This window comes from Pseudomonas baetica, assembly GCF_051216495.1.
Taxonomy (GTDB): Bacteria; Pseudomonadota; Gammaproteobacteria; order Pseudomonadales; family Pseudomonadaceae; genus Aquipseudomonas; species Aquipseudomonas baetica_B.
The window spans coordinates 1-55,531 of the sequence record NZ_JBPKAM010000017.1; the positions used below are offsets into that span (position 1 = coordinate 1).

Sequence of the window (55,531 nt, forward strand, 5' to 3'; positions counted from 1 at the left end):
TTGAACGAGTAAAACAGTCGCTCCTGCCCACTCGATAACTGTCCCATCATGCTGTGTGATCCCCCACCGGCCAATGCAGAGATTTTGCAGCAGGCCAGACAGGGGAGCTACTTTTTCAACAGAATCGACCAGGGGCGGTCGTTCGAAAGGTGATTACCAATCTAGCGCGTGAATCAGTGGTTTAAACTGCAAGGCGGTGTAGCTCGGACTTACGATAGAAATGTTTTCCCAAACTGGAAGGACGATAGAGGAAGCTGAACGTGACTGGCGTCTGGGATGAAGCAAATAAAATCGGCAAAGGATTATCGTTCGCCAAGCGGATTTACCCGCCACGCATCATCGGACTGTCGATCGGTATGCTCAGTGTACTGGCCGCGATCGCGCCACTCGGCTTGCCAGGATGGGTATGGATACTTCTGTTTTTCAACGGTCTGGCCTGGCCGCACCTGGCCTATCAGTTAGCCACTCGTACGCGCGAGCCCTATCAGGCAGAGCGCCGCAACCTGCTTTACGATTCATTGTTAGGCGGATTCTGGGCTGCAACCATGCAATTCAATCCACTGCCCACCGTCACCATCCTTTCGATGATGACGATGAACAACATCGCTGCCGGCGGCCAGCGCCTGTTTGTGCAGGGTGCTTTGGCCCAAGGTGCCGGGATGCTGGTGTCGGTCGCGTTGTTCGGCCCGGGGCTGGTACTTGCGGCCACCCAGCTGCAGATCTATGCCTGCCTGCCAATGCTGACGCTTTACCCCTTGGCCGTGGGTGGGGTCTGTTATCGCCTGGCCATCAAGCTCGCCGAACATAAACGAAAACTCGGCGTTCTGAGCCGTACCGACGGCCTTACCGGCTTGCTCAATCATGGGTCGTTGAAGGACTTGCTTCACTTGCGCTTTTTCACCTGCCGGCAAGAGCGCAGTGAAGCGGTCATAGCGATTATCGATGTCGATCACTTCAAGAAAATCAACGACACCTATGGCCATATCGTCGGCGACGGTGTGCTGTGTCAGCTAAGCGCTGAACTGAAAAAAAACCTTCGCCAAGGCGACTTGGCGGGTCGCTATGGTGGTGACGAATTCTGCGCGATTCTGCTCAACAGCTCACTGAGCCAGGCTTGCGACGCAATGGAGCGTCTGCGGCAGGCGATGGGCAGCTATCGCAATGAGCAATTTCCTGAGCTGCGGGTCAGTCTGAGTATCGGCCTTGCGCCGTATCGCAGTGAAATGGCCACCCCCTACGCCTGGCTCAACGAAGCCGACAAGGCGCTGTATGCGGCCAAAAACAGTGGCCGCGACAAGGTCAATTTCACTTCGGACGATATCGTCGGCTTCACTTGAACGACCAAAAGCAGTCGCTTCTTCGCGTAAGCGGCTAGCCGTGCAAGCTGGAATGTTGCAATCAGGAACGGTGTAATTGGCCGTATAAAATAGGATGCTCGCTTAAGTGTAAGCTTGCCTATCGCTGCTGAGGAAACAACACCATGCAGAGTGAGGAGGAAATTCAATTGGAGCCGGCTCTGGCCGAGGCACTGAGGAGGAAGCAGTGCGAAGGATGGCAGACAGAGAACTGCGAGGCCGTTAATGCCTACAACGAATACGTGGAAGCCCACGGCGTTTTCAGCGACGACGTACGGAGCTTCTGATGCCTTAGTGAGTGTTGAGGCGCCCCAAAAACGACTGTGGAAATCGGACTGTCAGTCGTCTCCCCAAGGATCGAATTTGTCCCCGTACTTGGCATGCAAGGCGCGATTTCGATTGATCTGCCAGATCCACGGATCGTAGTAATCAGGCAACGTGGCGAGTTTGGCGCTGATGATCATTTGCACTGTTTCGTCGCGCAACAAGCGGCGAGTCAAATCGCGGCATTCGCCGAGCGTAGTAGCGCCATGTATGACGTGATTTTCCTTCACATAGAGGTCGGTCATACCCACACGCATGTGACCGTACTCCCTCACCTCATCGGGGTAAATGTCCTCCAAGCTGAGATGTCCCATATCGTGCTCCAAGGCAAAAAATCGCTCATAGATGAGTACTCAAGCGTTGATCGAGGACGCTATGGATAGGCATGCACCGACGATGAAATCGCCCCTGCGCGCCAGCGCCTTCAAAAGCCAGGTAGTCACAGGTGATTGAGTGTGCGCATGACAATCGCGATGTTGGAACGATGCTGAATTTGCGCCTCAGCAACGCTCACCTGTCTCAAGAAACTCACGAAAGCTTTTCCGTCCGATACCTCGCAGGAAGCTGCCGAGTACGTAGTTGCCGTTTTGAGTTTCAAGTAGCCAGTAACGCCCTTCTTTCCAGGCCCTCTGAATTTTCTCAGTTCGAAGTAGGCCACCATCCGCCGGACGATACGCATCACCTTGGCCAACGTGATCGAAAGACACGCCAAGGCACCGATCTTCCGCGATGAATGCGTCACTGATGAAAGCTGTAATCGGCACGCTATATTTTCGATCACTCGCTCTCACCAGACGACACAGCTGAAAATCGCTCAGTTTCTTACTGTGAAACTCGACTTCGATGATTTCAGACATCCCCAAAAGGCTCCAAGACGAATTCAAATAACTTCCCGGCACGTATCACTCATCCAGCTGACATCGAAAAAGCAGCACCTACACTGGCCTCTTTTCTCAACCCTGAACCCTGTAATAAGTAGACGGTGTTCTTGGTTTCAAACATACAGCCGTTATTGAAAGAGACTCCAAAACTGCTCCGCATCCACATGCCGGATTGGAAGCGTCCTTTGCTGTCCAGGACTACTTCATGAGCATACAAGGTGGCTGGTAGCAGTCCGTAGCTTGTCAGTTTCTCCTTCTCCTCAGGTGTCACAGTGAGATCGATCATGATCCACTGCCGCACCACGCAAAAAGCTTTGCCAGGGAACATCTTTTCCGCCAGAGAAATCAATTCATCCTGGGAGCCGTTCCAGCCCGAAATCTTCCCTTCGGTACCGTATAGGAGCTGAGCGATTTCATCCAAAGTGACCATATCAATCTTCTTATCCGGTTAGGTATAGAGCACATGACTAGCCGTGCATCCTGCTGCTTTATGTTTGAGTGAACTGGGTCGTGACGAAGGCTCATCCTTGAGTCATTGCTCTCAAATCTCGATCAATAAGCTCGGATCAAAACCTGTTTTTTGATTTGGATACCCGCGAGGATTTGAAACCACACGGCATCCGTTCTTGATGAAATCTGCTGCGACGTGGGTATGCCCGTAAACCCAAAGATCGGCCTTGGTCACGAGTTCCGGCCAGTCATTGGCATAGGCTGCGATCAGGTGTACGGGAAGATCATCAGCAACGAAATTCAACACCGGCGCATGGTGCGTAACTACAACGGTTTTGCCATCAAAGGGCTTGTCCAGTTCCTGTGTGAGCCAGGCATAAGCTGCTTTGGATTTAACGATCAAGTCATCTGGACGGAGGCGACGGTAACTCTCATCTGTTCTGATGACGGTGAAGTCGTTCATCCATTCCCAAGCGACGCGTTTCGCGGCAGCAACGTCTCCGGTCGACGAGTAATCCGTCCAAGCAGTAGTGACCAAAAACCTTACTTGGTTCAGGATCAAGGCTTCGTTTTCGAGGACGTGGACATGAGGAGCCGCCGCCTCTTTCATTTTGCGGAGCGTGCGCTGGGTGTGGCCGCCGTAATACTCATGATTTCCGCAGACGTATATCACCGGGCACTGGAAAATTTCGTTAGCCCATATCACACCACGTGATTTCAGATCGATGTCGCCAGCGAGGACGACGACGTCTGCATCGCTTGGGGTGGGATCGAACCGAGCGAACTCGAGGTGCAGATCTGAATAGATTCGTAACTTCATTGAAGTGGCCATTGGTCAGTCTTCAGCGAATTCCTGGACTGCTGACGGTGCAGTTTTCGTATCTTCGTAGATCGTCCGAATGCCAGTGAGTGAGCCGGCGTCGGTGTTATCTCTAGCGCTGCTGTATACAGCTCCGCTAGCGACCTTATGGAGCAAGACGCACTCCCCGGCTTGGTCGTAACCCATGACCAGGCTGACAAGCCTTTCCATGCGATCAGATGCGCTGCCGTTCATATGAGGCGCCGTCACAACTTGTACTTCTTCAATCGTGTGATCTGGACTGCGTTGCGATAGCAGGTGAGCCAGAACAGAGCTGTCAGCTGGCATACACTTTTTAGCCCGCGATCTACCTCCTTCACGAATGCGAAATCGGACGTGGTACCAAAGATCCTCTGAGTCACGCTCGACCATGCGCCAAGCGTTTCGGCCAGGCCCGGGGAAGCCCGGGAAGCCAACCAAACAAGACTCATCTGAAATAAACATGAAGCGGGTTTCCTCGTTCGACAGTGCAACCGTTCGAAGTACGGCGACTGGTTAAAAACATGCTCCCATGAAGGTGGGTTTGCGCTGTCTTGCTCGCCGCTTCTTGAGCTCGGCGGCAGGAATTTCGCGCACGGCCACTCCCCCAACGATCTGGCAATTTATGGCTATTGTTTAAGTACGGGAAAAAGCCGAGTGGAAGCTGTGCAAACTTTATAAGTTCGAAGGCTTAAGCCATTCGATTTCACTTGCCTAATATATACGGTCGATGAAATCGAAGCAACATGGCTTTATCCCTGCCTTTTGGGGATGCAAAATGCCAATGAAGCACGCATTCGCGGTCACTCTGCGAGCTCTGCGTAAAGCAAAGGGCATGAGCCAAGATGAATTCTCAGAAGCGATGGGGCGTCATTACACAAGCTGGCTGGAGAACGGAAACTCAAGCGTCACGCTAGATAAGGTCGTTGCCATTGCTGCTGTTCTGAAAATCGAACCACTTGTGATGATCGCCTTGTGTGAATCCGTACGGAAGGGACAGTCGGTTCAGGAGACGATGGAGGGCGCTCTTGCCGATACTGACCTTCTCGGTCAGAGCGGGTTGCTCGAGGCATTCCAGAATGAGGTTGACCGAGCTCAGAGTGCAGAAGGGCTCTCTAATGAATCGCGTCAGAAAGTGATTGAATTAAAGATCGAAGCCCTTCTACGGACAGGGTTGGATCAAAAGGATATTGCTAAGAATCTTGAGCTCAGCCCAGCAACTGTTTCCAGATACTGCAAGAAAATCAGAGAAAAGAATCAAATCTAGTCGCTGCGCAACCGCCAACTCGATCTCACTTCGTACCCTACCGACTCAAACGGATGTCGATTTCTCGCACTTGATTGTGGGCAAAGAACTGAAGAAGAGGTCTCCCGGAAAACCTGGGAATACCAAGAATGCTGATGCTGTCAGAGAGCTCAAGGCTTCAGGATTGAGTCAGGCAGAAGTAGCGCAGCTACTTGGACTGGCAAGGTCGACGGCGTTTCGCTACTGGCAGAAGAGCTAGCGGCGATCAAGGCGATGCCGAAGACTTTTAAGTCGAGAGGGCGAACTATAAATCGCAGACGATTTGAAGCCTTATATTTTGCGCTGACCTACAAGATCGAATGCATGTTCAGTTGAGGACTGGGACTCGATCAAAGAAGTCAACCATGGTGCAGTAACGAGCGCTACGGTAGCTATCAGAAAAATGATGATCGGCTGAACGAGTGCAGCAAGGAAAGCGTAGGGGCTGAAGCTTGCCAGGAGCAGGCCAGAAAAGGCCCGAGATTGAAATCCATCCGCGATGGTACCAATACGAAGGGAGAACCGCTGAAAGGATGTGTCCCCTGCAGGAATCGAACCTGCATCTAGCCCTTAGGAGGGGCTCGTTCTATCCGTTGAACTAAGAGGACATCACATTTACCGCCAATCTACACCTATATTCTACGCAAAATCAGTAGCTTAAAGAAGCAGTCTCAATGTGCAGTGGAATTCGGTGCTTCTACACTGCATCCCCCAAGAATCGGCGACTTCCTAATGCGCAGTAAAATCAATGTCGGATAAGAACTGCCAACCTTCCCCTTAGGAGTGGTAAGGTCAGTCTTTTCGCACCGTTTCACCAGTTCACGCAAAATAATCCTTAACCCTTATACCACGGCGCTTTCAGGCTTTTCGTTGTTTTTCCTTGTTTCACTAGATAGCATTACTTTGCCCGAGAAACGGGGAAGGAACGGGGAAAGACAATGGCCAAACGTGCACGCCTCACAGAGATGGAGGCCCATGCAGTAAAAAGCCGCCAATCCGAGCCGGTGGGCTCAAGGGGAAAAGGAACATTGCTGCTGGAGCGCAAGGCGTCCGGCGCGATCCTGGCTTTTTACAGGGAGCGCACTGCATCCACCGATAAACGCCTCCAGCTCGGCATCCTCGCCAAGAAACCACAACCTGGCACCGAGGAGCGAACCCTCAACGAATTACGCGCCGAGGCATTGCGCGTCGCCACCGAGGCCGGAGCAGCGGGGAGCCTTGAGAAGTACCTTGAATTGAAGGCAGAGCGCGAAGCTGCTGCAGAGGTAGACCGCGCCCTACTCAAGAAGAAGGCAGAAGAAGAATCCAGGCGCGGGACCTTTGGGGAGATGCTTGAAGCCTACGCCGATCACTTGGACCAGTCCGGCAAGGCAAGCGCTCGCAAAGTGCGCTCACTATTTCGCGTCAACGTCCTGGAATTCCGCCCTACCCTTGCCGCCAAATACGCGAACGAAATCCAGCCTGAAGAAATTTCCGAACTGTTGTCAGCGGTACTAGAACGAGCACCGAAAGCTCGCGGAATTGGCAACAAGGCGGCCGCTCCTTCTACGAATATGCGCAGCACTGCCGACGAACTGCGCCGATACCTTCGGACAGCTTTCAATCACGCTGCTGCCTCTCACCTGGCTGTCGGGAAGAAGGGCAAGAGCGCTAACAAGTGGTTTGCCGTTAGCAGCAATCCGGCTGCGCTCATTCCCGCTATCGAGGACGCCAAGGGCGGGAACACCGAATCACTCGCGCCTGCCGAGCTGACCGAACTACTCCACTTCCTGGACAGCCTTCCAGAGCGAAAACAGGCCATCGCAAAGACCCTGATCTACCTCGGGGGGCAGCGTATAAAGCAACTGCTTGCCGTGCGCTGGGAGGACATCGACGAAGACTCTATTTGCCTGCTGGATGCCAAAGGACGAAAAGCAGAGGCTTGGGAGCATCTGCTGCCGATCACGCCGCGCATCAATGAAATCATGGCGCCGCTGCTCGCTAATCCAATCGGTCCTGGACCGTTTGCGCTGCTGCCAGATATGCAGGCGCACAAGGACACTGTTTCCCGCATCTTCAGTGACGCAAGCAAAGCATTAGTCGCTGTCGGCAAGACCAGCCCCTTCAGTTGGCAACGCGTCAGGGCAACGTGCGAGACGCTGCTAGCTGCCAAAGGGGTTTCGACTGATGTGCGGGCCTGGCTGTTGTCGCATGGTCGAACAGGCGTACAGGCCAAGCACTACGACCGCAACAGCTACCTACCTGAGAAGACCGCCGCCCTGCAAATGTGGGGCAACTATCTAGATGGCCTGGCATCCGGCGAGCCGGGGACGGACAAAAACGTCATCGTCTTGGCGAAACGGAGGAAGGTGGGCGGTCGCGAAAATGAAGGGGCGTGAACGCCAATGAGACCGTTCGTCGGGTTGCGAAAAAACCTGTTTACCCATGTAAATAATGGATCAAACAGCGCTTCACAATAGATTATGTATATGTAGAATCTTGAAACGTAAGAGCCCAGCCGTAGTGGCTGGGCTCTCAAAAAAGGAGGGAGCTGGACGTCTGGACAACGCCCAGCCCCTAGTCTGAAATGCCGAGGCAATATCAGAGCGCTTCTCACACGCCTGTTAATGCTGCGTCACTGATCATCATTGGTCAAGCATCGCGCATCGCCTCGGCCTCGCAAGGGACCGACAACAAATGCAGCACACAGACCGCATTCTTTCCGCAGAAACCGTTTGCAATACCCTGAGCATCAGCCGCGTCACTCTTTGGCGCTGGTGCCGCGATGGACTGTTCCCACAAGGTCGCCAGATCGGCCCGCGCCGAGTCGGCTGGCTCGCCTCAGAGGTACAAGCCTGGATGGATAGCCGTTCGCTGATCAGCGAGGCTTAATCATGAGCGCAATTTCGACCCGGCAGGAGGCCGGGAACGCCCGAGGTGCGTCCAAAATCTGCCAGGCATATCAACCAGCCAAGGGTAAGCAAGCAACGTTTAAACGCATCCTGCAGCACTACGCCAACCTGGTTATTTGCCCGCGTATCGAGCGCCACGAATCTGCCGCCCAGCTGAACGCCCGGCGCCTAGCCGCAGCGCAGGAAGTCATCCGCACCGCCCCGAACTACGCCCTGGATATCTGTCAGATGGCAGGCAGCGCTCCGCGTGAACTGCCTTTCAACTTCACCGCCCTGGATGCATTCCGCATGGCTGTGGACGTGCAGCACCGCCAACGCATGGGGGTGAAGCATGAATGCACCGCACGTTGACGCCTTCCTGTCACGCCTGCAGCGTGTGTCCCTCAAAGGTAATGGTCAGTGGACAGCGTGCTGTCCCGCGCATCCTGACAGGTCGCCGTCGCTGAGCATCAAGGAAACGGACGCTGGCGATTTGCTTGTGCACTGCTTTGGCGGCTGCGAAACCTCAGAAGTAATGTCCGCAGCTGGAATGACAACCCGTGACCTGTTCGCCAGCGCAATGACGGCGGATAAGCGCATGGAGTATCGCCGCGAGAAGCTTGAGCGCGAGTATCAGCACGAGCGAATCGTGCAGGAAATCGGGCTTGCTGCTGCAGAGAACGGACTAATCACCGAGGCCGATGCTAAGCGACTGGAACAGGCCAAGCTCAGGGTCGCGGAGATCAACCGCGAGCTGAGCGACATTCACAGTCAGCCGCCCGTAGCGCTAATGAGCTGGCCGCACACGTCGAGTAACGGCCAGCCCCTAAACACCATTCCCAACCTCGCGCACATGCTGAACCACTATGGTTTCGTGGTCCGCTATGACGTAATCCGCAAGGACCTGCGCACCACCTATCCAGGCCAGTGTGGCACGCCGGACAACCAGCGCAGCAAGGCAGTTGATACCGTACTGAGCTTAGCCGCACTGAACCGACTGCCGAAGTCCGACACCCAATCGTTCCTGCTGAGCATCGGCGACGACAATGCAGTGAACCCGGTAATGGACTTCATCACTGCCAAGCCATGGGATGGCCGCTCTCGCTTTATGGAGCTGCTGGAAACCATCAAGACACGCCCAGGCTATGATCGAGAGCTGTTGGCCCTTCTGCTGCGCCGCTGGCTGGTGTCGGCCATGGCTGCAGCAGCCAAACCGACCGGATTCTGGTCCAAGGGCGTGCTCGTGTTCCAGGGCGAACAGTCTCTGGGAAAGACTGCGTGGATTCGTTCGCTGCTACCCGAGGAATTGCGCGACCTGGTAAAGATCGACGCCACCATTAACCCAGACAACAAGGACAGCATAATCAGCGCGGTGTCGCATTGGTTGGTCGAGCTTGGCGAGTTGGACGGCACGCTGCGCAAGGCGGACATTGCGCGCCTAAAGGGCTTCATCAGCCAGGACGTGGACCAGTTCCGCCGCCCTTATGGCCGTGTAGAAGAGAAATTCCAGCGCCGCACCGTGTTCTTTGCCAGCGTCAACCCAGAGCAGTTCCTAGCCGACGATACCGGCAACGTTCGGTGGTGGACTGTTCCAGTGATTGGCGTGAACTACTCGCACGGCATCGACACTCAGCAGCTTTGGGCTGAAGTGTTCGGCTGGTTCCAAGCTGGTGAACGCTGGTGGCTTGATCGCAACGAGGAAGCGCGCCTGGAAGCGGTGAACGCCGAGCACCAGCAAACCGACCCGGTGCAGGAGCTCATCCAGTCGCGCTATGGCGCTGCACCTGCTGACGCAATCACGCGCCGCATGACCGCCACGGACGTTCTCCTTGAAATGGGTTTCGACCGCCCGACCCAGCGACAGAAGAACGATGCCGGCCAGACCCTGCGTACGCTGTTCGGGGTGCCGAAGCGCACGAAAGCCGGCCTGTTCTTCGACGTACCTGTCTGCTCAACCAGTCGCCCTTACTGAGGCCAGTCCAGCTCACAAGACAACCCCGCCAAGTGCGGGGTTTCTTATGCCCAGTGGGTGAACGAATGAGACGTTCACCCAGACGTTCACCCAGACGTTCACCAACCTGAAACCCGCATGATTACTGACCTCCAGGGGGAAATGGTGAACGAGTGAACGTCTATTGAGGCAAAAGAAGAATGGGGGCGTCACTGTGCAGACATACAACGCCCAGTGGTCTATTAGAGAAATGACGTTCACTCGTTCACCCGACGATGCAGAAACCAGCGCGGCACTAGGGTTTCAGCCTGGTGAACGTCCATAGGTGAACGTTCACCCTTTCACCTCCGGGCCGGCGATTAGTTATTGATGACCCAGTCGAGGGCGTATTTGCCAAGAGCCTTCACCGAGTCGAAGGTCAGCTCTATGCCCTTGTCTTTGGCCGTGGTCTTGATGCGCTCCCACACTGCCTTGCTACGCATCGTCTCCAGCAGGTCATGCCCCTCCCAGGTCAAGCCTGTTGCGATAAATGCAGGACCATCCATCGTGCCGGCATCAATGCCAGCAATGAATTGTGAATTCCATAAGAGGAGTGCGTGCTCACTCTTTACCGCATCGTCATCGTCATCCAGGCCGTACGCGACGCTATCTCCCGCAAGGGAACTAAGCTCTTCGACCTCAAGCAGCACATCCCGAATTACATCCCAGTCACGCTTCACGTTTACGCCCTCCCTTTACTCGTCAAAATCGAGTGCCAGCAACGCCCAGCTCTGGGGATAGGCATCTTCACCTGAGTGGTATTGAATCTTGCACGTGTACCAAGTCCTGAGTTGCGCACCGAAGGAATTCTGCGCGTCGACATACGAGCGGATGACGTATTGCTGATCTGCTAAGCGGCGAATACCACCCTCCGCGCGCCCGAAGGGAAAGTCTGCGCTCTTTGGTGCCTTCAGCGAACTCTCTACGTAGTTACTGCAGATAATCGCCGCCATGGTTGAGCGATCCTTCAGCTTGGCCGCCTCTGCTTCACGCCTGGCGTTTTCAGCGTCCGCAAGTTTCTGCTGCTCAGCTCTGATGCGAGCCGCCTCTTCCCTCGAGCGCTGCTCCTCTGGAGATGGCTTCGGCATCAGTACCCCTATGAGGATCATGGCAACAAGAAAGCCTGCGAAAGCCCCAGTGACATGCGCACCAAAGGTCTTATTCCGCCGACTCTTCACCACGAAGAACCAGAACCCGCCCCACACAGCCAGCGCCAGCAAAACCACCAAGCCTTCCATAGCAGTCCCCACCCTAGCTGACGATGGCCTTAGGCTAGCTCATTCAGCCGAGTGCGCACGACGAGACGTGCAGGTCAATCAATCGAACATGGCTGGCGCAACCCTTCCCCGTAAGGCTCCGGGTCCTCCTGGCGGCCGGACTAGGGCGGAGGCATAGCGTCCGCGTCAATGCCCTTCTGCGTGCCCAAAAATTGCGCTTCCAGTTTCCAGTTGGCCGATGGAAATCCCACAAGAGGATTCGTCGCAGCAGCTCTTAGAAACTGGCCTCGCTTCTGAGCAGTTCCGGAAAAAGCCCAAGAGGAACGCGCTCAACGGCACCCGTATCGTTTCCAGCAACTACCGCCCACGAACCCGAGGCCGTGCCACCAATGAACGAACTGAAACGCTTGCTTGAAGACGCTAAACGCCAGTCTGCAGCCAGTGCCATCTATGACCAGACCGGCGCCGTCCGCCACATCATCCCGAAAGCACCGGCCAGCGTCATGAGCCGCAGCCTGCGCGAACTGAGCCTGCCGCCGTTCCTGGCTAACCAGGGCCTGCACCAGGTGCGCGTCCCACTGGGCGCCGAGGCCGGCAAGCAAACCACCTTCAGCAGCGTACTGCTGCAAGCTAGTCGCGTATCTCAAGCCGGCGCCCGCATCATCCTGGTGGAAGATGCCGACGAAGCACGGGCAATCCCGAGCGGGGGCATCGCTTGGCAAAAGCGCAATGCCGGTTACACCCTGGTCGAGGCCGCCGACTTCGCCCTGGTGGCCGATGGCACCGACGTGGCCGATGGCTCGCTGCCGATCTACCGTGACCTGATCGACCTGGACACCATGCCCAGCCATGGCTTCCGCGTTGCCCTGTCCCGCGCCGATCAGAAGGCCTACGAAGACGGCGAGCTGGCAGACAACGCCCTGGTGAGCATCGCGCTCGGCATCGCCCGCACTGCAGATGCCGTTCTGCTGTCCGCCATCGCCGCCAGCACCCCGGCAAACTTCAGCCTTGGCGCTGCTGCTGCGCTGGGCGTCGAGTTCGCGGAGCTGCGCGCCCTGGTGGGCACCGCCGGAAACGGCGCCGCCGTTGGCCAGGACGGCACCCTGCGCGCCGCTGGCGTGCTGGCCGAGCTGACCCCGGCAACTGCTGAAACCATCGTGGGCAGCTTCAGCCGTGCGGCCGTCGCAGTACACGAAGATATCCGCCTGGTGGCCGAGCGCACCAACAAGCAAGGCGAGCTGATCCTTACCTGCTTCCTGAATGCCCAGGCGCTGCTGCCGCTTCCGGGTGCCTTCTGGAAGGTGGCCGCGTAATGCTGCGCCGCGAGCGCAAGGAAGGCGAGGCGGTGGAATCCACCGCCCTGCCGGCTGAAGTGCTGGCCGCCCTGGAGGGCTGCACGTTCGTGCAGCGCCCCGCAGGCGAGGACGGCACCCCGCGCATCGTTGTTCAGCCTGCCGGCCTGAGTGGTTGGATTCACGGCGACAGCGACACCGAGCGCTTAGCCAAGGCATTCCCCGAACTTAATGAAGCCCAGCTGCAACGCGCCTGCCGCTACCTGGCCAGCCTAGTGAGAAATCATTTGCGCATGGTCGAGAACGGCGGCGAGTCGAAGCGCCGCAGTTGGGTAAATGACTGGTGACGACATGAAGACTACGAACATGAAACATGAAGCAGAGCCTCGCCCGATCACTGTCTTGCTCAGTCGCGCTCAGTTTGAGCGTCTGGAAGCTGAGCGTCGCCAGATCGCTGAGAGAACCGGCTTCAAGGTAAGCATCAGCGCCGCCGCAGCGCGTGCTATGGAACGCGGCCTGCGGGCCTAAAACGAATCCCTCCTCGGGGATTGTCCCCCGGAGGCCCCTGCCGGGTTGGATACAAGTGGGGCATTTTCTCAGAGCCTAGGGGCGGTGGAGCTGCACGAACAGTGAAGCCACCCCATTTTTTCGAGCCACAGACATGAAGTCACCCGACGACACCCTGACCGCCCTTTTCGATCTGCAAACCCAAATCGAGGCCGACGCCGCCAAGCTACTGCGCGACGCCCAGGCTGTGAAAACCGTACTGAAACGCCAGCCGCTGGACGCCGCCCTGCCTGAGCTGCTGACCGAGCTGCGCCGCACTTCCGACAACCTCAAGACCCTTGCCACTCGCTGTCGCGCCGCCCTGGTGGATCACGCTGACGCCGAACACGCGAAGGAAATGGCCAGCCGCCCGAAGTGGCGCGCAAACAAGCACGCTAGCGCGGGCCAGCGCGTGCGCCGTGGCATGCTGAAGCGCGGCTGCCTGGTGGGCGATTTCGACGCGCCAGGGTTCGGTCTGTGAGTGCTGAAGACCTCACCACGCTGGAAGTAACCGACGCCCAGTTAGCGGCCCTGGCTGGCGTCAGCACACGCCGCATTCGCCAACTGGTCGAGGCGGGCCGATTGCCCCGCGTCAGTCGTAACCGCTACGCATTGGGCGATGCCTTCGCCGCCCTGGTGGAGGATATGGCCGGGGGCGATAAGGCGAGCGAATTGACCGCCGAACGTGTGCGAAAACTCCGAGCAGAAGCCACCCTGGCGGAACTTCAGCTAGCCAAGGAAATGGGAGAAGTAGCCCCGCTGTCGGAGTGCCAGAAGGCATGGGAGCAATTCTGCGTGGTCCTGCGCACCAACCTCCTGCTGATCCCCACCCGAGTCGCTCAATCCATCGTCGGCGAAACAGACGAACGCCGACTAAAGGACGTGCTGCGCGAGGAAATCACCCTGGCTCTGCATGCAGCAGCCGATTACAACCCCGAGAAGGAACTATCCGAAAATGAATAGCAAAGTGAAGCAAGCCACCAAAAACGCCCAAGTCTTCCTGCTGCCGCCCTACGCCTCACAAACTGAGCGTGAAGACGCTCTGTGTGGTGGCGTTGAACTCCTGCGCCAATCTATCGAACACCTGGTGCGTGCCGGGCGTGGCGATATTGGCCTGGAAGTCCTGGACCTGATCCATCGCGCTGGTGAGTCTGTCGAATGAACATGCAGAAGCAGATATCCGACACGCTAGCCTTGGCCCGTCGGATTGAGGATGACTGGCGACTGCCTGAAGAGAACCGGAAGCGCGGCGAAAACATCCGCAAGCTGTGCGAGTCGATGAAGCCGGCAGCCTTCGCGCTGCGCGACTACGACCTGGACCCGTCCGAACCTATCCCGCCGATGCCTGCTGAGTGACCATGAAGAAACCGACCATGCTGGAGCGCTGCGGCGTCACCGACGCCGAAGACTGCGCCTTGTGGGACGAGTGCGTAGACAGCCTGCTAGGCCCGCGCCTGGTGGGCCACGATCAAGAGAAGCGCCGCCGGAATGCCTTGTACCTGGCCGCAGCTGCATTACGCGCAGCGGGTGACAGCGAGATGGCTGCCCAGGTGGATCGCTTGGCATCTGAGTGAGAAGTCGAGACAGAAAAAAGCCGCCATCAGGCGGCTTTTTTTGCCCGCCCGTAAAACGGGGAACGAACGGGGAAAATTCTTCGAGGCGACTTCACCAAGGGAACTAAAAATCTTGTAAGCCCTTGATTTATATGGCGTCCCAGAGTGGGTTCGAACCACCAACCTTCCCCTTAGGAGGGGGATGCTCTATCCAATTGAGCTACTGAGACACTAATTGCCTGCGAAGATACGCAGAGCGATAGACGGCGAGCATGTTAACGGGCAAGCCCGTCTTTGTCATGTCATCCATGGGCTTTTTAAGTGTAGGCACGATGCCTCACAGATCGACGAAGATTTAACACGCAATTCAAGCCCAGTCATCACGCCACCAGAAACGCCTAACAGATACGATTCAATAGCTCCCCTGACCCGCCTCAGATGGCAAATCGCCTTGCCATCCATCCTAAATAGCCCCGGCAAGATACCCAGTCCTAGTAAATCGGCCAATTGCCACTATCCTGTAACGAGCAAGGAACAGTGATCGATTCGCATGAAATGCCCGCCTGAAATTTGGGTCGGGCAGAGGACGCGGTCAGCGATACGGACTAACCAGCTTTCCAAACCAGTCCGCATTTCTGATAATTGGTGCTGGCATAACGCCTTTATCCAGTTCAATATTTGTCACAGAATTGACGCCAATGATCTGGCTGCCTTGAGGCATGATGCGAGCCTCTATCAATTCAGGTTGAACATTTGGCCATAGCGCTTGTCGTATCAGACATCCTGCGGCCAATCCCGAGAACCGCTCCCCTGAACTAACCGGTTAAATATATGCGCCCATTGAAACAGGCAATCTATTCCAGCCGTACGGCTGACAAGTTCGTCGTACGTCTGCCAGACGGAATGCGTGAACGCATTGCCGAGGTGGCTCGCAATCATCATCGCAGCATGAACTCCGAAATCATCGCACGCCTTGAGCAAAGCCTTATTCAGGAAGGCGCTCTAGGCGAAGAGCTAAGCATGCGCTTGGACAGCCCTGAGCTTTCATTGCACGAACGTGAATTGCTGCAACGCTTCCGCCAACTCTCTCACCGCCAGCAAAACGCTCTCGTTTCGCTTATCGCCCATGATGCCGAGATGGCCGCTGACGCGTCCTGACTTACACTGAAACATCAAGCCAGCCTGATCGCTGGCTTTTTTTTTGCTTGAATTCCAGCCACAAAAAAGCCCGCCGAATGGCGGGCTTTAGCACAATAGAATCAGAGCAGGAAGATCGTCGCCAACCCCAGGAAAATAAAGAAGCCTCCACTGTCAGTCATGGCCGTGATCATTACGCTAGCCCCCATCGCGGGATCGCGCCCAAGACGCGCAAGCGTCATTGGAATCAAAACCCCCATCAACGCAGCAAGCAGCAAGTTAAGCGTCATGGCAGCAGTCATCACCACTCCCAAAGACCAGCTGCCATATAGAAGATAGGCAACAGCACCGATCACCCCACCCCAGATCACACCATTGATCAGCGCTACCGCCAACTCCTTGCGCATGAGTCGCGACGTATTACCGGTACTTACCTGGTCCAAGGCCATTGCTCGAACGATCATGGTGATCGTCTGGTTACCCGAGTTACCACCAATTCCCGCAACGATTGGCATCAGTGCCGCAAGCGCTACGAGCTTCTCGATGGAACCTTCAAAAAGGCCAATCACCCGAGATGCCACGAACGCAGTGATCAAGTTGATCGCCAGCCAGGCCCAGCGGTTACGCAGCGACTTCCAGACTGACGCGAAGATGTCTTCCTCTTCGCGCAAACCCGCCATGTTAAGAACTTCGCTTTCGCTCTCTTCACGAATCAGGTCGACCATTTCATCGATAGTCAGACGACCAATCAACTTGCCGTTCTTGTCGACAACGGGTGCGGAAATCAGGTCGTAACGCTCGAACGCTTGAGCGGCATCGTAGGCTTCTTCGTCCGGATGAAAGGTCACCGGATCGCTGGCCATGACCTCAGAAACCTGTTTATCCGGATCGTTGACCAGCAGACGCTTGATCGGCAGCACGCCCTTGAGGACACCGTCATAATCAACCACAAACAGTTTATCGGTGTGGCCTGGCAGCTCCTTGAGGCGACGCAGGTAACGCAATACCACTTCAAGACTGACATCCTCACGGATCGTCACCATCTCGAAGTCCATCAATGCACCGACCTGATCCTCGTCATAGGACAAGGCCGAACGCACGCGCTCACGTTGTTGCTGGTCCAGCGTTTCCATCAACTCGTGGACGACATCTCGCGGCAGCTCGGAGGCCAGGTCAGCAAGTTCGTCGGCATCCATGTCCTTGGCCGCAGCCAGGAGCTCATGATCATCCATGTCGGCGATCAGGGTCTCACGGACAGAGTCGGACACTTCGAGAAGAATGTCGCCGTCGCGATCTGCCTTGACCAATTGCCAGAGCGTCAGACGATCATCCAGCGGCAAGGCCTCAAGGATGTAGGCGACGTCGGCGGAGTGCAGGTCATCGAGCTTGCGCTGCAATTCGACAAGATTTTGCCGATGAACCAGGTTCTCGACGAGGTCGTGATGCGGACCTTCCTGACGGTGGGTCAGGTCTTCAACCACTCGCTGACGCTGCAACAGCTCAACAACTTGAGCAAGGCGGTCCTGCAAGCTTTCCTGTGTTTTCTTTACTTCAACTTCAGACATAGGCGAACTCCACTCCCAGCAGTGGAGCACGCCGGAAGGATCAATCAGTCAATTCTTGATTGGAAAAACGGTTTACTGAGTAACTACTGGGTAAGTCCATGGAGGTATTCCACAAGCCCCGGCGGGGCTGACGGCCGCAATGATACACCGCCTGATGGTTTCAAATGTTAAAAAAATCGTGGCTGAAACAAGCGCTTGCAAGACAAACCTGAGTACCATCCTGACACTTAAACTGCGACGACTCATCCCGAAAAGAAAACACACCGCAGCGAAAAAAAGAGGCAGCTACGCTTGAGAAGAACTGTCAGGGAGGACGCTGGATGCCACCGAATGCGCAGCACTATTTACTCATCGCACTGCTCTGCCCTTCCTGGGCTTTTGCTACGACGATTCACCGGTGCGAGGCAGGCAATGGACACATCACCTTCACCACACTGAGCTGCAGGGCCAACGAAAGCCTATCACTCCAGGACGTCCGCACCTTCACACCCCGCAGCACGTTGCTGACTCTAATGCCCGAAGCAGAGCATCGCCCACCATCAAACACAAAACATTCAAGAAAAGACCCGACCGTCGCCGGTAAGGCAGAATACAAATGCGGGAGCCTGATCAACGCCAAAGAGCGGCGCGAAGCAATCATCAATCAAAGGATTATTGCGGGCATGACCCAGCAAGACGTGGAAAGCGCACTCGGCAAACCAGACAAGATCAGTATTCGGAATTCAAGCACGAGTTACCGTTACAAAACCAAACGAGGCCGCAGCGCACAGATCGAGTTCGATGAGAGAGGATGTACGAAAGGAAAAGCCAAATCCCAGACGGCAAAAAGCCCGCATTAAATGCGGGCTTTCTGTTGTATGGTGCACTCGACAGGATTCGAACCTGTGACCGCTCGGTTCGTAGCCGAGTACTCTATCCAGCTGAGCTACGAGTGCATTTTGTGTTTTTATACCAGATCACAACTGGTTGAAGCCAAGCCATTCACATTACTGCAAACAACTCTTAAATGGTGCACTCGACAGGATTCGAACCTGTGACCGCTCGGTTCGTAGCCGAGTACTCTATCCAGCTGAGCTACGAGTGCATTTGTTGCCGCGCATTATAGGCCGTTGAATCTGTTTGTAAAGCGCTTTTTTCTAGTAATTTCAACAACTTACCGAAAAAGCCAGATTACAACGTACTACGAAAATAATGGCGGAGAACGGGGGATTCGAACCCCCGACACCCTTTTGAGGTGTACTCCCTTAGCAGGGGAGCGCCTTCGGCCACTCGGCCAGCTCTCCGCAACACGGGGCGTATATTAACCAGCTTCTTCCCCGTTTGCAAACATAAAAAACGATAAAAATTAATGGCTTGGTTCTTCGTCCTTCTCTTTCTTGATGCGCAGGTAAATTTCCTCGCGGTGGACTGCCACCTCTTTAGGGGCGTTCACACCAATACGCACTTGATTTCCTTTGACGCCGAGCACGGTCACGGTGATTTCGCCATCACCAATAATCAGGCTTTCTGCGCACCGCCGAGTCAGAATCAGCATACCTTTCTCCTCACGCATTTCATTTCAGGGACAACAGTCTGCAAAAAAAAGGCAAAAAGCCTACAACCAAATCGGTCGAGGCCTACAAGCCAGAGTATTGACTAACGCGAGCAAAAGAACAGCTTCGGGGGTCAAGCCATTCCAAAAACAAAGGGCGCGGTCAGACCGCGCCCTTTGGCGAACACATCACTCGCCCTGGCGGGCCGGTGCGTCCAGGTCGAAAGCCGTGTGCAGGGCGCGCACAGCCAGTTCCAGGTATTTCTCTTCGATCACTACGGAGACTTTGATTTCCGAAGTCGAGATCATCTGGATGTTGATGCTTTCCTTGGCCAGGGATTCGAACATGCGACTGGCGACGCCAGCGTGAGAGCGCATGCCAACGCCAACGATCGACACCTTGGCGATCTTGGTGTCGCCTACCACTTCACGAGCACCGATCTCACGCGCGGTGTTCTCAAGCACGCCTTGCGCAGCCTGGTAGTCATTGCGGTGAACGGTGAAGGTGAAGTCGGTGGTGTTATCGTGCGCAACGTTCTGCACGATCATGTCTACTTCAATGTTCGCGGCGCTGATAGGGCCGAGAATCTTGAACGCAACGCCCGGGGTGTCTGGCACGCCACGGATGGTCAGCTTGGCTTCATCGCGGTTGAAAGCGATGCCGGAAATGATCGGCTGTTCCATGGTTTCCTCTTCATCAATAGTAATGAGGGTACCCGGACCCTCCTTGAAGCTGTGCAGTACGCGCAGCGGAACGTTGTACTTGCCGGCGAATTCCACCGCACGGATCTGCAACACCTTGGAACCGAGGCTGGCCATTTCCAGCATCTCTTCGAAGGTGATCTTGTCCAGGCGCTGAGCCACGGACACCACACGCGGGTCGGTGGTGTAGACGCCATCGACGTCGGTGTAGATCTGGCATTCGTCAGCCTTCAAGGCTGCCGCCAGAGCTACGCCGGTAGTATCGGAACCGCCACGACCGAGGGTGGTGATGTTGCCGTGCTCGTCGACGCCCTGGAAACCGGCGACAACCACTACACGACCCGCTTTCAGGTCGCCACGAATCTTCTGGTCATCAATCTGCAAGATACGCGCTTTATTGTGCGCGCTATCCGTCAGAATCCGAACCTGATTGCCGGTGTAGGACACAGCCGGCACGCCGCGCTTGATCAGCGCCATGGCCAACAGGGCAATCGTCACCTGCTCACCGGTGGAAACGATCACATCCAGTTCGCGAGGAACCGGTTGGCCGTCGCCACTGATTTGCTTGGCCAGATCGATCAGACGGTTGGTTTCGCCGCTCATTGCAGACAGCACAACCACCAGGTCATCGCCGGCATCGCGGAATTTCTTAACCTTGTCGGCGACCTGCTCGATTCTCTCGACAGTGCCGACCGAGGTGCCTCCAAATTTCTGTACGATCAAAGCCATTTCAAAGCCGCCTCTGCCCATGAAGGGCGCCCAAATAAACACTCAAACAGCTTCCGGCCCGCCACTAGACTGCGGGCCGGACACGCTGCCTTATAGACCCTGCTCTACAAATGGAACGGTCAGCGCCAGTGCTGCATCCAGTGCGCCGGCGTCGGTACCGCCGCCCTGCGCCATGTCTGGACGACCACCGCCCTTCCCGCCCACTGCCGCAGCGGCTTGCTTCATCAAATCACCGGCTTTGAGTTGGCCAGTCAGGTCCTTGGTTACGCCTGCAACCAGTACGACCTTTTCCTCATGGACACTGCCGAGCAGGATCACTGCGCGACCGAGTTTGTTTTTCAGCTGATCGACCAGTGCCAGCAGCGCCTTGCCATCCTGGCCATCCAGGCGCGCGGCCAGCACTTTCACGTCCTTGACGTCCTGCGCTTGCGCCGACAGATCGTCGCCCGCAGCACTGGCTGCCTTGGCTTGCAATTGCTCGAGTTGCTTCTCCAGCAGACGGTTGCGCTCCAGCACAGCCGACAGCTTGTCGATCAGGTTGTCGCGGCTGCCCTTGACCAGGCTCGCCGCTTCCTTGAGTTGCTCTTCCGCCGCATTCAAGTAGGCCAGTGCCGCGGCACCTGTGACTGCCTCGATACGACGCACACCCGAAGCCACACCGCCTTCGCTGATGATTTTCAACAGGCCGATGTCGCCGGTACGGTTGGCGTGGATACCGCCACACAGTTCGACGGAGAAATCGCCCATGCTCAGTACGCGCACATTGTCGCCGTATTTCTCGCCGAACAGCGCCATGGCGCCTTTCTGCTTGGCGGTTTCGATGTCGGTTTCTTCAGTTTCAACTTCCGAGTTCTTACGGATCTCGGCATTGACGATGTCTTCCAGCGCTTTCAACTGCTCAGGCTTGATCGCTTCGAAGTGGCTGAAGTCGAAACGCAGGCGCTGACTGTCCACCAGCGAGCCTTTCTGCTGAACGTGATCGCCCAGCACCTGACGCAATGCAGCGTGTAGCAAGTGAGTGGCCGAGTGGTTCAGCGAAGTGGCGTGGCGCACTTCTGCATCGACATGAGTCTCGACCGGAGCACCGACAATCAGGCTGCCCGAATCCAGTACACCGTGGTGCAGGAACGCACCACCGGTCTTGGTGGTGTCGCGCACGTCGAAACGCGCTGCGCCTGCCTGGAGGAAGCCGCAATCACCGATCTGACCACCGGATTCCGCATAGAACGGAGTCTGGTTCAGAACGACCACGCCCTCTTCGCCTTCATTCAATACGTCGACCGATTGCCCATCTTTATAGAGAGCTACGATTTTTGCCGAACCGCTGTGAGCGGTATAACCGGTGAACTCGGTGTCGACGTCAACCTTGACCAGGCTGTTGTAGTCCATGCCGAAAGAGCTGGCGGAACGCGCACGGACGCGCTGGGCTTCCATTTCGCGCTCGAAACCGGCTTCGTCGATGGTCAGGCTGCGCTCGCGAGCGATGTCGCCGGTCAGGTCCATCGGGAAACCGTAAGTATCGTAGAGCTTGAACACCACGTCGCCCGGCACTACGTCGCCCTTGAGCTCGGCCAGATCCTGCTCGAGGATTTTCAGGCCCTGTTCCAGGGTCTTGGCAAATTGCTCTTCTTCGGCTTTCAGCACGCGCTCGATGTGCGCCTGCTGGGATTTCAGCTCAGGGAAGGCTTCACCCATCTCGGCGACCAGAGCAGCAACGATCTGATAGAAGAAGCTGCCCTTGGCGCCCAACTTGTTGCCATGACGGCAAGCGCGACGAATGATCCGGCGTAGTACATAGCCACGACCTTCGTTGGACGGCAGCACACCGTCGGCGATCAGGAAGCCGCAGGAACGAATGTGGTCGGCCACGACTTTCAGGGAAGCCTGGGCGTCGTTGGTGCAGCCGATGGCCTTGGCCGATGCGTTCAGCAGGCTTTGGAACAGGTCGATTTCATAGTTCGAGTGAACGTGCTGCAGCACGGCACTGATCCGCTCCAGGCCCATGCCGGTATCCACCGACGGCGCTGGCAGCGGGTGCAACACGCCATCGGCGGTGCGGTTGAACTGCATGAACACGTTGTTCCAGATTTCGATGTAGCGGTCGCCGTCTTCTTCCGGCGAGCCCGGTGGGCCACCCCAGATGTCGGCGCCGTGATCGTAGAAAATCTCGGTGCAGGGACCGCACGGGCCAGTGTCACCCATGGTCCAGAAGTTATCGGAAGCGTACGGCGCACCCTTGTTGTCGCCGATACGAACCATGCGCTCGGCCGGAACGCCGATTTCCTTGGTCCAGATGTCATACGCCTCGTCATCGCTGGCGTAGACGGTGACCCAGAGCTTTTCCTTTGGCAGGTTCAGCCATTTGTCGGAGGTCAGGAAGTTCCAGGCGTAGGTGATGGCGTCACGCTTGAAGTAATCGCCGAAGCTGAAATTACCCAGCATTTCGAAGAACGTGTGGTGACGAGCGGTATAACCGACGTTTTCCAGGTCGTTGTGCTTGCCGCCGGCGCGCACGCATTTCTGGCTGCTGACGGCGCGGGTGTACGCGCGCTTTTCCTGGCCCAGGAAGCAGTCCTTGAACTGGTTCATCCCCGCGTTGGTGAACAGCAGGGTTGGGTCATTGCCCGGAATCAAAGAGCTGGAGGCTACACGGGTGTGGCCTTGCTCTTCGAAGAAGCGAAGGAAGGCTTCACGGATTTCTGCGCTTTTCATTAGGTTCTTCCACGGAGGCTGCGGCCAAAGGCCTGTTCGAAACGTCAACAGACGAAACGACGGCAAAGGGCCGCATTATATCGGCCCTGCGCGCGGGGTACAGCGTGTTTATACGATAGAAACGGTCAATTGGACTGCTAACGCTATCACTTACGCGAAAAGTCGACGAATGTCGCGACGACCTGCTCGATTTGTGCGCGACTGACGTCCATGTGCGTCACCATCCGCAGACGACCGGCGGCACTGAGCTTGATCCCGCGATCGGCGGCAAAGGCCTTGATCGCGTCGGCCCGGTCGCCCATCGCCACGTAAACCATGTTGGTCTGCACTGGCTCCACTTCATAACCTGCCGCACGCAGGCCTTCGGCCAGATAGTGGGCATTGGCGTGGTCCTCGGCCAGGCGCTGGACGTTATTATCCAGGGCATACAAGCCCGCCGCCGCCAGAATCCCCGCTTGACGCATGCCGCCGCCGACCATCTTGCGCAGGCGCCGTGCCTTGGCGATCAGCTCCGCCGAACCGCACAACACCGAGCCAACCGGCGCACCGAGGCCTTTGGACAAGCAGACCGAAACGGAATCGAAATGCTGGGTGATCTCTCGGGCATCTACACCCAATTTGACCGCAGCGTTGTATAGCCGAGCCCCGTCCAGGTGCAGTTGCAACCCGTGCTCACGGGTAAAGCTGCGAGCCCGGGCCAGATACTCCAGGGGCAAAACCTTGCCCTGCATGGTGTTTTCCAGCGCCAACAGTCGGGTGCGGGCGAAATGGAAATCGTCCGGTTTGATCGCGGCCGCAACCTGTGCGAGATCCAGCGAACCATCGGCCTGCACTTCAAGGGGCTGCGGCTGGATCGAACCCAGCACCGCCGCGCCGCCGCCTTCGTACTTATAGGTGTGGGCCTGTTGGCCGACGATGTACTCGTCGCCGCGCTCGCAATGGGCCATCAACCCCAGCAGATTACTCATGGTGCCGGTCGGGACAAACAGCGCCGAGGCAAAACCCAGCCGTTTTGCCAGCTCGGCTTCCAGTCGATTGACCGTCGGATCTTCGCCATAAACGTCGTCTCCGGTGGCCGCGATGGCCATCGCGTCGAGCATGCCGGCGGAAGGTTGGGTGACGGTGTCGCTGCGAAGATCGATAACGCTCATGAATCTGGCCTCGGTTAGCAGGGGAAAATCCCTTTCAGGAAGGAATTACTGCGGTCATGCCGATGAATAATCAACCCTTGAACACGGAAAAGGCGGATCGATCCAGCGAAGAACTCGATGGCAATCATCTGAAAGCATCAGTGTGCAGTCAGGAAATATGTGTTAAAAACGCTGCGCCGCCAAACTTTCCGGCGGCAAAAACGTTCTCAGGGCGGGGTGCAACTCCCCACCGGCGGTAATTGCGCGCAATGCGCATAGCCCGCGAGCGCTTGGTGGCGGCACGGTTTTGGCGGTGGCGGCGGCAAGGTCAGCAGACCCGGTGTGATCCCGGGGCCGACGGTCATAGTCCGGATGAAGAGAGAACGGGATTGTTGCCGATGGGCCGTGCGCAGCATTCGTGCGAACGTGCGTACCCTGAAATCCCCTTCGATTCATAACGCCCTGTTTTTCACACAAACAGGAGTCAGAACATGCAACCCACCGCAATCGACAGCAAAAGCAAACACCATCAGGGCGAGCGCGTTGCGTTCATTCAGGCCTGCTGGCACAAGGATATTGTTGACCAGAGCCGTAAAGGCTTCGTCGCCGAAATGATTGCCCAGGGTTATCAAGAGTCCGACATTGACTTCTTCGAAGTCGGCGGCGCCTTTGAAATGCCATTGCACGCTAAGTTGCTGGCCAAAACCGGACGTTATGCAGGCATCGTCGCAGCAGCCCTGGTGGTGGACGGCGGGATCTACCGTCACGAATTCGTCGCCCAGTCTGTGGTCAGCGGCCTGATGCAGGTTCAATTGGAAACCGAAGTGCCGGTGTTCTCGGTGTCCCTGACCCCGCACCACTTCCATGCCGGTGAAGAACACCAGAAGTTCTTCTTCGAGCATTTCGTGCATAAAGGCCAGGAAGCGGCGAGGACGTGTGCGGATACGTTGCACAAGATCCGTGCGCTGCGCCGCACCGAGCCGCGCGCAGTAGCCGTCTAAACACCAGAAAACCTGTGGGAGCGAGCCTGCTCGCGAAAGCGGTTTAACATTCAACGGTGATGTCGTTTGTTAATCCGTCTTCGCAAGCAGGCTCGCTCCCACATGGGTTTCATGACAGTTCTGAGATCGCAGTCAGGCCAGGTTTTCGTCGCTGGTGGGCACGATCAGGATGCCGGCGCGCAGGCCATTCTTCACCTTGGGGTTCGGGAAAATGATCCGGGCGCCCTCCTCCTCGATGATCCAGCGGGTATTGGCGATGTCTTCGGCCAGCAAATAACCCACGTCCAGCTCCGAAAAGTTTTCGATGTCCGCCGGTAGGTTCAGGCGAAAGCTGTCGCTGTGCTTGATGATTTCCCGTGCCACGCTGAACAGTTGCAAACCATCCAGGGCCTGCTCAGTTGTCTCCGGCTCGGTGCCTTCGATGATCTGTTTCAAACGGGTTTCCAGCAGGGACACGTTGACGCCATCGTTCTGCCCGAATGGCCGCGCCTTGCCCAGCTCAAGCGTAAAGGCCTCGGCGCCGAGCTTGTCGTAGGTGTAGGAACTGAAAACGATGGATGGCTTGTTCTGCAGCAGCACCGCCTCCATGCCGGCGGCGCGCAGGCGAGCCAGCTCCTGACGCGAGTGCTGGCGGTCTTCCTTCCACGGGTACAGCGCGAACTGCTCGATTTTCGAGCCGCGGATGGCGGTATGCAGGTCGTAGTGCAAACGCTGGCGACCCGGCAGGCTGAAAAAGCTGGCGGCCAGGCGCTCCAGCTCACAGGCGCGCAACGCTTCGGAGCCGCTGCTTTGTTCATGACGGCCGTTGAACAGCCGATTGACGTCCTGCTCGACGAAACGCTCGCCCTTGCGAATTGCTTCGGGGTTGCCGAACAGGAACAGAATACGTGCACGCGGCTTCAAGTCGCCGCGAGCGATGTCATGCAACAGCCGATCAAGCAATTCGATCGGCGCTGTTTCGTTGCCATGGATCCCTGCCGACAGCAGCAGGTCCAAGCCATTATCACGGGCTTCGGGCGGCCGGACTTCCAGCGCGCCCTCGCTTAACCAGCGCATGCGCACGCCTTCGACAGTCAGTTGAGTCTTCTCCGCCGGTTCACGGCCGGCGAGGGTCAGTTCAAGCAGTTTGCCGAGGGCGAGCATAGAGCGATTTCCTTAGTGGTCGTGATTGCAATCCGGGCCGTGAACGTGTTCCTCGTCGCCGAGGTCAGCGGGTTCCATCTCCAGTTGCAGACTTACAAGGTTAGTCGCCAATGGACGCAGCAGCAGGTTGGCGTATTCCTCGTCATCTTCTTCGACGTCCACGCCGATCAGCAGTTGGCCGCGGCCGTCCTGCTGGATCCACAGCTCTTTGCCTTGCCACATGACCGCGACGCGGGTGCAGGAAGTTTCCAGTTGCGTGCCGTCGGTGTCTTCAAGGATCAGCTGCAGTTTGTCGCTCATGTGATTACGCTCTCATTGGAGATGATGCAGTGCGCCGTCGTGCCCGACAGCGCACCGTCGATCAATTGATCTGGAATGGATAAACCGCGCCCAGTTTAAGGATTTGCGTCAGTTCATCCAGTGCCGTCCGGCACTCAAGCAACAATTGCGGATCCGCCAGATCGTTTTCGGTCATGCGGTCGCGGTAGTGCTTGTTAACCCATTCGGTCAACGTGCCGTACAACGGTGCCGTCATGATAACCCCTGGGTTGACCGCCGCCAGTTCGGTTTCGTTGAGCGCGACGCGCAACCTCAGGCAAGCAGGGCCACCGCCGTTCTGCATGCTCTGCTTGAGATCGAACACCTTCACTTCACGGATCAGGCCGCCAGAGCTGGTCAAACCCTGCAGGTACTGCCAGACACGCTCGTTGCCACGGCACTCTTCCGGAACGATCAAGAGCATCGAGCCGTCAGGACGCGACAGCAATTGGCTATTGAACAGGTAGGAACGGACCGCGTCTTCGACGGTTACTGCGGAACGCGGTACGCAGATCGATTGAAATTTCCCACCGACCTTGGCGAGTTTGCTCTGCAACTCGGCCAGCATCTTATCGGTCTCGAGGAACGCGTCCTCGTGATAGAACAACACTTCCCCATTACCTACGGCGATCACGTCGTTGTGGAACACGCCCTGATCGATCACCGATGGGTTCTGCTGGGCATAGACCACACCGTCGTCCTTCAAGCCGTGCAGGCGAGCGACGGCCTGGGAAGCTTCGAGGGTCTGGCGCGCCGGGTACTTCTGCGGCGCCGGGTAGCGGGTGTCGAACGCACTGCGACCGAACACGAAGAACTCGACACCGGCTTCGCCGTATTCGCGGCAGAAACGGGTGTGGTTGGCCGCACCTTCGTCACCGAACTGCGCTACGGCCGGCAACGCGGCGTGATGAGCAAAGTGCTTCTGGTCGGCAAACATCGCCCCCAGCACACGGCTGGTGGTCGGGTGTTCAATGCTGCGGTGGTATTTGCAGTTGAGGTTGGCGGCGGTGAAGTGCACACGGCCGTCCGCAGTGTCGGCACTCGGGCTGACGGTGGCGGCGTTGGCGACCCACATGCTCGACGCCGAGCAACTGGCAACCAGCAGCGGCATCGCGTCTTTGGCGGCACGTTCGATCACTTCGGCATCGGTGCCGTTGAAACCCAGGCGACGCAGTGCGGCCACATCCGGGCGCTCTTGCGGGGCTAGCACGCCTTGCTGAAAGCCCATGTCCATCAGCGCTCTCATCTTCGCCAAGCCTTGCAGTGCCGCTTCTTTCGGATTCGACGACTGCTGGCTGTTGCTCTGGGATGCGACGTTGCCGTAGGACAGGCCGCCGTAGTTATGGGTCGGCCCCACTAGACCGTCAAAATTGACTTCATAGGATTTCATCAGCGAGGCTCCACGAGAATCTGTTTGTTATAGGCATCAGGTAACAATTCAGTAAGACCGAGTTGCGGCCTTCGCGAGCAGGCTCGCTCCCACAGGGGAAAGCATTCCAAATGTGGGAGCGAGCCTGCTCGCGAATGGGGGCTACGCCATCTTCACGCCAGGCGTCAGGGCCGCTGGCAGCACCAGGCTCGGCGTTTCCAGCGAGGCCACTGGATACGCACAGTAATCCGCCGCGTAGTAGGCACTGGCGCGGTGGTTGCCCGAGGCGCCGACACCGCCGAATGGCGCGCTGCTCGCGGCACCGGTCAGTTGCTTGTTCCAGTTGACGATGCCGGCGCGGCTTTCCAGCCAGAATTGCTGGTAACGCGCTTCGGAGTCCGACAGCAACCCGGCCGCCAGGCCGTATTGGGTGTCGTTGGCCTCAGCAATGGCCGCTTCAAAATCAGCGTAGCGGATCACTTGCAGCAATGGGCCGAACAGCTCTTCGTCCGGGCGCTCGGCCACGGCGGTCACGTCAAGAATGCCCGGGGTCAGCAAGGCCGCCTGGGCCTGGGGCTGAGTCATTTCCAGCAAGGCCACCGCACCGTTGGCCAGCAGATGTTCCTGCGCATCCATCAGTGCTTTCGCTGCGCCAAGAGAGACCACCGAGCCCATGAACGGCGGTGGCTGCTGATCATAAGTACCGACATCGATCGTCGAACTGACCGATACCAAACGCGCCAGCAATGCATCGCCCCAGGCACCTTGCGGCACCAGCAAGCGGCGGGCACAGGTGCAGCGTTGACCGGCAGAAATGAACGCCGACTGAATAATGGTGTACACCGCCGCATCCACATCAGCGACCTGATCGACCACCAGCGGGTTGTTACCGCCCATCTCCAGCGCAAGGATCTTGTCCGGACGACCGGCGAACTGGTTGTGCAGGTGATTGCCGGTGCGGCTGGAACCGGTGAAAAACAGACCGTCGATACCCGGGTTCGCCGCCAGGGCGATTCCCGTTTCGCGAGCGCCTTGCAGCAGGTTCAGCACGCCCGCCGGCAGGCCGGCTTCGATCCAGCACTTGACCGTCAGTTCGGCGACTTTCGGCGTCAGCTCGCTGGGTTTGAATAACACGCTGTTACCGGCCAGCAGCGCCGGGACGATATGACCATTGGGCAGGTGACCCGGGAAGTTGTAAGGACCGAACACCGCCACCACTCCGTGGGGCTTGTGACGCAACACCGCGGTGGCGTCGCCCAGCGGGCCGCTCTTCTCGCCGGTGCGTTCGCGGTAGCTCTGCACCGAAATCGCAATCTTGTTGACCATGCTGGTGACTTCGGTCGCCGCTTCCCACAGGGGTTTACCGGTCTCCTCACCAATGGCGTGAGCCAGTTCGTCGGCGTGGCTCTTCAATACCGCGGCAAAAGCTTCCAATACCGAAATACGTTCTTCCAGCGTTCGACGCGCCCAGCCCGGGAACGCCTGACGTGCGGCTTGCACGGCCGATTCAACTTGAGCGGCAGTGGCGCCTTGACCGGACCACAGTACTTGCTGGGTCACCGGATTAAGCGACTCGAAGGCTTCGCCCTGACCGGCCAGCCATTCACCTGCGATGTATAGCGACTTCATTATTTCGACTCCCGAGCAGCAGACAACGGAACGGCGCGCACCTGATCGCCGGCGTTGAGTTGAAGGCGTTTGGCGGTCAGCGGGTCGACCACCAGCGTGCCGGCGGCGAAGCGTGCGGGGGCGGCAGTGATCCGGCAGTCTTCGCGCTTGCGGTTATGAATAATGAACGGCGTGGCATCGTCGCCCGGCGTGCCGATGGCCAGTACCAGCGCCTGGCTGTCGCGCACCGCGCGGATCTTGCCGGTTTCGCACTCGATCGCAGGACCAGCGTCGAAAATGTCGACATAGCCTTGGTAGCTGAACCCTTCGCTCTTGAGCATCGCCAGCGCCGGCTCGGTGTCCGGGTGTACCTGGCCGATCACGTTGCGCGCATCCGGCGAAAGGAAGCAGGTGTACAGCGGGAATTTCGGCATCAGTTCGGCGATGAACGCCTTGTTGCCCACACCGGTCAGGTAGTCGGCCTGGCTGAATTCCATTTTGAAGAAGTGCCGACCCAGGCTTTCCCAGAACGGTGAGCGCCCGGCGCCATCGGACACGCCGCGCATCTCGGCGATGATCTTGTTGCCGAACAGTTGCGGGAACTCGGCGATGAACAGCATCCGCGCCTTGGACAGCATGCGGCCGTTGAGGCCCGTGCGGTAATCGGCGTGCAGGAACAGTGAGCACAGCTCGGAGTTGCCGGTCAGGTCGTTCGCCAGGAACAACGTGGGGATTTCGCGATAGATGTTCAGCTCTTGCGAGGCGCTGACGGTCAACCCAACCCGGAAGTTGTACCAAGGCTCGCGCAGGCCAACGGCGCCGGCGATGGCGGAAATGCCCACCACGCGACCGTTGTCATCTTCGAGCACGAACAGGTAGTCCGCATCGGCCCGCCCCGCTTCGCCGCGGAAGGTCTTCTCGGCCCAGCCAACCCGATGGGCCAGGCGCTCTTCGTTGGCCGGCAAGGTGGTCAGGCCGGTGCCGGTGCTGCGGGCCAGGTCGATCAGAGCGGGTAAATCGCTGCTGCGTACGGGACGAACGATCATGCTATCTCCTCAAACGGGCCGCTTGCGCCACCCGTGAAACTCGCTGCTTTCAGGCATTTTTTGACGCAGGCGTTAAACCGCCACCAGGCGTACGCTGGCACCTTCACCGACGCCCAGGGCTTCGGCCGCTTCCAGGTCCAGGGTCACGGGTTTACCCGGCGCGTAATCGAGCTCGAGCATGACCGCGCGGTAATCCTGCAACTGGCCGTTGGACACCAGGTATTGGCGACCGACACCTTTGACCGGCTCGCCGATTTTCACTGGCACCACGCGGCTCTGGGCGATCGAGCGGATCCCCGAAACGCGAGCGTGCAAGGTCGGGCCACCGTCGAAGATGTCAATGTAGTGATCGGTCTCGAAGCCTTCGCGCATCAGAATGTCGAAGGTGATCTGCGCCCGCGGGTGCACCTGGCCCATCGCTTCCTGAGCGGAGTCCGGCAGCAGCGGCACATAGATCGGGTAATGCGGCATCAGCTCGGCCAGGAACGTACGGCTCTTCAGTCCGCACAGACGCTCGGCTTCAGCGTAGTTGAGGTCGAAGAAGTTGCGGCCGATGGCATCCCAGAACGGCGAGTCGCCATTTTCGTCGCTGTAACCGACGATCTCGGTCACCACGGAATCGGCGAAACGCTCCGGATGGCTGGCCACGAACAGCAGGCGTCCACGGGAATTGAGCTCGGACCATGGCGATCCCACCAGCTCGCGCTGCACGTAGAAACTGGTCAGCAGGCTGTTGCCGGTCAGGTCGTGGCACTGGGAAAGCACGTGAATCTTGTTATGAATCTTCAGCTCGCGGGAGGCGTGCACGAAGGTTTCATTACGGAAACTGTAGAACGGCTCGGAATAACCGGCCGAGGCCACGATGGCCGAGCAGCCCACCAGTTTGCCGGTGGAGGCGTCTTCGAGGACGAAGAAATAGCTTTCTTCGCCGTTGAAACTCACTTCGGCGGCAAACGAGGCTTCGCTCGCGGCGATCTTGTCGCTCAGGCGTTCAACGTCATCCGGCAGGGAAGTGACACCAATCGGGCTGTCCGCAGCCAGACGCTGTACCTCGCCCAGATCAGCCATTTGCGCGGGGCGCATCACCAGCATGGTGTCACTCCTTTTTTTAAACTCTTTGAGGAAAATAAGCCGGCCCCGCCTTGGGACTCCTGTAGGAGCGAGCTTGCTCGCGATGGAGTGTCAGTCGACATCAATGTGGCTGATCCACCATCGCGAGCAAGCTCGCTCCTACAGAAGAGCGGGGCCGGCATAAAAATTAGGTTCGACGCCTGAATCGTCAGGCGCCGAAGGGTCCATCAGGCTTGCGTCAGTTTTGCCGCAGCGCGTTCGAAGCGATCCAGGCCGGCATCGATATCGGCGTCTTCCACCACCAGGCTTGGCGCGAAACGAACCACGTCGGGACCGGCTTGCAACACCATCAGGCCTTCTTTTTCAGCGGCGTTGAAGATGTCCTTGGCTTTGCCTTTCCAGGCATCGCTCAGCACGCAACCGATCAACAGGCCCATGCCACGCACCTTGGTGAACAGGCCGTACTTCTCGCCGATCTGCTCAAGGCGCGCCTTGAATTTATCGTGCTTGGCGTTCACGCCGTTCAGCACTTCAGGGGTGTTAACCACGTCGATCACCGCTTCGGCAACGGCACAGGCCAGCGGGTTGCCGCCGTAGGTGGTGCCGTGGGTGCCGACAACCAGGTGCTTGGCCAGGTCTTCGGTGGTCAGCATGGCCGCGATCGGGAAACCGCCGCCCAGGCTCTTGGCGCTGGTCAGGATGTCCGGGATCACTCCGTAGTGCTGGTAGGCAAACAGATGGCCGGTACGGCCCATGCCGGTTTGCACTTCGTCGAAAATCAGCAGCGCGTTGTGGGCGGTGCACAGCTCACGGGCGCCTTGCAGGTATTCGAGTTCGGCCGGGATCACGCCGCTTTCGCCCTGGATCGGCTCCAGTACAACAGCACAAGTCTTGTCGGAAATGGCGGCTTTCAGTGCGGCCAGATCGTTGTACGGCACGTGGGTGATACCGGTGATCTTCGGACCGAAGCCGTCGGAGTACTTCGACTGGCCACCGACGTTCACTGTGAACAGGGTGCGGCCGTGGAAGCTGTTGAGCGCGGCGATGATTTCGTACTTTTCGCTGCCGAAACGATCGTGGCCGACACGACGGGCCAGCTTGAAAGCGGCCTCGTTCGCTTCAGCGCCGGAGTTGCAGAAGAACGCACGGTCGGCAAAGGTGGCATCGATCAGCTTATGGGCCAGGCGCAGAGCAGGCTCATTGGTGAACACGTTGGACACGTGCCACAGCTTGTTGGCCTGCTCGGTCAAGGCACCGACCAGTGCCGGATGTGCATGGCCCAATACGTTAACGGCAATCCCGCCGGCGAAGTCGATCAGCTCGCGGCCGGACTGATCCCAGACGCGGGAACCTTCGCCACGTACCGGAATGAAAGCGGCAGGCGCGTAGTTGGGAACCATTACCTGGTCGAAATCGGCGCGTTGTACCGCAGCGTGCTCAACGGACATCGGAGTCTCCTGAAGAGAAAACACTCGCCTGAAACTGGCGAGCGATGGGGGGATTGTAAGGACAGTTTTCAGCCTAGCCTTGCCGCCAAGCGACAACTTCTTATAGCGCAAACCCCGGTTTTTCCCGGGTTTACGGCAATGCGACATATAGGGTCGCAAAGGCGCAGTTTAACTGTACGAGGCAGTTAACGGCAGGGTTGCCCGGATTTGATTTGCCTGAAATGCAAAAGGCCATGGGAGCAGTTCCATGGCCTTTTGCAGGTGTGAATGCGTTACCGCCTTTGAGGTTAGCCGCGCTCCGCCGGCACCGAAGACAATTCGAACGGGCTGCTGCTGCGTCGCTGGTTGCGATCTTCGCGCGGCGTGGCGCCGAAGAAGTTGCGATAAGCACTGGAGAAATGCGGCCCCGAGGAGAAACCGCAGGAAAGGCCGATCTGGATGATCGACTTGCTGGTTTGCATCAACATCTGCCGCGCCTTGTTCAGGCGCAGTTCCAGGTAGTACTGGCTCGGCACACGATTGAGGTACTGCTTGAAGATCCGCTCCAACTGCCGACGGGACACGCACACATGCTGGGCGATTTCGTCAGTGGTCAGCGGCTCTTCGATGTTGGCTTCCATCAGCAACACAGCCTGGGTCAGCTTCGGATGGCTCGAGCCGAGACGATTCTGCAACGGAATACGCTGACGCTCACCGCCTTCACGGATGCGCTCGACCACCAGTTCTTCCGATACCGCGCCAGCCAGCTCCGCGCCGTGATCACGGGCCAGCACCGCCAACAGCAAATCAAGTACCGACATACCACCGCACGCGGTCAGGCGATCGCGATCCCAGTCGAACAGATGACTGGTGGCGATGACCTTCGGAAAGCGCTCGGCGAAATCGTCCTGCCAGCGCCAGTGCACGGCGGCGCGATAGCCGTCGAGCAACCCCAGTTGCGCCAACGGATAGACACCGGCCGACAGACCTCCGATCACGCATCCGGAGCGCACCAATTGCTTGAGGGCACTGCTGAGCGCCGGTGCCAAAGTGGTCGGCGGCTCGTCGGCGAGCAGGAACAATTTCTGAAAGTTTTCAAGCTTGCCGGTCCAGGCTTCACCGGGCAATTGCCAGGCGCTGTCGGTCGACGGCTCGGCTTGCAAGAACGACAGCTCGTAGACCACGTCCGGATGCACACGCTGGGCAACACGCAAGGCCTCCTCAGCCAGCGCCAGCGTCAGTGCTTTAGTGCTGGGCCAAATCAGGAAACCAATTCGATGGGCAGTCATGGGCGGGCAATCCGAAACAAAGAACAGTGATGAAGGCACGGGCCAATGCTAGCCCGTATACGCAAACAAGTGCAGTTCCCTGTAGGAGCGAGCATGCTCGCGATGGACTCGAGGACTGCGCGGGGTGTCAGGCACCCAACGTTATCGTTGACGACCATCGCGAGCATGCTCGCTCCTACAGGGAAACCGGTCGGCGTTTAGGTTGCGAAGCATGCACGATCCTGGTGCACAACGGCAGCTCTGATTACTTCAAGCTACCGGACAGGAATTGTTGCAGACGCTCGGATTGCGGGTTCACCAGCACTTCACGCGGGTTACCGCTTTCTTCGACGACACCTTTGTGCAGGAACACCAACTGGTTCGACACTTCGCGGGCAAAGCCCATTTCGTGGGTCACCACCACCATGGTCCGGCCTTCCTGGGCCAGGGCCTGCATCACCTTCAATACGTCGCCGACCAGCTCAGGGTCGAGCGCCGAGGTCGGTTCGTCAAACAGCATCACTTCCGGCTCCATCGCCAGCGCACGGGCAATCGCCACGCGCTGCTGTTCGCCGCCGGACATGTGGCCCGGATAAGCGTCTTTACGATGCGCCACGCCAACCTTGTTCAGGTAGTGCTCAGCCTTTTCACGGGCTTCGGCCTTGGACACGCCCAGCACGTGAACCGGCGCTTCCATGATGTTTTCCAGTGCAGTCATGTGCGACCACAGGTTGAAGTGCTGGAATACCATCGACAGGCGCGAACGCATGCGTTGCAGCTGTTTCGGATCGGCAGCCTTGAGTGCGCCGTCCTTGTTTGCCACCAGTTTCAGCTCTTCGTTATTGAGCAGGATCTTGCCCGCGTGCGGCTGCTCCAGCAGGTTGATGCAGCGCAGGAAGGTACTTTTGCCGGAGCCACTGGAGCCGATGATGCTGATCACATCGCCAGCCGCCGCTTTCAGGGACACGCCCTTGAGCACTTCGTGACTGCCATAGCGTTTATGCAGGTCTTGGACTTCAAGTTTGTACATGCGGTCGGTTCTCACAAAAAGCAGTCAGTCAGTCGTTGAGCAAGCGCCCGTGACGCAGCGCTTCGCGCCCCGCCACCTTGGCCAGCCAGAAACCGGGTTGGGCATAACGCAGCCGTTCAATGGCAAACAGCACCCCGGAGGTACCAGCACACACCGTGCTGACCCGATCCGCCAGCGGATCAATCACTTCGAAAATCTCGTCACCGGCTTCGATCCACTCGCCGGGCTGACGCAGAAAACTCACCACGCCCGGATGCGGCGCGAACAACAATTCGGTGCCTTCGAACGGCATGCCTTCGCACGCATCCTGTGCAGGTTCAGGCCAGTCGCCGCTGATCAAACCCTGCTCGGCGAGGAACGCCAGAATACCTTCGGCGTACGCCTCGGTTTCAGCACGACCGGTGTCCGCCTGACCACCCAATTCAAGGGTAGTCGCCAGGCACGCCAGGGGAATCTGCGCATCCGGGAACAAGCGTGACAAACGCAACCACGACAACGAACAGGCTTCATCAAAGGAGCTGCCACCGGAATCTTCCGCCAGCAAGCCAACCCGCACATTCAGGTGCGCCGCCAGCGAACGCCACTGCGGCCAGTGCTGCGGCAAGGCGTACATGTGCAGCGCCGCTTCGGCATCGCAATGCAGGTCCAGTACCACATCGGCGGTGCAGGCGTGACTGAGCAACACGCGTTGCATGCCTTGCAGCTGGCTGCTCGCCTCTGGCAGGGCCGCCAGATGATCGCTCATGGCCTGGCGGATCAAACGGATATTGGCGTGTGGATCATCACCCAGTTTTCCGGCGAGCTGAGCGGCCACAGGCGCGCTGAGCTCAACGAAATCACGGTTGAAATTCTTGCCGCTGCCGGCCTCGAAACGCCCTTGATGATTACCCTGCAACAGTTGACCGAGGCCCAGTGGATTGGCCACCGGCACCAGTTCGATCACACCATTGAGCAAGCCTTGGGCTTCGAGTTCGGCCAAGCGCTTTTTCAGCGCCCAGGCCGTGCGCATGCCCGGCAGTTCATCGGCGTGGAGACTGGCCTGGATGTAGGCCTTGCGCTCGCCACTGCCGAAGCGGAATACCGAAATTTTGCGCTCGCTACCGAGGTGGCTCCACGGCAACACATGATCGATGCGTTCCATATCAGTGTTTCCGTGGGGCCAGGTAACCCAGCCAGCGACGCTCGGCCAGCTTGAACAGCTTCACCAGAATGAAGGTCAGGCACAGGTAGAACACACCAGCGGTGATGTACGCCTCGAACGGCAGATAGAACTGGGCGTTGACCGTGCGCGCGGCACCAGTGATGTCGATCAGGGTCACGATGGATGCCAGACTGGTGGTCTGCAGCATCATGATCACTTCGTTGCTGTACTGCGGCAGCGCCCGGCGCAGGGCCGACGGCAGCAGGATGCGCTTGTACATCTTGACCCGCGACATGCCCATGGCCTTGGCCGCTTCGATCTCGCCATTGGGCGTGGCGCGCAGGCTGCCGGCGATGATTTCGGCGGTGTAGGCGCTGGTGTTGATCGCGAAGGCCAGGCAGGCACAGAACGTCGCGCTGGACAGCCATGGCCACAGGAAGCTCTCGCGCACGGCCTGGAACTGCGCCAATCCGTAGTAGATCAGGAACAGTTGCACCAGCATCGGCGTGCCGCGAATCACGTAGGTGTAGAGCCACGCGGTCATGTTGACCACGGCGTTTTTCGACACGCGCATCAAGCCCAGCGGCAACGCACACAACAAGCCGAAGAACAGCGACAGCGCGAGCAGTTTGAGGGTGGTCACCAGGCCGCCGAGGTACAGCGGCAAGGCCTCCCAAATGACGTTGTAGTCGAAGATCATAGCTCAGCCGCCCTTACGCCTACCGAGTAGCGCTTCTCGAGGTGACGCAGTGCCAGCAACGAGACGCTGGTGATCACCAGGTACAGCGCCGCCACTGCGAGGAAGAAGGTGAAAGGCTCGCGGGTGGCATCGGCCGCCTGCTTGGCCTTGAACATCATGTCTTGCAGACCCACCACCGAAATCAGCGCGGTGGCCTTGGTCAGTACCAGCCAATTGTTGGTGAAACCCGGAATCGCCAGGCGAATCATCTGCGGCACCAGCACCCGGAAGAACACCTGGAAGCTACTCATGCCGTAAGCCATGCCAGCTTCGGCCTGCCCCTTGGGAATCGCCATGAATGCGCCACGGAAGGTTTCCGACAGGTACGCACCAAAGATGAAGCCCAGGGTGCCGATACCGGCAGCCAGTGGGTTCAGGTCGATGTATTCGTCATAGCCCAGCATCGGCGCGACGCGATTGAGCATGTCCTGGCCGCCGTAGAAGATCAGCAGGATCAGCACCAGGTCGGGAATCCCGCGGATCACCGTGGCATACAGATCGCCCAGCCAGGCCAGCCAGCGCACCGGCGACAGGCGCAGCGCCACGCCGATCAGGCCCAGGACAATGGCCAGGGCCATGGACGACAAGGCGAGCTGAAGCGTCAGCCAAACGCCATCGAGGATGACAGCCCCGTAGCCTTTCAACATGATTCAGGTCCTCGAAAGTTGGGATGAAAAAATGGCGCAAACCTCAGAGATCCTGTTGCTTGCGCCATTTCGGACTTGTCGATGCGATGTACTTACTGGCCGTAAATATCGAAGTCGAAGTATTTGTCCTGGATTTGCTTGTACTTGCCATTCTCGCGGATGGCGGCGATGGCGGCGTTGAGCTTGTCCAGCTCAGCCTTGTCGCCCTTGCGCACGGCGATACCCACACCGTCACCAAAGTATTTGACGTCAGTGAACGCCGGGCCGGTGAAGGCGAAACCCTTGCCAGCATCGGTTTTCAGGAAGCCGTCATTGAGCAGCGTAGCGTCTGCCACGGTGCCGTCGAGGCGGCCGGCGCTGACATCCAGATAAATTTCGTTCTGCGAACCGTATGGCTTGATCTCGGCACCCAGCGGAGCCAGGACTTCGCGGGCGAAACGCTCGTGGATCGAACCGCGTTGCACGCCGATGTTCTTGCCTTTGAGTTCGGTCAGGTTGTCGCTGACCTGAGTGCCGGCCTTCATCACCAGACGCGCCGGGGTGTTGTAGTACTTGTTGGTGAAGTCCACAGACTTCTTGCGGTCCTCAGTGATCGACATGGACGACAGGATCGCGTCGATCTTGCGCACCTTAAGTGCGGGGATCAGGCCGTCGAACTCTTGCTCGACCCACACGCACTTGACCTTCATCTCTTCGCACAGGGCGTTGCCGATGTCGTAGTCGAAACCAACGATGCTGCCGTCCGGTGCTTTGGACGCGAATGGAGGGTACGCCGCTTCGATACCGATTTTCAGGGGTTTTTCGTCAGCGAAAGATGGCATGGACAGCACGGCGGACATTGCCAGGGCGCCAAGCAGCACGAGTTTCTTCATCTTGGGACTCCATCGGTAAAGGGCTAAAACGGCAGAGTGAGCGACAGCCCAATATGCGAATGAGTGGAACCGGAAAGCGTTGCTGCGTCCTAGGAAGCGTGTGCGAAATTTCAACACAGGCAACGACGAGCGAATGATCGGCATTCTAACGACAGGCCCGAAGCCGATATTTCTTCAATGCGACAACTAGTTACAGAAGCGCCGAGAAAGCCGTTTGGGCACATTGACAGCCCTGCAAAATCATGCAAAGGCAAAAGAAGGTAAACCCATCTATGTAGCAAATTGCGGGCCTATTATTGGCAAACCCTTCTAATCCGGCAAGCGCAGCGTGGGGTGTTATTTTTTCGGGGCGCTTTTATGGCCCGAATAATGGGCGCCGCGTTTCCCTATGCCTCGTAATGGCACGGAGCGGTTACACATTCAGTTACTTGAGAATGGACAGGTAACAATGGGAAAGCACTGACAGGGGAAGTCGATAATTATTGACTGGTGTTTATGCGGTGCCTGATCCGGCGCCATCGCTGGCAAGCCAGCTCCCACAGGGCTCGATGTTGGAATACATATTGTGTTTCAACACAGCAACCTGTGGGAGCTGGCTTGCCAGCGATGAGGCCTGCCCGATCAATGCAAAAACATCAGGCAATAAAAAGCCCCACCAGGCAAAACACCTGGCAGGGCTTCGATGACTCCGAATGCTACTTACGCCACATTCATCGTCTTGTGCGTATCAATCAAATGCTGCACCACACCCGGGTCGGCCAGGGTGGAGATATCGCCCAACCCTTCGTATTCGGCGGTGGCAATCTTGCGCAGGATCCGGCGCATGATCTTGCCCGAACGGGTCTTCGGCAGCCCCGGTGCCCACTGGATGACATCCGGCGAAGCAATCGGGCCGATTTCCTTGCGCACCCAGTTCTTCAGTTCCAGGCGCAGTTGCTCGTTCGGTTCCTCGCCATTTTTCAGCGTGACATAGACATAAATGCCCTGCCCTTTGATGTCGTGCGGCACACCGACCACTGCCGCTTCGGCGACTTTCGGGTGCGCAACCATCGCGCTTTCGATCTCGGCAGTACCCATGCGGTGGCCGGACACGTTGAGCACGTCGTCCACGCGACCGGTGATCCAGTAGTAACCATCGGCATCGCGACGGGCGCCGTCACCGGTGAAATACATGCCACGGAAGGTCTTGAAGTAGGTATCGACGAAGCGGTCGTGGTCGCCGTACAGGGTACGGGCCTGGCCTGGCCACGAATCGAGAATCACCAGGTTGCCCTCGGCCTCGCCTTCGATGATGTTGCCCAGGTTGTCCACCAGGGCCGGCACCACGCCGAAGAACGGACGCGCGGCGGAACCCGGCTTCATGGCATGCGCCCCCGGCAGTGGGCTCATCATGTTGCCGCCAGTTTCGGTCTGCCACCAGGTATCGACGATCGGGCAACGGGACTTGCCGACATTCTTGTAGTACCAGTCCCAGGCTTCCGGGTTGATCGGCTCGCCCACCGAACCGAGCAGGCGCAGGCTGCTGCCATCGGCGCCTTCAACGGCGGCGGTGCCCGAAGCCATCATCGCGCGAATGGCGGTTGGCGCGGTGTAGAGGATGTTGACTTTGTGCTTGTCGACGATCTTCGCCACCCGGGTGATGTCCGGGTAATTCGGCACGCCTTCGAACAGCAGCGTGGTCGCACCATTGGCCAGCGGGCCGTAGACGATGTAGCTGTGACCGGTGACCCAGCCGACGTCGGCGGTGCACCAGTAGATTTCGCCTGGGCGGTAGTCGAACACGCGCTCATGGGTCATGGCCGCGTAAAGCAGATAACCGCCAGTGGTGTGCTGCACGCCCTTCGGCTTGCCGGTGGAACCGGAGGTGTAGAGGATGAACAGCGCTTCTTCGGCGCCCATCTCTTTCGGTGCGCAAACGGTGCCAGCCACTTTCATCAGGTCTTCGAACCAGATGTCGCGGTGCTGATTCCACTTGATATCGCCACCGGTGCGCTTGCACACGATGACTTTCTGGATGCTGCTGGTTTCCGGGTTGGTCAGGGCATCGTCAACGTTGGCCTTGAGCGGGATCTTCTTGCCGGCACGGATGCCTTCGTCGGCAGTGATCACCACTTTCGAACGGCAGTCGATGATGCGACCGGCCAGAGCCTCCGGCGAGAAGCCGCCGAACACTACCGAGTGGATCGCACCGATCCGGGTACAAGCCAACATGGCGACCACGGCTTCGGGGATCATCGGCATATAGATCGTCACCACGTCGCCGCGGTGCACGTCCTGGCCACGCAGGGCGTTGGCGAACTTGCAGACTTGTTCGTGGAGCTCGCGGTAGGTGATGTTGCGACTTTCGGCAGGGTCATCCCCTTCCCAAATGATTGCGACTTGATCGCCGCGCTCGGCCAGGTGACGGTCGAGGCAGTTGTAGGAAACGTTCAGGGTGCCGTCGGCGAACCATTTGATGTCGACATGGTGATCGTCGAAGGAGGTCTGCTTCACCGTGGTGAAAGGCTTGATCCAGTCGAGGCGCTTGGCTTGCTCGCGCCAGAAACCGTCCGGGTTGACGACCGACTGCTGGTACATGGCCTTGTAGGTCGCTTCATCAGTCAGCGTATTGGCCAGAACCTCGGGACGAACGGGATACAGGGAAGCCGCACTCATCTTTCTTACCTCGGTGGAATAGTTGTTTTTGTATGGCCACTGTTTTAGCCGGGCGGTGCCTATAGAACCATTCGACGATGGTAGTAACAAGCCCGTACAAATTGTCCTGATTAGCCACCACCTACTCTGTAGGAGCGAGCCTGCTCGCGATGGTCGCCAACGATAACGCGCCCAGCCTGACACCCCATGTAGCCCTCAGGTTCATCGCGAGCAAGCTCGCTCCTACAGAAGAAGAGGTTATTCAGGGATTGTTACAGGATCTGTCAAAAGTGTTTATCAGAACCACATCTATATGAACGTATCCCCCGCCCCTAAAATCTGCCTCGCCAACCCGGCAACCTGAGTTAACACGTTACAGCCCCCACGAAGGCCGTTAACCCAAACCAAGTAGTGCAGTTCCACACGCAACCCCAAAAAGGTTGCGTGACCCCCTTCGCCCTCAAAAAGGTAAAACCTAAATGAAAGCTTTATTGGTTCTGGTCCTCAGCAGCCTGTGCGCAACCGCCATGGCAGACGAGATTCAGACTGATGTCGCGCAGCAACAACCGGCTATCGAGGAATACACTTACTCCATGAACCTGGACATCGCCAAAGTTGTTTCCATGAGCGAAGTTCCAAATGTTTGCGAAGTGGTCCCGGCGAAAATGGAATATGACGACTCCAAAGGTCAGCGCCATATTCTGCGTTACAGCGTGATGGGTAACGGCTGCTCCGGCGGCTGATCAAAACTGCACCGAATCGGCCACCTTTGCGCCTTGCGCCCAAGGTCGATTTCAGCCCGATTTCGGTCGGGCTCAGTTGTGTCTGGAGTCATCGAAAAGCGTTTCAAAACACAAGATGTAGTAAAAAACATCGTTTTCCGCTCATTTTTTGAGCAATTGCGCAGTCAAGCCATTTTTACGAAAAAAAATCTGCTCCCGCCAAAGCCCCATAAACCCTCGCTCTGACCGAAAAACCTGCCCTCTCGGCCGCTCCATGCGCGGATTCGCCCCACCACGGCCGTAAAAATTTCCCTATAATGCCGCCTTAAACGGGCCTGCAATATTCCCTTACAGGGATGACAGCCAGTCTGAAGCCCACGCTGAAGTCTTCACCGATTTCCGCGCCCGTCAGAGGCTCTCGGACCCCGTACAAAATTATGTTTATTTGCCTGCGTGTACCGCTGCAAAAAACGCTATCCAACGCGGTCAGTACGACCGTGTGAAAAACCAGACCATCACATTTCACACGGGCAATCTGGCCCTCACGCAGGAGACGACACGTCATGCTGAGCTGGGACGAATTCGACAAAGAAGACACGGAAGTAGTGGCCAAGAGCGCAAACGCCGGCCACGCTGCTGAAGCCACCATGGACCGTCTCGACAGCGCCGGCGGTGCCGCCGCCCTGGAAGCCCGCGCCGTGACCGCTGCTGACTCCGCCGCCGTGGCCCGCGCCAAAGCCGCCCTGGATTCCCTCGACGTCGCCGAAGGCCTGGCCGAACTCGAAGGCGCCTCCGCCCGTGTCGCCGTTGACGAAAAGCGCATGATCAACTGCCGCGCCGACCTCAACCAACTCGTGCCTTTCAAGTACGACTGGGCCTGGCAGAAGTACCTGGACGGCTGCGCAAACCACTGGATGCCGCAAGAAGTCAACATGACCGCCGACATCGCCCTCTGGAAAAACCCGGAAGGCCTGACCGACGACGAGCGCCGCATCGTAATGCGCAACCTCGGCTTCTTCTCCACCGCCGACTCCCTGGTTGCCAACAACCTGGTCCTGGCCGTGTACCGCCTGATCACCAACCCGGAATGCCGCCAGTACATCCTGCGCCAGGCCTTCGAAGAGGCGATCCACACCCACGCCTACCAGTACTGCATCGAATCGCTGGCCATGGATGAAGGTGAAATCTTCAACATGTACCACGAGATCCCATCGGTCGCGAAAAAAGCCACCTGGGGCCTGAAATACACCCGCTCGATCTCCGACCCGAAATTCACCACCGGCACCGTCGAGACCGACAAGGAACTGCTGCGCAACCTGATCGCCTACTACTGCGTTCTGGAAGGCATCTTCTTCTACTGCGGCTTCACCCAAATCCTCTCCATGGGCCGCCGCAACAAAATGACTGGCGTCGCCGAGCAGTTCCAATACATCCTGCGCGACGAATCCATGCACCTGAACTTCGGCATCGACGTGATCAACCAGATCAAAATCGAAAACCCACACCTGTGGGATGCCGAAATGAAGGAAGAAGCCTCGCAGATGATCCTGCAGGGTACTCAGCTGGAAATCGAATACGCCCGCGACACCATGCCTCGCGGCGTTCTGGGCATGAACGCGGCGATGATGGAGGACTACCTCAAGTTCATCGCTAACCGTCGGTTGTCGCAGATCGGTTTGAAGGAAGAGTACCCAGGGACCACTAACCCGTTCCCTTGGATGAGCGAGATCATGGACTTGAAGAAAGAGAAGAACTTCTTTGAGACTCGCGTGATTGAGTATCAGACTGGTGGGGCGTTGAGCTGGGATTGATTTCTCCCCAAAAAACGCTGAACTTGGAGGGCTACTTTATGTAGCCCTTTTTATTCATTTGAAAAACAAACATTACACGCTAACTGGGGTTAAAATAAATCACGTAAGACGAAATACACGCAAACCAAATGTAGAATGCAATTATCTGATGCCGCCTAAGACTAGGCTAGAAAGTACCGCCATTTTTCTTTTTCCGCTCTTCATTTTATGAGAAGATAGAAATAACTAAATCTAAACTTCAAAAATTCAACCTAAAAACCAGCTAATAATGCTAAGGGTAAGCGACGAGTCAAAAATGGTAAGAAAAGAATTAGCCAGAAATGACATGACCTGTCTCGACTATTCGCACGAATTGGGTTTGCTGTATCGGTCAAAAACCACAAAAAAGCATAAGAAAGACCATGGTCAGTTTATGACCCCACCAAACATTGCCACATTTATGGCTGAAAAGCTTCTGGAAAAACAAAATAGTAATTTTCTGAAAATTTTAGATCCGGCAGCAGGAACTGGAATTTTAATTTCAGCTTTAATTGAAGAAATTTTAAAACTTAAAAAAAAACCATTAAGAATTGAAGTTACAGCTTTTGAAATTGATCCTTCGCTAGCTCCGTACTTAAAGGAACTCGAAACCCTTCTCCATAAAAAACTTAGTCCTCATACAATAGAGTACAAGCTAACAATAATATTCGATGATTTTTTACTTTCAAACATTACCGACAAATACGATCTCATCATAACAAACCCCCCCTTCTTCAAACTTAGAAAAGACGATCCGCGATCGATCTCTCAAATTGATGTCGTGCACGGACAACCAAACATATATGGTTTGTTTATGTCTAAATGCGCGGACACTTTAGCTACAGAAGGGTCGGCATGTTTTTTAACACCCCGTAGTTGGACCAGCGGTAAATACTTCAAAAAATTAAGAGCAAAACTAAACACCTTAAATCTTTTCTCTGCGCACCTATTTGAAAGTAGAAATGCACCTTTTTCGAATGATCGCATTCAACAAGAATCGATGATTACTTGGTACAAAAAATCAAGCACCTCAATTCAAAATATCAATCTATCCTTTAGCATTGGAGAACATGATATTGCCCAGAGAAAAAGTCGTACCTCTTCTGAAGAAGAGATTTTTGCAGACGACGATTTCAGCTTAACCTTCATAAAAGAAGGCAAAGAACTTTCTATAAAGTCATTACCATTTACATTTTCCTCATGCGGTTTGAAAGCATCTACAGGAAAAGTTGTTCCTTTTCGAACAAAAGAACATATAAGACCAGTAAAATCAGAAAACACAGAACCACTTTATTGGATGCAGCACACTCATCAAATGAGCATTCAATGGCCCATTGGAATGAAAAAAGAACATATTATTTGTTCAAATGATACCGAAAAACTAGGCATCATTAATTCAAACTACGTCCTCGTAAGAAGATTTAGCCCCCAAGACGCATCGCTGCATGTTATTGCCGCTCCACTTTTACAAACAGCGGCGAAAATGGTATTTATTGAAAATCATCTAAATTACATTTTCAAAAAAAATGGATTACTATCCGCAGAAGAAGTTTATGGCATTGCTTATTATCTCAACTCAAAACCAGTAAGCAATTACTTTTCCGAAAGACTCGGTCACACTCAAATTAATGCTGGCGATATAAACAAACTCCCCTGCCCCTCACTAGGCACATTGCAAAGAATCGGAAAAATATTGATAACAAAAAACAACCTCTCAAATGACGAAAAGGATATATTCAGCTATATTTATAGCGATTGCTTCCCCCTCCCCCCCAATGAGAGCCAAGAATGTCAAAAATATTAATAAAAAGCGCTCCATTTGATATTGCTGCGCGGCTCCCGCTACAACTTGGTCGAGAAAGCATTGCAAGTTCAACTGCGGCTATTGGAGAACTTCTGAAAAATGCTTATGATGCAAATGCTGAAGAAGTCGAGGTGAAATTTGTAAAACTTGACCGAAAAGTTCCTCTTCTCATTATAGAAGATGATGGCGATGGAATGAGCCTAGAGACTTTAGAATCTGTATGGCTAAAAATTGGAACAGAGCACAAATCCGACAAAGTTAAATCCATTGGAAAAAATAGAGTATTCACAGGCGCAAAAGGATTGGGGCGACTTGGGATAGATCGACTCTGTAAAAAGCTTATACTTCAAACCAAAACTGAAGACTCTAACTCAATCGTTGAACTTCACGTCGACTGGAAAAAATACGACGACAAAAAAGCAACTATTTCCAGCATCACACATAAGATATTCAAAAGAATTGCACCAGCTAACACAAAATACGGTGATCTCTTCTCTAGAAAATCAAAAGGAACACGACTAATTCTCGTAGGCCTGAAAGAAAACTGGTCTAAAAGCAGATTAACTAATCTTCGAAATGAAATATCACTACTGGTTTCTCCATTTGCGTCAGTAAATGATTTCGCAATCGACTTTGAATGCCCGCATAGCGAACTTAACGGGAAGTTAAGTTCCGAAAAACTTTTAGACGTGGCTGTATGGACCATAGAAGGTAGCGTAAATAATAACTATCAAGTGAACTTAAAATTTTTACACAACCCAACAGGAGAACTAATCAAATTAGGCCCATTAGAATGGTGTGACTGGCTGCCGGAAAGAGTCAAACCAGAGTGTGGCCCGCTGTCAATGAAAATGTATTATATCCCACAACCTGAAGCAACAAGTGCAAACCGAAAAGAATGGAGTACCTTTATGGAACTTCATAATGGGGTACGCATATACAGAGATTACTTCAGAGTTAGACCGTACGGTGAGCCTTCAGGACGCGGTGATTGGCTTGATTTTGGATTACGAAAAGCGAAGAGCCCCTCAGGCATACGTCAAGGCAACTGGCGCGTTGCTCCGCATCAAGTTCTTGGAGCGGTATTCATAAGTAGATTTGAAAATAGTAACCTTATTGATCAAGCCAACAGAGAAGGAATGGTCGAGACCACAGCCTTCTTTGATTTGCGATCATTCGCAATGAAATTAGTTAGCACCTTTGAAAATATCGCAATTGAACACGCAAGAGCAAATGTACAAACCGACGACTTTGATGCATCAAAAAACGCGCTAAACGAATCAATAGCTAAAAGTAATAAAGCTGTCGCCGAACTCAGTCAAGCGGTCAGCACTGAAGACGAGTTCACACAAGTTGGCCTCAAAGAAAAAATTGCTGAAATAGAAAAATTAGTAATACAGACTCAGAAAGCGTCAGAGCAACATGAAAGGGCTTACGTTGCGATAAGAGAAGAAATTGAAAGAGAAAAAGACACATTAGCAAACTTAGCGTCGCTCGGAATTCTGACAGTTTGCTTTGGTCATGAAGCCAAAGAATTTTGCAACTTAGCTGCGTTGAGTGCTATCGAACTGAAAAATAACTTTATGGAAGGGAAATTCATGATCACCCCGAACCTAGAGGAGCAATTTGCGGATGATTTAAACATTATAATTGACAGCACAAGATTCATAAAAAACTTTGCATCTTTTTCATTGGGAAATGTGAAAAAAGAGAAGAGAAAAAAAGGGAAAATTAGTATTTATCAAATTACTCACCGAGTATTTGATTCGCTTAAAGACTCTCTTTCGAGGCAAAACATAGATATCGACATTACGAACTTGCCAACTGATATTTTAAAGATTAACGCTTTCGAGATTGACTGGGAAAGTATTGTAGTCAATATGATTTCAAATTCAATTTGGGCGTTGCGTGATACTCCGAAAGGAGGAAGAATTATCAGGGTCACGGCAAAGGAAATAGGAAACAATCTCGAGATTAGATTCTCAGATAGTGGGTGTGGTGTAGAGGCCGGCACGGAGCGTCATTTATTCAACCCAATGTATAGTACTAGACGAGATGACAAAGGCAATGTGACGGGAACAGGAATGGGTCTATCTATTGTAAGAACATTCGTGGTAGATCATGCCAAAGGGTCTATAAATGTTATACCAAAGGGCGAATTGGGAGGGGCCGAATTTATAATAACAGTTCCAGGAGATACAAAATGATCCCTACAGTCTTATACATCGACGAAGAGCCAAAAGCCCTTAGAGTTAATGGGAGAGCCCTTCAAAGGTGCTTTGGTGACGAGGCTAAAATCGTAGCTATCGAACCAGAAATGTTCAAAGAAAAAATGGTAGAAACTATATTTTCCTACGAAAACATAGGCTCAGTCATTATTGACCAGAAGCTTAAAGCTGCGGGTACGGCAGATTACTTTGGAACAGAATTGGCGGTATCAATACGTCAACTAGATCGTAAAATCCCTGTTTACATTCTTACCAACTTCGCTCAAGAATTGGACCCTGAAAATGGAGATATTGAATATGTATTGAGCAAAGACGATCTAATTGATAGTGATAAAGTTGAAGCTATTTCAGCGCGTCTTCGCAGACACCTTAATATATTCAAGGACATTACTACAGCCAGAAACAATAGATTTGAAGAACTTTTGAGAAAATCTAACTCAATCGGCTTATCGGAAGAAGAGCTTATCGAGTACAAAGAAATTGGTTTCTATAGAGAGCGAAAAATATTAGCATCTGAACTCATTGACGCCGAAGAGCTTAATAGAAAAATATCTCAAGTTGAAAATAAACTGCTTGAAGTTAAAAAACTTTTAGGACTTCATGATTAGCATGTTCTACCCACCTATTAAACGCCGCGCGAAGTACAAACAGACCCGAAGTGGCCAATATTACGCCGACTACTCACAATATTACAGTGAGATTTCTGAAGACTGTCAATTTCGATGCGTTTATTGCGATGTGCTTCTTAAAGAAAATGGTGGAGAGGGGATGCACTTAGATCATTTTCGGCCTCAAAAGCACTTTCCGGACCTCGCGAAAACCCCCGAAAACCTTTTACTAGCTTGCGCTAAATGCAATCAACTAAAGTCTGACTTCTGGCCAGACGAGAAAGTCTCTGACAGCCATTTTATAGATCCTTTTTGCATCATTCGCTCTAATCATTTCTCCGTACTAACTACAGGAGAAGTGCTTGGAATATCAAAGCAATCACAATATATGATTGACCTCCTTCTAATCAACCGCTTGTCGCGAAAAGCTATACGAAGAATGAGAAACGTAAAATCCAGTGCAAATAATATTTTACAGCACGTTGAACTCGAGCTCGGCAGATTTTCAGCCAACCCAGCACAAATCTCATCGGATCGTTTATCTATACTATGCAAGGCGCTTAGCGAAGTCAGAGAAATGCTGGCAGAACTATAAAATTTATTTTTTTGTAAAGTGCCATTGTTAACCCCTCCATCAAGCTAATACGGAGCCCTAAGTAATAATCAAATTTACTTATTTCAGCCACGGTGTTTTTTTTATACTTCCCCCTCAAATCAGTCACTCAACAGTCGAAGAACAACTTGAGTTATTGTTTATTGAAATACGCTGTAAGAAATAAGAATAATAGTCGCACATTGTTGTGCCGACCATAATTTAAAAGTTGACCGGGCAGCCTCCCCCCCCTATCCTTCTAAATCGGCGCCTAAGAAACGCCTTAACCAGAGCGGTCTCCCGCACCCGACAGTCATGCGGCTTTTTTTCGTCTGCGGTTTTTCTACGTCTGCGAAAAAGTCCCGTTATGTCGGGAGTGGGCGAATACAAGACCCGAAAGGGGAATATGTCCGGCCCGTCTCTGGTGGGTTTCTTAGCTCCCGACACCCTTAACGAATGCCCTAAGAAAGCAGCCAGAGGTAAAGGAAATGCCCGACTATCGGACCTTCATGATGAAGGTGAATCGCCGTACCTACAGATCCAGCCGCGTGCTTCCGCTCCTGGAGGCAGGCCATGCATGAGCCACCCATACCTACCCGTTTCACTCGACACAACGCCCACCTGCATGCCTTTCTTTTAGAGAATCAGGCCTGGTTCTGCGCGCAGGATCTGGGACGGATGATGGGTCAGCACCTTGATGAGCGCATGACGCGCAAGCTTGATGCGGACCAGAGGCAAATGATGCTTGTCGATATATACGGCGCTGCCAAAGAGCGCTTGATGGTGAGCGAATCAGGCGTGTATGCGTTGTTGATTTATCACTATTGTCCCGAGAATCGATTGCTGCGCGAATGGCTGACGCATCAGGTTGTGCCTGTGCTGCGTGATGCACGGGCATCACGAATGGTGGAGCGTCCGACGCTGAGCGTGCTTGATTGGCCGAAGATGTCGCTCTGTATGTTGCATTGGCAGGACGAGCCCTGGATTCGGTTGCGGGATATGCCGTGTGTGTTGGCGGAGGATCCTTTCAATCGCCAAGAATCCTGGTGGCGGAAAGCGTCACGCGTTATGCGTGGGTACTGACTGTTCGCCCCTACTAAAATCCGCTACCTGAGATATCAGCAGCGGATTTATTGTTTTCGAGTAAAAACAGCCAACTCGTACGCGCTGGTTTGACTGATGTTCCGCTTTTTTATGCGGCCTTGGGGCCGCTTCGCGACCCAACGGGGATAAATCCCCTCGCCACAGTTTGATGACAGACATCTACTGACAACACTCTCAAGCCTATAAAACCAATGAGTCGTAGGAGCATTGCTCTGCGATCCTGAGTATCAGAGACAACGCCTACCGTCATTGAAGCCCCGTCCTACAGCCACAAACCGTCCCGCTCGTTAACGTCGCGCAGCCCTGATCCGGGGCTGCCGATGGACGAACACACAAGGACAGTCAGTGGCTCGCAACAAGCACCTCCTCCTGATTCAAACCCCGCCGTCCGGCGATGGCCATCACGTCACCTACCGCCACATGACGGCCGATGAAATGGCCGTGTACGACGCCCTGCAAGCCGACTACGACGCCATGCTCGCCAGGCAGGAAGCCTTCATGCGCCGTCCTAACGTGGTCGAGGAAAAACAAGAAATCGCACCTCGCGGTTGCGTCTTCGCCAAGTCCTGCAAGTTGCCGGACGCAATCATCAACTATTCCAATCCTTCGGGGATGGTGCCCACCGACAGTCTCAGCGACTACGGAGAGATCGCCTGGCTCGGCGCTCGCGAGGTCGACGATGAGGGGCTGCTGAATCTGCAAACGATCAGCGGCTCGACCGTTGCGCTGGGTGTGGGCCAGCTTGCACTTCGTGCACCCGCCCTTATCGCCCCGAGCATAGGCGCCGCCACTGCGCTCGGTGCGGCGACAACGGCGGCTTTGGCCGGCATGGTCGCCGTGTTCTGGACGCCCAGTCTCGGCGACAGCGCCCTCTATTCCGAAGAGCAACTGCGCGCTCTGAAACAAGCACGCTCGCGCATGCGCCTGCAGGTCGAACAACAAGCTGATGGCAGCCTCAAGGGCTACGCCTTCTATACCGGCACGAACCTCGACTGGGAAATGGTCGATGTCGTGCAGATCGAGGCCCGTGGTAGCCAATTCGTCGCAGACCTCGGTGAAGGCATCGAACTGATCTGGACCCCGGCCGTTGACGGCTCCGACATCCTTGGCATTCCCAAACTGGAGGCCGCCCCGCAGGCGCCACACATTTGGGTTTTTCCGCCGAACAAACACGCTGACGCGATCATCGTGAACCCGATTTATCCGCCTGAGTACAAGGATTTCATTCTGGTGTTTCCGGTGGGGTCGAGGGTTCGGCCGGTTTATGTTGTGGTGAGTGTTTCTGACCACAAATACTATCCGGCACCGAATGGGCTCATTGCCTTTCCCAATGCAACGAGAGCGACTCGTAAGACCCCTATCAAGGGCGGCGGTGGTCTTCGCAAACGATGGAAAACCTCAAAAGGGATAATTTTTGAATGGGACTCGCAGCATGGCACTGTGGAGATTTACGACAAACGTGGCCGTCATCTCGGAGAATACGATCCGGTCACCGGCAAGCAAACCAAACCTGCGGATGGCACTAGGAGTGTGGAACCATGATTTATGTAATCGAAGCCTTTTACAGAGATAACGAACTCCTTGCATTCGAAGAAGAGCTCCCAACAGGGAATGATCAGGAAATAAAACAGATCATGGGATGGACCGCTGAGCAACAAGGATGGGAAGGTTACAACCTCACGAACGAGCAACTTGGAGCTCTGGAGAACTTGTTGGGGAAAAAAATCTATGACCCAGCATATTTGTTTCAACTTAGCTGCAACGCGTGAGGCAGACGTGCCAACCTCGCTGTTCAAGTAAAAACCCTGACTTGTCACCTGATCGAGGTTTTGCTTCTCTGCCCGCCACCGGTTTTGCTTGATGGGGGAAGCGATTGAAGCCCGAGTGAGCGAACTAAAGAAAACCTGTGACGAGGACGCTTGCTCCCGCTCGGGTGCGCAGCAGTCACTAATCCGCGCAACGTGATTGGCCTGATGTATCGCGTTTACTGGTTTTGGGGCCGCTTCGCGGCCCAGCGGGGATGAATCCCCTCGCCACAGGATGGTGGCTGGCTTGATGGCTGTGGTGGTTTTGGGATTCGCGAGCAGGCTCGCTCCCACAGGTTTGGTGTGGTCAACAAGATTCAAGGTGTGTTGAAAACAGTCAGTGCAACCCGCCCCATCTCCCGCTATTAATACCCCTCCCCTCACGGACCCGAGCCCTCCATGAAATTCGACCTCGCCTACTGCCTCGGCCTCGACGACAAGCTGTCGATCTATGACGTGCGCGATCTCAATTTCGACGAGACGATGGCGTTCGATTCTGCCCAGGAGCATTTCCAGTGCCCCAACGATGCCTGTCGTTTGGCGTTCGATACTGCGAATGAGCTGGGGACGTTTAACGCCAAGAACGTGAATTACGTGCGCACGCCCCACTTCAAGAATCTGCCGAGTACGCGGCATGTCGAGGGTTGTGCCTATGCGAGTCTGAAGACGCCGGCGTCGGGTGCGGATGAGGCGGAAACGGATGACGGTCGCGAGGAGCATTTTCCGTCAGAGTTATTGCTGACCCGGCGTCAGTATGTGCGCAAGCCGCACAGTCCAGCGGTCGTGGCGGATGTTGCGAGGGGTGAGCCGTTAACGTCGTCAGTGGAGAGTGACGCCGGGCATCCTGTCCAGGATTCGACACCGGACAAGACTCACGTCTTCGCCCACCCCGTAGAGTGTTTTATCTCGAATTTCGAGGACAAGGAACTGCTCAAGCGCATGCCGCTGAAGATCGGCGAGCACAACGCGACCTACAGCGCGTTTTTCAAGAAGATCGAGTACCTGCTGGACAACAAGGGGTTGATTTACTGGGGCAGGATCAAGGAGATCAAAGACTACACCCAGAGCTTTCGCATCGACTTCGAGAAGAAGGTCTGGTTTGAGAAGAAGCCGTATTCGGTCAATGTTTACCTGAGCAAGAAGCTGATCGAGGGCTATCGCAAGCGCAAGTCGTTTCTGGCGGAGATCAAGCATGCGATTGAAAGCGAACGTGAGCTGTATTGCTTCTTTTATGGGGTGACGCCGGAGTTGAAGCAGGTGCCGAGCAAGAAAAACCCCGAGCAGACGTTCGGGGTATTCAGCGCCAACATCGAGAATCTGGATCACTTGATTGTGCGGGAGGCGCCGGGGTTGGTGGAGAAGTAACCGTCCGTCCGGCTGAGAGGCACGGGATAGAGAAAATCGAAAAATCAATTTGATCCGAGCTCAAAACAACTGTACAAAAACACAGTATATTTTGATCCCCCCTCTTTCGAGCCCGGAGAACACCATGGCCTATCAAGCGATGAAAATCACCCTGGAGCGTATCGCCCTTTTCCAATTCACCCCGGCCCACTGCGCCCAGGCCCGAGCGATGCTGGGCTGGAGTGTGGATGAGTTGTCCCGAGAGGCTGGGGTTTCGGTGGAGGCCATCCAGCGTTTTGAAGCGGAGCGTGAGGTACTGGATGTCACGCGGCTGACGCTGGCATATCGGTTTGAGTCGGAGGGGCTGGTGTTCTTCCCGGGATTTGCACCGGGGCGAGGGATGAATGTGAAAGGTTCGACGCCGAACCCGGTGGGGCGGGCGGATTTTGCAATGGTGGAGTGAATCGGCTAATCGATTGACGATTATTCCCATATAGGTATATTTCGCGTATATCAAAAAGGCGATATCGGCATCGTTTTTTTTGTAGGAGCGAGCCTGCTCGCGATGGTCGTCAACGATGACGTTGGCTACCTGTCACCCCGCGGCGTTCTCGGGTTCATCGCGAGCAGGCTCGCTCCCACAGAGGCCGATTTGTGCAAAGGGGTGGAAGAATGGTTGAAATCGAAGAGAGTAGCGGAAACGTCTACGAAGACCTCGGAACACCCAATGCCAGCGAGATGCGAGTCAAATCCCAGCTGGCCGCAAAGATTGGGGAGATCATCAAGGCCCGCCACCTGACCCAGGTTCAGGCATCGGAAATCCTGGGGCTGTCTCAACCCAAGCTTTCCGAGATGTTGCGTGGAAAGTTTCGGGGGATCAGTGAAGCCAAAATGATGGAGTGCCTGTTGTTGCTTGGGCGAGACGTGAAAATCGTCGTCAAATCGACCCCCCGTTCACGAAAAGAGGGCCGACTTGAGGTGGTCTTCACCTGACGACCATTCGTTATGGCTTGAAGGCCGGCGCCCGCCAAGCCTTCGAAGCTTGCTCGTACCCATACGCCAACGCCAGCACCCTGGCATCGCTCCAGCGAGGTCCGAAGAAGTAAACCGAGGTGGGCACTCCTTCATCGTCAATTCCGGAAGGCACCATGACGCCCGGATAACCAGCCAGCGGTACGACGTTCATGGCGGGCGATTGGACATCTGAAACGAGGGCATCCAGTTGATAGGTTGCCAGCAATCGATCGATGGCCGCGGCGTTTTCGCTTTGGATGGTCTGCCAGAGCTGATCGTAGGTTTGCGCGTCAAAGGCAATTTTGCTGGCCGCCATCAAGGTGTCCTGGTTATAGCCTTCGGCGTTGGGCGCATTTAACAGCAGCAGATCTTCCAGTGTCTGGGCCGGAATGCCGGTTCGCGTTGCCAGGTAACGAGGCAGGTTTCGCTTGATTCCCATATGAAACGCCTCCTCTACCCTCGCCGAAACCGGGTCGATCAGTTCCACGGGGATCAGCGTTGCACCGGCCGCCTGCAGGATTTCCAGCGCCCGGGAGAACTGGGGATCTGTTTGAAGCGCCGACGCGTCACGATCAAATTTGGCGGGGTAGCCAATTCGCCTTCCGACCAGCACGTCCGGACGCAGCATTGCCGTGAAGTCCACCGTTTCCAGGTTATGCGGCTTCGGGACCGGATCGGCGATGTCGTAGCCGACCATGGCGTTCAACAAGAGTGCCGCGTCACGCACCGTGCGAGCCATTGGCCCGGGGGTGTCCAGTTTTTCAGTCACCGGGATGATGCCGCTGCGGCTCAACAGGCCCACCGTGGGTTTGATGCCCACCACGCCATTCATGGACGCGGGGCAGCTGATTGAGCCAGAAGTTTCCGTTCCCACAGACAGTGGAGCAAAACCTGCGGCAACGGCGGCGGCAGAACCTGAGCTGGACCCGCAGGCATCGCCACTCAACAGGTGCGGATTTTTGGTTTGCCCGCCGCGCCCGCTCCAGCCGCTGGGCATGGCCGGATCGCGAAAGGCAGCCCACTCACTGAGATTGGTTTTCCCCAGGATCACTGCTCCGGC

General features: G+C 55.8%; 56 protein-coding genes, 5 tRNA genes and 1 riboswitch (1 of these 62 cut by a window edge). Of the genes, 30 read left to right on the top strand and 31 right to left on the bottom strand.

All coding sequences use genetic code 11. The annotated features are described in order from the left end of the window. The first annotated feature begins 260 nt into the window (after positions 1–260). Positions 261–1,337 (top strand): diguanylate cyclase, encoded by a 1,077-nt coding sequence (locus ACSFE6_RS08775; protein ID WP_435427232.1) that lies wholly within the window; start codon positions 261–263, stop codon positions 1,335–1,337. Positions 1,338–1,480: 143 nt separating this feature from the next. Continuing rightward, positions 1,481–1,642 carry a type II toxin-antitoxin system CcdA family antitoxin gene (locus tag ACSFE6_RS08780; protein WP_435427233.1) on the top strand — a complete coding sequence of 54 codons (162 nt, stop codon included), beginning with the start codon at positions 1,481–1,483 and terminating at the stop codon, positions 1,640–1,642. Between the two features lie 51 nt (positions 1,643–1,693). Here the strand turns inward: ACSFE6_RS08780 and ACSFE6_RS08785 are convergent, their stop codons facing one another. The 4 genes from ACSFE6_RS08785 to ACSFE6_RS08800 form a co-directional block, all read right to left on the bottom strand. Next, positions 1,694–1,924 carry a hypothetical protein gene (locus tag ACSFE6_RS08785; protein ID WP_435427234.1) on the bottom strand — a complete coding sequence of 77 codons (231 nt, stop codon included), beginning with the start codon at positions 1,922–1,924 and terminating at the stop codon, positions 1,694–1,696. A gap of 255 nt (positions 1,925–2,179) precedes the next feature. After that, the gene (locus ACSFE6_RS08790) at positions 2,180–2,536 is read right to left on the bottom strand and encodes a hypothetical protein (protein WP_435427235.1); all 357 of its coding nucleotides are present in this window, start codon (positions 2,534–2,536) and stop codon (positions 2,180–2,182) included. A 49-nt stretch (positions 2,537–2,585) separates the two neighbouring features. Next, entirely contained in the window at positions 2,586–2,990 is a 405-nt protein-coding gene (locus ACSFE6_RS08795) for a DUF6957 family protein (protein ID WP_435427236.1), read from the bottom strand. Between the two features lie 111 nt (positions 2,991–3,101). Further along, complete coding sequence (locus ACSFE6_RS08800) at positions 3,102–3,830, bottom strand: metallophosphoesterase (protein WP_435427307.1); 729 nt, start codon at positions 3,828–3,830, stop codon at positions 3,102–3,104. A gap of 796 nt (positions 3,831–4,626) precedes the next feature. Between ACSFE6_RS08800 and ACSFE6_RS08805 the strand changes: the two genes are divergently transcribed. Further along, positions 4,627–5,115 (top strand): helix-turn-helix domain-containing protein, encoded by a 489-nt coding sequence (locus ACSFE6_RS08805; protein WP_435427237.1) that lies wholly within the window; start codon positions 4,627–4,629, stop codon positions 5,113–5,115. Between the two features lie 554 nt (positions 5,116–5,669). On the opposite strand, the gene ACSFE6_RS08810 is transcribed toward ACSFE6_RS08805, so the two are convergent. Further along, positions 5,670–5,741 (bottom strand) — tRNA-Arg (locus ACSFE6_RS08810). Positions 5,742–6,071: 330 nt separating this feature from the next. Between ACSFE6_RS08810 and ACSFE6_RS08815 the strand changes: the two genes are divergently transcribed. The 4 genes from ACSFE6_RS08815 to ACSFE6_RS08830 all read left to right on the top strand — a co-directional run bounded on the left by ACSFE6_RS08815 (position 6,072) and on the right by ACSFE6_RS08830 (position 9,975). Then, positions 6,072–7,511 (top strand): tyrosine-type recombinase/integrase, encoded by a 1,440-nt coding sequence (locus tag ACSFE6_RS08815; protein WP_435427238.1) that lies wholly within the window; start codon positions 6,072–6,074, stop codon positions 7,509–7,511. A gap of 298 nt (positions 7,512–7,809) precedes the next feature. After that, on the top strand, positions 7,810–8,004 hold the full coding sequence (locus ACSFE6_RS08820; RefSeq protein ID WP_435427239.1) for a helix-turn-helix transcriptional regulator: 195 nt from the start codon (positions 7,810–7,812) through the stop codon (positions 8,002–8,004). 2 nt (positions 8,005–8,006) lie between these two features. After that, positions 8,007–8,375 (top strand): hypothetical protein, encoded by a 369-nt coding sequence (locus ACSFE6_RS08825; protein WP_435427240.1) that lies wholly within the window; start codon positions 8,007–8,009, stop codon positions 8,373–8,375. After that, on the top strand, positions 8,356–9,975 hold the full coding sequence (locus tag ACSFE6_RS08830; RefSeq protein ID WP_435427241.1) for a VapE domain-containing protein: 1,620 nt from the start codon (positions 8,356–8,358) through the stop codon (positions 9,973–9,975). The genes ACSFE6_RS08825 and ACSFE6_RS08830 overlap by 20 nt, the downstream gene beginning before the upstream one ends. A 338-nt stretch (positions 9,976–10,313) precedes the next feature. Here ACSFE6_RS08830 and ACSFE6_RS08835 read toward each other — a convergent pair whose 3' ends face one another. Continuing rightward, on the bottom strand, positions 10,314–10,673 hold the full coding sequence (locus ACSFE6_RS08835; protein WP_435427242.1) for a DUF2513 domain-containing protein: 360 nt from the start codon (positions 10,671–10,673) through the stop codon (positions 10,314–10,316). A 15-nt stretch (positions 10,674–10,688) separates the two neighbouring features. Continuing rightward, positions 10,689–11,231: a hypothetical protein gene (locus ACSFE6_RS08840; RefSeq protein WP_435427243.1), complete on the bottom strand. Its 543-nt coding sequence runs from the start codon at positions 11,229–11,231 to the stop codon at positions 10,689–10,691. Positions 11,232–11,599: 368 nt separating this feature from the next. Between ACSFE6_RS08840 and ACSFE6_RS08845 the strand changes: the two genes are divergently transcribed. From ACSFE6_RS08845 to ACSFE6_RS08880, 8 genes are all read left to right on the top strand, one after another. Further along, a complete protein-coding gene (locus tag ACSFE6_RS08845) occupies positions 11,600–12,523 on the top strand; it encodes a hypothetical protein (RefSeq protein WP_435427244.1) in 924 nt (307 codons plus the stop codon). After that, on the top strand, positions 12,523–12,849 hold the full coding sequence (locus ACSFE6_RS08850; protein ID WP_435427245.1) for a hypothetical protein: 327 nt from the start codon (positions 12,523–12,525) through the stop codon (positions 12,847–12,849). The genes ACSFE6_RS08845 and ACSFE6_RS08850 overlap by 1 nt, the downstream gene beginning before the upstream one ends. A 19-nt stretch (positions 12,850–12,868) precedes the next feature. Beyond that, entirely contained in the window at positions 12,869–13,030 is a 162-nt protein-coding gene (locus tag ACSFE6_RS08855; RefSeq protein WP_435427246.1) for a hypothetical protein, read from the top strand. Between the two features lie 133 nt (positions 13,031–13,163). Then, complete coding sequence (locus ACSFE6_RS08860) at positions 13,164–13,529, top strand: hypothetical protein (RefSeq protein ID WP_435427247.1); 366 nt, start codon at positions 13,164–13,166, stop codon at positions 13,527–13,529. Further along, positions 13,526–14,011, top strand: a complete 486-nt coding sequence (locus ACSFE6_RS08865) for a hypothetical protein (protein ID WP_435427248.1) — start codon at positions 13,526–13,528, stop codon at positions 14,009–14,011. The genes ACSFE6_RS08860 and ACSFE6_RS08865 overlap by 4 nt, the downstream gene beginning before the upstream one ends. Continuing rightward, positions 14,004–14,210 carry a hypothetical protein gene (locus tag ACSFE6_RS08870; protein WP_435427249.1) on the top strand — a complete coding sequence of 69 codons (207 nt, stop codon included), beginning with the start codon at positions 14,004–14,006 and terminating at the stop codon, positions 14,208–14,210. Before ACSFE6_RS08865 ends, ACSFE6_RS08870 begins: the two co-directional genes overlap by 8 nt. Then, positions 14,207–14,404, top strand: a complete 198-nt coding sequence (locus ACSFE6_RS08875) for a hypothetical protein (protein WP_435427250.1) — start codon at positions 14,207–14,209, stop codon at positions 14,402–14,404. The genes ACSFE6_RS08870 and ACSFE6_RS08875 overlap by 4 nt, the downstream gene beginning before the upstream one ends. A 2-nt stretch (positions 14,405–14,406) precedes the next feature. Continuing rightward, positions 14,407–14,622 (top strand): hypothetical protein, encoded by a 216-nt coding sequence (locus ACSFE6_RS08880; RefSeq protein ID WP_435427251.1) that lies wholly within the window; start codon positions 14,407–14,409, stop codon positions 14,620–14,622. Between the two features lie 132 nt (positions 14,623–14,754). Here the strand turns inward: ACSFE6_RS08880 and ACSFE6_RS08885 are convergent. Next, a tRNA-Arg gene (locus ACSFE6_RS08885) sits at positions 14,755–14,831 on the bottom strand. A gap of 601 nt (positions 14,832–15,432) precedes the next feature. Between ACSFE6_RS08885 and ACSFE6_RS08890 the strand changes: the two genes are divergently transcribed. Continuing rightward, positions 15,433–15,759, top strand: a complete 327-nt coding sequence (locus ACSFE6_RS08890; RefSeq protein ID WP_003178899.1) for an Arc family DNA-binding protein — start codon at positions 15,433–15,435, stop codon at positions 15,757–15,759. A 101-nt stretch (positions 15,760–15,860) separates the two neighbouring features. Here ACSFE6_RS08890 and mgtE read toward each other — a convergent pair whose 3' ends face one another. Continuing rightward, the gene (mgtE, locus tag ACSFE6_RS08895; protein WP_435427252.1) at positions 15,861–17,303 is read right to left on the bottom strand and encodes a magnesium transporter; all 1,443 of its coding nucleotides are present in this window, start codon (positions 17,301–17,303) and stop codon (positions 15,861–15,863) included. A 320-nt stretch (positions 17,304–17,623) separates the two neighbouring features. Between mgtE and ACSFE6_RS08900 the strand changes: the two genes are divergently transcribed. Further along, positions 17,624–18,142 carry a cell envelope protein SmpA gene (locus tag ACSFE6_RS08900; RefSeq protein ID WP_435427253.1) on the top strand — a complete coding sequence of 173 codons (519 nt, stop codon included), beginning with the start codon at positions 17,624–17,626 and terminating at the stop codon, positions 18,140–18,142. A 19-nt stretch (positions 18,143–18,161) separates the two neighbouring features. Here the strand turns inward: ACSFE6_RS08900 and ACSFE6_RS08905 are convergent. From ACSFE6_RS08905 to ltaE, 7 genes are all read right to left on the bottom strand, one after another. Further along, positions 18,162–18,238: transfer RNA gene (locus ACSFE6_RS08905), tRNA-Arg, on the bottom strand. A 72-nt stretch (positions 18,239–18,310) separates the two neighbouring features. Continuing rightward, positions 18,311–18,387, bottom strand: a tRNA-Arg gene (locus ACSFE6_RS08910). Positions 18,388–18,495: 108 nt separating this feature from the next. Then, a tRNA-Ser gene (locus tag ACSFE6_RS08915) sits at positions 18,496–18,586 on the bottom strand. A gap of 62 nt (positions 18,587–18,648) precedes the next feature. Further along, positions 18,649–18,837, bottom strand: a complete 189-nt coding sequence (csrA, locus tag ACSFE6_RS08920; protein ID WP_002554426.1) for a carbon storage regulator CsrA — start codon at positions 18,835–18,837, stop codon at positions 18,649–18,651. 186 nt (positions 18,838–19,023) lie between these two features. Next, a complete protein-coding gene (locus tag ACSFE6_RS08925; RefSeq protein ID WP_077045934.1) occupies positions 19,024–20,265 on the bottom strand; it encodes an aspartate kinase in 1,242 nt (413 codons plus the stop codon). A 90-nt stretch (positions 20,266–20,355) separates the two neighbouring features. After that, on the bottom strand, positions 20,356–22,977 hold the full coding sequence (gene alaS, locus ACSFE6_RS08930) for an alanine--tRNA ligase (RefSeq protein WP_435427254.1): 2,622 nt from the start codon (positions 22,975–22,977) through the stop codon (positions 20,356–20,358). 146 nt (positions 22,978–23,123) lie between these two features. Further along, entirely contained in the window at positions 23,124–24,128 is a 1,005-nt protein-coding gene (gene ltaE / locus ACSFE6_RS08935; protein WP_435427255.1) for a low-specificity L-threonine aldolase, read from the bottom strand. A 198-nt stretch (positions 24,129–24,326) separates the two neighbouring features. Beyond that, positions 24,327–24,496, top strand: a riboswitch (FMN riboswitch). A gap of 102 nt (positions 24,497–24,598) precedes the next feature. On the opposite strand from ltaE, the gene ACSFE6_RS08940 reads away from it, so the two are divergent. Beyond that, complete coding sequence (locus ACSFE6_RS08940; protein WP_435427256.1) at positions 24,599–25,108, top strand: 6,7-dimethyl-8-ribityllumazine synthase; 510 nt, start codon at positions 24,599–24,601, stop codon at positions 25,106–25,108. A 132-nt stretch (positions 25,109–25,240) separates the two neighbouring features. Here the strand turns inward: ACSFE6_RS08940 and astE are convergent, their stop codons facing one another. The 14 genes from astE to acs all read right to left on the bottom strand — a co-directional run bounded on the left by astE (position 25,241) and on the right by acs (position 41,442). After that, positions 25,241–26,251 (bottom strand): succinylglutamate desuccinylase, encoded by a 1,011-nt coding sequence (gene astE / locus ACSFE6_RS08945; protein ID WP_435427257.1) that lies wholly within the window; start codon positions 26,249–26,251, stop codon positions 25,241–25,243. Between the two features lie 12 nt (positions 26,252–26,263). Further along, the gene (locus ACSFE6_RS08950; RefSeq protein WP_433736763.1) at positions 26,264–26,551 is read right to left on the bottom strand and encodes a topoisomerase II; all 288 of its coding nucleotides are present in this window, start codon (positions 26,549–26,551) and stop codon (positions 26,264–26,266) included. A 61-nt stretch (positions 26,552–26,612) separates the two neighbouring features. Further along, the gene (astB, locus tag ACSFE6_RS08955; protein WP_435427258.1) at positions 26,613–27,959 is read right to left on the bottom strand and encodes an N-succinylarginine dihydrolase; all 1,347 of its coding nucleotides are present in this window, start codon (positions 27,957–27,959) and stop codon (positions 26,613–26,615) included. A gap of 141 nt (positions 27,960–28,100) precedes the next feature. Continuing rightward, a complete protein-coding gene (gene astD, locus ACSFE6_RS08960; RefSeq protein WP_435427308.1) occupies positions 28,101–29,570 on the bottom strand; it encodes a succinylglutamate-semialdehyde dehydrogenase in 1,470 nt (489 codons plus the stop codon). Further along, positions 29,567–30,592 carry an arginine N-succinyltransferase gene (gene astA, locus ACSFE6_RS08965; protein ID WP_435427259.1) on the bottom strand — a complete coding sequence of 342 codons (1,026 nt, stop codon included), beginning with the start codon at positions 30,590–30,592 and terminating at the stop codon, positions 29,567–29,569. The genes astD and astA overlap by 4 nt, the downstream gene beginning before the upstream one ends. 72 nt (positions 30,593–30,664) lie before the next feature. Then, positions 30,665–31,684 carry an arginine/ornithine succinyltransferase subunit alpha gene (aruF, locus tag ACSFE6_RS08970; RefSeq protein ID WP_435427260.1) on the bottom strand — a complete coding sequence of 340 codons (1,020 nt, stop codon included), beginning with the start codon at positions 31,682–31,684 and terminating at the stop codon, positions 30,665–30,667. Between the two features lie 206 nt (positions 31,685–31,890). Continuing rightward, positions 31,891–33,111, bottom strand: a complete 1,221-nt coding sequence (locus tag ACSFE6_RS08975; protein ID WP_435427261.1) for an aspartate aminotransferase family protein — start codon at positions 33,109–33,111, stop codon at positions 31,891–31,893. Positions 33,112–33,398: 287 nt separating this feature from the next. After that, entirely contained in the window at positions 33,399–34,379 is a 981-nt protein-coding gene (argR, locus tag ACSFE6_RS08980; protein WP_435427262.1) for a transcriptional regulator ArgR, read from the bottom strand. Positions 34,380–34,623: 244 nt separating this feature from the next. Further along, positions 34,624–35,388, bottom strand: a complete 765-nt coding sequence (locus tag ACSFE6_RS08985) for an ABC transporter ATP-binding protein (RefSeq protein WP_007971015.1) — start codon at positions 35,386–35,388, stop codon at positions 34,624–34,626. Between the two features lie 28 nt (positions 35,389–35,416). Further along, positions 35,417–36,529, bottom strand: coding sequence for a M14 family metallopeptidase (locus tag ACSFE6_RS08990; protein ID WP_435427263.1), 1,113 nt, complete (start codon positions 36,527–36,529; stop codon positions 35,417–35,419). Between the two features lies 1 nt (position 36,530). Continuing rightward, on the bottom strand, positions 36,531–37,229 hold the full coding sequence (locus tag ACSFE6_RS08995) for an ABC transporter permease (RefSeq protein WP_175388511.1): 699 nt from the start codon (positions 37,227–37,229) through the stop codon (positions 36,531–36,533). Beyond that, positions 37,226–37,915, bottom strand: a complete 690-nt coding sequence (locus tag ACSFE6_RS09000; protein WP_435427264.1) for an ABC transporter permease — start codon at positions 37,913–37,915, stop codon at positions 37,226–37,228. The genes ACSFE6_RS08995 and ACSFE6_RS09000 overlap by 4 nt, the downstream gene beginning before the upstream one ends. A 92-nt stretch (positions 37,916–38,007) precedes the next feature. Next, complete coding sequence (locus tag ACSFE6_RS09005) at positions 38,008–38,787, bottom strand: ABC transporter substrate-binding protein (RefSeq protein ID WP_435427265.1); 780 nt, start codon at positions 38,785–38,787, stop codon at positions 38,008–38,010. 699 nt (positions 38,788–39,486) lie between these two features. Further along, positions 39,487–41,442, bottom strand: a complete 1,956-nt coding sequence (acs, locus tag ACSFE6_RS09010) for an acetate--CoA ligase (RefSeq protein WP_435427266.1) — start codon at positions 41,440–41,442, stop codon at positions 39,487–39,489. Positions 41,443–41,900: 458 nt separating this feature from the next. Here acs and ACSFE6_RS09015 point away from each other — a divergent pair, with 458 nt between their 5' ends. The 12 genes from ACSFE6_RS09015 to ACSFE6_RS09070 all read left to right on the top strand — a co-directional run bounded on the left by ACSFE6_RS09015 (position 41,901) and on the right by ACSFE6_RS09070 (position 54,450). Next, positions 41,901–42,164: a DUF2790 domain-containing protein gene (locus ACSFE6_RS09015; RefSeq protein WP_435427267.1), complete on the top strand. Its 264-nt coding sequence runs from the start codon at positions 41,901–41,903 to the stop codon at positions 42,162–42,164. Between the two features lie 542 nt (positions 42,165–42,706). After that, on the top strand, positions 42,707–43,954 hold the full coding sequence (locus ACSFE6_RS09020; protein ID WP_435427268.1) for a ribonucleotide-diphosphate reductase subunit beta: 1,248 nt from the start codon (positions 42,707–42,709) through the stop codon (positions 43,952–43,954). A gap of 295 nt (positions 43,955–44,249) precedes the next feature. Next, positions 44,250–45,776: an Eco57I restriction-modification methylase domain-containing protein gene (locus tag ACSFE6_RS09025; protein WP_435427269.1), complete on the top strand. Its 1,527-nt coding sequence runs from the start codon at positions 44,250–44,252 to the stop codon at positions 45,774–45,776. Next, complete coding sequence (locus tag ACSFE6_RS09030) at positions 45,761–47,983, top strand: sensor histidine kinase (RefSeq protein WP_435427270.1); 2,223 nt, start codon at positions 45,761–45,763, stop codon at positions 47,981–47,983. Before ACSFE6_RS09025 ends, ACSFE6_RS09030 begins: the two co-directional genes overlap by 16 nt. Beyond that, entirely contained in the window at positions 47,980–48,612 is a 633-nt protein-coding gene (locus ACSFE6_RS09035) for a hypothetical protein (protein WP_435427271.1), read from the top strand. Before ACSFE6_RS09030 ends, ACSFE6_RS09035 begins: the two co-directional genes overlap by 4 nt. A 1-nt stretch (position 48,613) precedes the next feature. Continuing rightward, a complete protein-coding gene (locus ACSFE6_RS09040; protein WP_435427272.1) occupies positions 48,614–49,207 on the top strand; it encodes an HNH endonuclease in 594 nt (197 codons plus the stop codon). 570 nt (positions 49,208–49,777) lie between these two features. Continuing rightward, positions 49,778–50,287: a BRO-N domain-containing protein gene (locus ACSFE6_RS09045; protein ID WP_435427273.1), complete on the top strand. Its 510-nt coding sequence runs from the start codon at positions 49,778–49,780 to the stop codon at positions 50,285–50,287. Positions 50,288–50,653: 366 nt separating this feature from the next. Further along, entirely contained in the window at positions 50,654–51,850 is a 1,197-nt protein-coding gene (locus ACSFE6_RS09050; protein ID WP_435427274.1) for a colicin E3/pyocin S6 family cytotoxin, read from the top strand. After that, positions 51,847–52,077 (top strand): DUF7683 domain-containing protein, encoded by a 231-nt coding sequence (locus ACSFE6_RS09055; RefSeq protein WP_435427275.1) that lies wholly within the window; start codon positions 51,847–51,849, stop codon positions 52,075–52,077. Before ACSFE6_RS09050 ends, ACSFE6_RS09055 begins: the two co-directional genes overlap by 4 nt. Before the next feature lie 435 nt (positions 52,078–52,512). Next, positions 52,513–53,478, top strand: a complete 966-nt coding sequence (locus ACSFE6_RS09060) for a hypothetical protein (RefSeq protein ID WP_435427276.1) — start codon at positions 52,513–52,515, stop codon at positions 53,476–53,478. Positions 53,479–53,602: 124 nt separating this feature from the next. Continuing rightward, entirely contained in the window at positions 53,603–53,920 is a 318-nt protein-coding gene (locus tag ACSFE6_RS09065) for an XRE family transcriptional regulator (RefSeq protein WP_435427277.1), read from the top strand. Positions 53,921–54,129: 209 nt separating this feature from the next. After that, a complete protein-coding gene (locus ACSFE6_RS09070) occupies positions 54,130–54,450 on the top strand; it encodes a helix-turn-helix domain-containing protein (protein WP_435427278.1) in 321 nt (106 codons plus the stop codon). 10 nt (positions 54,451–54,460) lie between these two features. Here the strand turns inward: ACSFE6_RS09070 and ACSFE6_RS09075 are convergent, their stop codons facing one another. Then, on the bottom strand, positions 54,461–55,531 hold the 3' portion of the coding sequence (locus ACSFE6_RS09075) for an amidase family protein (protein WP_435427279.1). 447 nt of this gene lie beyond the right edge of the window; 1,071 of the gene's 1,518 nt are visible here — the last part of the coding sequence; its start codon lies beyond the right edge, outside the window — the gene reads right to left on this strand; it ends in the stop codon at positions 54,461–54,463.

What these genes read in the sequence shown, in the direction of transcription:
- ACSFE6_RS08780 (WP_435427233.1), top strand. Translation starts at nt 1,481, where the DNA reads ATGCAGAGTGAGGAGGAAATTCAATTGGAGCCGGCTCTGGCCGAGGCA.
- ACSFE6_RS08785 (WP_435427234.1), bottom strand. Translation starts at nt 1,924, where the DNA reads ATGACCGACCTCTATGTGAAGGAAAATCACGTCATACATGGCGCTACT.
- ACSFE6_RS08790 (WP_435427235.1), bottom strand. Translation starts at nt 2,536, where the DNA reads ATGTCTGAAATCATCGAAGTCGAGTTTCACAGTAAGAAACTGAGCGAT.
- ACSFE6_RS08795 (WP_435427236.1), bottom strand. Translation starts at nt 2,990, where the DNA reads ATGGTCACTTTGGATGAAATCGCTCAGCTCCTATACGGTACCGAAGGG.
- ACSFE6_RS08800 (WP_435427307.1), bottom strand. Translation starts at nt 3,830, where the DNA reads ATGAAGTTACGAATCTATTCAGATCTGCACCTCGAGTTCGCTCGGTTC.
- ACSFE6_RS08805 (WP_435427237.1), top strand. Translation starts at nt 4,627, where the DNA reads ATGCCAATGAAGCACGCATTCGCGGTCACTCTGCGAGCTCTGCGTAAA.
- ACSFE6_RS08815 (WP_435427238.1), top strand. Translation starts at nt 6,072, where the DNA reads ATGGCCAAACGTGCACGCCTCACAGAGATGGAGGCCCATGCAGTAAAA.
- ACSFE6_RS08820 (WP_435427239.1), top strand. Translation starts at nt 7,810, where the DNA reads ATGCAGCACACAGACCGCATTCTTTCCGCAGAAACCGTTTGCAATACC.
- ACSFE6_RS08825 (WP_435427240.1), top strand. Translation starts at nt 8,007, where the DNA reads ATGAGCGCAATTTCGACCCGGCAGGAGGCCGGGAACGCCCGAGGTGCG.
- ACSFE6_RS08830 (WP_435427241.1), top strand. Translation starts at nt 8,356, where the DNA reads ATGAATGCACCGCACGTTGACGCCTTCCTGTCACGCCTGCAGCGTGTG.
- ACSFE6_RS08840 (WP_435427243.1), bottom strand. Translation starts at nt 11,231, where the DNA reads ATGGAAGGCTTGGTGGTTTTGCTGGCGCTGGCTGTGTGGGGCGGGTTC.
- ACSFE6_RS08845 (WP_435427244.1), top strand. Translation starts at nt 11,600, where the DNA reads ATGAACGAACTGAAACGCTTGCTTGAAGACGCTAAACGCCAGTCTGCA.
- ACSFE6_RS08850 (WP_435427245.1), top strand. Translation starts at nt 12,523, where the DNA reads ATGCTGCGCCGCGAGCGCAAGGAAGGCGAGGCGGTGGAATCCACCGCC.
- ACSFE6_RS08855 (WP_435427246.1), top strand. Translation starts at nt 12,869, where the DNA reads ATGAAACATGAAGCAGAGCCTCGCCCGATCACTGTCTTGCTCAGTCGC.
- ACSFE6_RS08860 (WP_435427247.1), top strand. Translation starts at nt 13,164, where the DNA reads ATGAAGTCACCCGACGACACCCTGACCGCCCTTTTCGATCTGCAAACC.
- ACSFE6_RS08870 (WP_435427249.1), top strand. Translation starts at nt 14,004, where the DNA reads ATGAATAGCAAAGTGAAGCAAGCCACCAAAAACGCCCAAGTCTTCCTG.
- ACSFE6_RS08875 (WP_435427250.1), top strand. Translation starts at nt 14,207, where the DNA reads ATGAACATGCAGAAGCAGATATCCGACACGCTAGCCTTGGCCCGTCGG.
- ACSFE6_RS08880 (WP_435427251.1), top strand. Translation starts at nt 14,407, where the DNA reads ATGAAGAAACCGACCATGCTGGAGCGCTGCGGCGTCACCGACGCCGAA.
- ACSFE6_RS08890 (WP_003178899.1), top strand. Translation starts at nt 15,433, where the DNA reads ATGCGCCCATTGAAACAGGCAATCTATTCCAGCCGTACGGCTGACAAG.
- mgtE (WP_435427252.1), bottom strand. Translation starts at nt 17,303, where the DNA reads ATGTCTGAAGTTGAAGTAAAGAAAACACAGGAAAGCTTGCAGGACCGC.
- ACSFE6_RS08900 (WP_435427253.1), top strand. Translation starts at nt 17,624, where the DNA reads ATGCCACCGAATGCGCAGCACTATTTACTCATCGCACTGCTCTGCCCT.
- csrA (WP_002554426.1), bottom strand. Translation starts at nt 18,837, where the DNA reads ATGCTGATTCTGACTCGGCGGTGCGCAGAAAGCCTGATTATTGGTGAT.
- ACSFE6_RS08925 (WP_077045934.1), bottom strand. Translation starts at nt 20,265, where the DNA reads ATGGCTTTGATCGTACAGAAATTTGGAGGCACCTCGGTCGGCACTGTC.
- alaS (WP_435427254.1), bottom strand. Translation starts at nt 22,977, where the DNA reads ATGAAAAGCGCAGAAATCCGTGAAGCCTTCCTTCGCTTCTTCGAAGAG.
- ltaE (WP_435427255.1), bottom strand. Translation starts at nt 24,128, where the DNA reads ATGAGCGTTATCGATCTTCGCAGCGACACCGTCACCCAACCTTCCGCC.
- ACSFE6_RS08940 (WP_435427256.1), top strand. Translation starts at nt 24,599, where the DNA reads ATGCAACCCACCGCAATCGACAGCAAAAGCAAACACCATCAGGGCGAG.
- astE (WP_435427257.1), bottom strand. Translation starts at nt 26,251, where the DNA reads ATGCTCGCCCTCGGCAAACTGCTTGAACTGACCCTCGCCGGCCGTGAA.
- ACSFE6_RS08950 (WP_433736763.1), bottom strand. Translation starts at nt 26,551, where the DNA reads ATGAGCGACAAACTGCAGCTGATCCTTGAAGACACCGACGGCACGCAA.
- astB (WP_435427258.1), bottom strand. Translation starts at nt 27,959, where the DNA reads ATGAAATCCTATGAAGTCAATTTTGACGGTCTAGTGGGGCCGACCCAT.
- astA (WP_435427259.1), bottom strand. Translation starts at nt 30,592, where the DNA reads ATGATCGTTCGTCCCGTACGCAGCAGCGATTTACCCGCTCTGATCGAC.
- aruF (WP_435427260.1), bottom strand. Translation starts at nt 31,684, where the DNA reads ATGCTGGTGATGCGCCCCGCGCAAATGGCTGATCTGGGCGAGGTACAG.
- ACSFE6_RS08975 (WP_435427261.1), bottom strand. Translation starts at nt 33,111, where the DNA reads ATGTCCGTTGAGCACGCTGCGGTACAACGCGCCGATTTCGACCAGGTA.
- argR (WP_435427262.1), bottom strand. Translation starts at nt 34,379, where the DNA reads ATGACTGCCCATCGAATTGGTTTCCTGATTTGGCCCAGCACTAAAGCA.
- ACSFE6_RS08985 (WP_007971015.1), bottom strand. Translation starts at nt 35,388, where the DNA reads ATGTACAAACTTGAAGTCCAAGACCTGCATAAACGCTATGGCAGTCAC.
- ACSFE6_RS08990 (WP_435427263.1), bottom strand. Translation starts at nt 36,529, where the DNA reads ATGGAACGCATCGATCATGTGTTGCCGTGGAGCCACCTCGGTAGCGAG.
- ACSFE6_RS08995 (WP_175388511.1), bottom strand. Translation starts at nt 37,229, where the DNA reads ATGATCTTCGACTACAACGTCATTTGGGAGGCCTTGCCGCTGTACCTC.
- ACSFE6_RS09000 (WP_435427264.1), bottom strand. Translation starts at nt 37,915, where the DNA reads ATGTTGAAAGGCTACGGGGCTGTCATCCTCGATGGCGTTTGGCTGACG.
- ACSFE6_RS09005 (WP_435427265.1), bottom strand. Translation starts at nt 38,787, where the DNA reads ATGAAGAAACTCGTGCTGCTTGGCGCCCTGGCAATGTCCGCCGTGCTG.
- acs (WP_435427266.1), bottom strand. Translation starts at nt 41,442, where the DNA reads ATGAGTGCGGCTTCCCTGTATCCCGTTCGTCCCGAGGTTCTGGCCAAT.
- ACSFE6_RS09015 (WP_435427267.1), top strand. Translation starts at nt 41,901, where the DNA reads ATGAAAGCTTTATTGGTTCTGGTCCTCAGCAGCCTGTGCGCAACCGCC.
- ACSFE6_RS09020 (WP_435427268.1), top strand. Translation starts at nt 42,707, where the DNA reads ATGCTGAGCTGGGACGAATTCGACAAAGAAGACACGGAAGTAGTGGCC.
- ACSFE6_RS09025 (WP_435427269.1), top strand. Translation starts at nt 44,250, where the DNA reads ATGGTAAGAAAAGAATTAGCCAGAAATGACATGACCTGTCTCGACTAT.
- ACSFE6_RS09030 (WP_435427270.1), top strand. Translation starts at nt 45,761, where the DNA reads ATGTCAAAAATATTAATAAAAAGCGCTCCATTTGATATTGCTGCGCGG.
- ACSFE6_RS09035 (WP_435427271.1), top strand. Translation starts at nt 47,980, where the DNA reads ATGATCCCTACAGTCTTATACATCGACGAAGAGCCAAAAGCCCTTAGA.
- ACSFE6_RS09040 (WP_435427272.1), top strand. Translation starts at nt 48,614, where the DNA reads ATGTTCTACCCACCTATTAAACGCCGCGCGAAGTACAAACAGACCCGA.
- ACSFE6_RS09045 (WP_435427273.1), top strand. Translation starts at nt 49,778, where the DNA reads ATGCATGAGCCACCCATACCTACCCGTTTCACTCGACACAACGCCCAC.
- ACSFE6_RS09055 (WP_435427275.1), top strand. Translation starts at nt 51,847, where the DNA reads ATGATTTATGTAATCGAAGCCTTTTACAGAGATAACGAACTCCTTGCA.
- ACSFE6_RS09060 (WP_435427276.1), top strand. Translation starts at nt 52,513, where the DNA reads ATGAAATTCGACCTCGCCTACTGCCTCGGCCTCGACGACAAGCTGTCG.
- ACSFE6_RS09065 (WP_435427277.1), top strand. Translation starts at nt 53,603, where the DNA reads ATGGCCTATCAAGCGATGAAAATCACCCTGGAGCGTATCGCCCTTTTC.
- ACSFE6_RS09070 (WP_435427278.1), top strand. Translation starts at nt 54,130, where the DNA reads ATGGTTGAAATCGAAGAGAGTAGCGGAAACGTCTACGAAGACCTCGGA.